Origin of the sequence: Corynebacterium sp. HMSC056E09, from assembly GCF_001813425.1 — a bacterium.
Classification (GTDB): domain Bacteria; phylum Actinomycetota; class Actinomycetes; order Mycobacteriales; family Mycobacteriaceae; genus Corynebacterium; species Corynebacterium hesseae.
On sequence record NZ_KV812521.1, the window covers coordinates 921 to 56,473 of the forward strand.

Below are 55,553 nucleotides of genomic sequence, written 5' to 3' on the forward strand. Positions count from 1 at the left end.
CCGCCAACCGAAAGATGGTTGACGGGCACATCGGCGATCCTTAAGTCAGCGCACTCGTCAGCCTAGGACAGGTTGAGACGAAAACCGGTGATCCCTGCCTGAACTTCCCCGGAATAATGGGTGCACTGGTTCTAATTCAATACCGTGCACATAAAAGACTTGTTATCGTACTAGTAGCTACAGTGACCGAAGTTTTCACGCATGAAAGGACCACTCGTGACCAACCAAGTAAGCGTGTGGAAGATTGCCACTTCAATCGCAGTCGCGGGCAGCATCCTCCTGCTTATTCTTTACGTGGGCCTAAGCCGCTATTACAACTCACAAGAGCTCGCCATGCTTGTGGACGGCGCCACCGCCAACGGCCAAGACTACTCGGTGACAATCCACAATCAGCTCACCGGCAGCTACTCCTTTAACGCCCAGTAGGCAGGCTGAAGGCACCATATCAAACCGGGCGCTTTCAGCCTCCAACAGCGCAAGTTCGCCCTGATCAGCACCAATACCTCCAGACAGTGATGGTGGCCCGACCGGTACCGGAGGTGCTCGATGCGTTAGTCGGCGTCCGTGGACAGCGCCGCCACGAAGGCCTCCTGCGGCACGGAAACGGAACCGATGGACTTCATGCGCTTCTTACCGGCCTTCTGCTTCTCCAGCAGCTTGCGCTTACGGGAGATATCGCCGCCGTAGCACTTGGCCAGCACGTCCTTGCGCATGGCGCGGATGTTTTCACGCGCGATGATCTTGGAGCCGATGGCCGCCTGGACGGGGACCTCGAACTGCTGGCGCGGGATGATCTCCTTGAGCTTCTTCGTCATCTTATTGCCGTACCACTGCGCGGAATCACGGTGCACAATCGCGGAGAAGGCATCCACCGGATCACCGTTGAGCAGGATATCCACCTTCACCAGGTCCGCCAGCTGTTCGCCGGCCTCCTCGTAGTTGAGGGAAGCGTAGCCCTTGGTGCGGGACTTCAGCATGTCGAAGAAGTCGAAGATGATTTCACCCAGCGGCATGGTGTAGCGCAGCTCCACGCGGTCCTCAGACAGGTAGTCCATGCCACCCATCTGGCCGCGCTTGGACTGGCACAGCTCCATCGTCGGGCCCACAAACTCCTCCGGCACGATGATGGTCATCTTCACAATCGGCTCGTGAACCTCACGCAGCTTGCCCGCCGGCCAGTCGGAGGGATTGTGCACATACGATTCCTCGCCGTCTTCTGCCACCACGCGGTAGGTCACCGACGGGGCGGTGGAAATCAGGTCCAATCCAAACTCGCGCTCCAAACGGTCACGCGTGATTTCCATGTGCAGCAGGCCCAAGAATCCACAGCGGAAGCCGAAGCCCAGGGCCACGGAGGTCTCGGGCTCGAAGGTGAGGGAGGCGTCGTTAAGCTGCAGCTTCTCCAGTGCATCGCGCAAGTCCGGGAAGTCTGCCTGGGAGATCGGGAACAAACCCGAGTACACCATGGGGTTCGGGTCGGCGTAGCCCTTGAGCGGCTCGCTCGCGCCATTCGACGCCCACGTAATCGTGTCACCCACCTTGGTCTCACGCACGTTCTTTACGCCGGTAATGAGGTAGCCCACCTCGCCCGGGCCTAGGCCCTCGCACTTCTGCATGGTCGGTGAAACAATGCCCACCTCCAGAAGCTCGTGGTTGGCGCCCGTGGACATCATAGTGACCTTCTGGCGCGGGGTGAGCTTGCCGTCCATCATGCGGATGTAGGTCACCACGCCGCGGTAGGTGTCGTAGACCGAGTCGAAGACCATGGCACGGGCCGGAGCATCGGGCCCGAACTCGGAGGTGGGCGCCGGGACAAGCTCCGCAACCTTGTCCAGCAACTCCGCCACGCCCTCGCCGGTCTTACCGGAGACGCGCAGCACCTCTTCCGGCTCGCAGCCGATGATGTGGGCGATCTCCAGGGAGTACTTCTCCGGGTCGGCCGCGGGCAAGTCAATCTTGTTAAGGACCGGGATGATCTCCAGGTCATTCTCCATGGCCAGGTAAAGGTTGGCCAGGGTTTGGGCCTCGATGCCTTGGGCGGCGTCGACAAGCAGGATGGCGCCCTCACACGCCTCCAGCGCGCGGGAGACCTCGTAAGTGAAGTCCACGTGGCCGGGCGTATCGATCATCTGCATGACGATCTCCTCCCCCTTCAGGGGACCGGACTGGGGAATCCAGGGCAGGCGCACGTTCTGCGCCTTAATGGTGATGCCGCGCTCGCGCTCGATATCCATGTTGTCGAGGTATTGGTCGCGCATGTCGCGCTCCTCTACCACCTGCGACAACTGCAGGATGCGATCAGCCAGCGTCGACTTGCCGTGGTCGATGTGGGCGATAATGCAGAAGTTTCGGATCTTGGACGGATCCGTAAACGTAGTAGCCGCGAAGTTTGTAGACATGCGTTTAGAATAGACGACATGTCTAGGTTGGCCCGCATTCTCGGCATCGGAGGCCCCGAGCCTGTCGACGCCGGCCTCGAGCGCATCACCGAACGCTTGGGGTTGAACCAAAACGATTCCGTGACGGAACCCCGCAAGGCCGCCGATATCCGCGTCGAGGCCGCCTCCGCCCACCCGCGCAGCGTCTTCTTCACCCCCGACATGGACGGGCAGGCTGACTCCGGGGAGGTCGTGTGGGTGTGGGCGCCCTCCGATGGCAAGCAATCCCCGCCGCGCGAGCGCGCAGTGCTGATTGTCTCCCGCACGCGTACCACGGTGCTCGGCCTTCTCATCTCCTCCAACCCGGGTCACGCGAACAAAGAAGAGTGGCTCGATATCGGCACCGGCGAGTGGGATGAAACCGGCCGGCAATGCTGGGTGCGGATGGATCGAGTGCTGGAGATTTCGGAGGAACAGTGCCGCCGGCAGGGAACGCTCTTTCCGGAACGCCGCTTCGAGCGCATTGCCAACCGCCTGCGCTCCCGCTATCACTGGGCGTGATTTGGGGATTTAGCCTGCGCCCTGATAAATTTCTTGGGATGCCGGGGCACGCTGGCGGTCAGGACCTTGGGTCCGCCTTCCTCGGTAAAGAATTCCTACGACTCTAAGAGGTATATCGATGGCAAACATCAAGTCCAAGCAGAAGCGCATCCTGACCAACGAGAAGTCTCGTCAGCGCAACAAGTCCGTACGCTCCGCCGTGCGTACCGAGATCCGCAAGTTCCGCGAGGCCGTCGCCGCTGGTGACAAGGCTGCAGCCGAGAAGCAGCTGCGCGTTGCTTCCCGCGCACTGGACAAGTCCGTGTCCAAGGGCGTCTTCCACCGCAACACCGCGGCTAACAAGAAGTCCGGTATGGCCAACGCCTTCAACAAGATGGCCTAAATGAAACCGCTCCTGAAGTGGGTGGGGGGAAAGCGCCAACTGCTACCCATTATCCACTCCATGCTGCCCGAGAGCTTCGACGCTTATGTCGAGCCTTTCTTGGGCGGCGGGGCGGTTCTTTTTTCTTTGGCGCCCGAACGCGCCCGGGTCAATGACCTGAACACCGAGCTCATCACCGTCTACGAGGTGGTCCGCGATGACGTGGACGAGCTCATTGCCCTTTTAAAGGGCTATCCGAATGATTCGGATTTCTTCTACGAGATGCGCGCCCGCGACCGCGAGCCGGAGTTTGCGCACTTGAGTCCCGTGGAGCGGGCTGCACGCACGATTTATTTGAATAAGACCTGCTACAACGGTCTTTATCGGGTGAATAACTCGGGTCAGTTCAACGCCCCGTTTGGCCGCTATGCCAACCCGAAGATCTGTGATGAGCCGAATCTGCGCGCGGTTTCGGAGTACCTGTCCTCCCACGACGTGACGTTCTATAACGGCGATTATGCCGCGGTGGAGGCCAACGAGGGGGATTTTGTTTACTTCGATCCGCCATACGATCCGGTCAACCCCACGAGCAATTTCACCGGCTATCAGTCGGGGGGCTTCGGCCGCGAGGACCAGATTCGGCTGAAGGAAACCTGCGATGCCCTTACTGCGCGCGGGGTGAAGTTCCTGCTGTCGAATTCGGCGACGGACTTCATCAAGGAGCTGTACGCGGACTATCGCATCGAGATCGTGGGGGCTACGCGCGCGGTGAATTCCGTGGCGTCGAAGCGCGGCAAGGTCGATGAGGTGCTCGTGCGCAATTATGCTTAACGACGCCGCCTGGGACCGTGTCTATCCCCACCTCGCCGCCGACATCGCGGACCAGGGCTATGTGGTGTTGCCCGCCGCGAAGCTCAAGGAGCTTTCCGGGCGCGAGCCGCGGTTGATGGCCAAGCACGATTTTTCCGCCGCGCGCCCCGAGGTGCTTCGCCAGCACGGGTTGTCCATGCTGCCGATTCGCCGCGATGCCTACCTGATTGGCCGCTTTGACCTGTACCAGCCTTTCCCGGAGGAGGCCGGGCCGCTGAAGTCGATGCCGGTTCCGGGGCACATCCAGTCCATTGACTTCGAGAACTTGACCTCGGAGGCCGCAGCGTTGACCGCAGCGCACTTAAGCGGCATGCTTGATGATTTCTTGGGCGGTGAGTTGGTACCGACCGTCAGCGGGCGCATGTCGACGCTCACGCTGCCCATGCGGGTCGGCGGACGCGATATCGAGGTGGACCGCGCCCAGATGGAGATCGACGCCGGCTTCGAATCCGCCGAGCACCTCGTGCTCGTGGAGGCGAAGAACCACATCTCCCCCGACTTCAACATCCGTCAGCTCTACTTCCCTTTCCGCCGCTTCTCGCGGGCACTGGATAAAGAAGTGGTGCCGGTGTATCTGGTCTATTCCAATGGCATCTTTCACTTCTACCGCTATGTGTTTAGGCAGCCGGAGGACTTCCGCAGCATCGAGCTGGTGAGCGCGGCGCGCTACGTTTTGGGCGAGTCCGGTGTGACTGATGCGGCGGTGCGCGAGGTTCTGGAGCACACGAAGGTCGAGGGCACGCGCGTTCCCTTCCCCCAGGCGGATTCCTTTGCCCGCGTCATCAGCTTGCTGGAGAACCCCGTGCCGAAGGCGGAGATGCCCGAGGCCTTCGGCTTTACCCCGCGCCAGGCTGATTACTACACCAACGCCGCCCGCTACTTAGGTTTGACCAAGCTCAGCGGCACGCGCGACGAGCGCAACCTCGCCCTCGTTGAGGCGCTGGCCTCGCGGCCGGTGTTCCGGGAGATGGTGCGGTTTGTCGTCGATAAGCACTGCGCGCTGAGCAAGGCCGAGGCGGCCGGGTTCATGCGCGCGGCCAACCTTGGCCTGAGTGAGACGACCCTACGCCGCCGCTCCGCCACGGTCGCGGCGTGGTCCCAGTGGCTCAAAGAACTACTCGATCAGTCCTAGGCGGCCTGGATACCGGCCCACACCAACGCACAGCCGGCCACCACGAAGAAGGCACCGGAACCGATGTCGATCCACGGGCCGGCGGCCAACAGGCGGCGGCGGATCGCGCGGGTCGAGATGACCGCCGAGAGGACAACGAAGAGCAGGTAGCTCGACAGGGACAGGCTCAACACCAAGGCCACCGAAAGCCACACCGGCGGGTGCGGCGGCAGCAGCGGGGCGATCATGGCGGCGAGGAAAAGCACGATCTTTGGGTTGGACAGGTTGGTGGCCAACCCCGTGCGGAAGACCTTGCCCACCGAACCCAAGCGGGCGGCGGCCTCCTCCTCATCCACCGGCGGCTGCTTGCGCAGCTCTAGCCCGGAGCGAATGGACAGCACGCCCATGAAGACGAGGAAGCAACCGCCAATCACCTGAATCAGGGAGAGAACTCCCGGGAAGGCGGTCAGCAAAGCGGCCGCGCCAAACACAGTCAGCGTGCACCAGAACAGCACGCCGACCTGAATGCCCGTCGACGCCGCGATGGCGTGGCGGCGCGAGCGCGTGGCATAGCGTGTCACCAGCACAATGTCGGGGCCGGGTGCCGCCGCGCCGACGAGGTTCATGAGGAGGATGGCCGCAAACGCGGACCAGCTCATGACAGGCGCTCGAGAAGATCCTCACGGCCGAACATGCGAGCCGAGTCGAGGGCATTTGGCTGGCCGGCAGTGGGGTCGGCGCCGGCGTCGAGAAGGGCGTCGATCACCGCGTCTTCCTTCTTGAAAATAGCCCCGGCCAACGGCGACTGGCCGCGATCGTTGAGGAGGTTGACGTCGGCACCCGCCGCGGCGAGCTGGCGCACCAGCTCCGCATGGCCGTGGTAGGCGGCGAGCATGATGAAGGACTGCCCGTCCTGGTTCACCATGTCCACGTTGACGCCCTGCTTGATGTACTCGAGCAGCGTGGCATCGCCGTTGCGGGCAAAATCGAAAAGCTTGGTGGCAAAGTTCTGGATGTCATCCATGGAGGGTTAGTCTAGCGCGCCAGCTCCGCCACCCGCTTAACGGCCGCCTCGATGGCGAAGTCCTCGTCCCCGCCCTGACCCTTGACCGCGGCATCCAGCTCCGACATGAGGATCACGGCCTTGGTGATATTCTCTCCCGACCAGCGCCGCGCCACCGGCTGGGTGAGCTTGATGGCATAGGGCGCCATGCCGGTCTGGGAGGCCAGGGAATACTGATCCCCGCGCGCGGTGTAGAGGCGCGCGATGTTGCCCACCTTGTTCGCCAGGGCAGATGCAATGGCCACGGGGCTCGCCCCCAACTGCAGCGCGCGGCGGCACGTGGACACCGCCGCCTCCACGCGGCCTGCCACAGCGGCATCCGCGATATCCCAGTTGGCCACCTCGGCCACACCTACGTAGTACGCGTGCACCGCCTCGCGGGTCACCTTGCCGCCTGTGTCGAAGACGAGCTGCGAGATGGCGGAGGCGAGCTCGCGGAGGTCGGAGCCGACGCCGTCGAGAAGCGCCTGCACCACATCCGGTGTAGGCCGCACCCCATGCGAGGCGAACTCACGCGTAGCCCACTGCGCGAGCTCGTTCGGGTAGAGGGAAAAGACCTCATGCACCTCGGCCGTCTTGCGCAGCGCCGCGATGAGCTCCGGCGGCTTCTTCTTTTTCTTCAGCGTCTTCGCCGTCACCGAGTACATCAAAATGAGCGTGATACCGGGCATGGGGTTAGCGCAGGCGTCGAGGAGGATCTTCGTGACCTCCTTGCCGGCCCTCTCCACGTCGCTGATGACGATGACGCGGTCCTCCCCAAACAAGGAGGGGCTGGTGGCTTCCAGGATTTCGCCCTCGCTGACCTCGGAGGCCTTGAGCTTGGTTACCTCACCTTGTTGGATGGACAGGCGGGCGCGCTCGGCCAGGAATTCATCATCACCGAGGATGAGGTGCACGGGGGCAGAAGACATGCCTGTCATCTTAGCAACGCCGCAATGACCCACCCGCCAAGTAGGAGCATCGCGACGGGCCCCGCCGCCACGGTGGTCACCGGCATGGAGGAGGCGACGAAGTGGATCCAATCCGCCAGCGGCTCAATAAGGATCACCAGGGGCCTGCCCCACCCCACCTGCGCCAGGACGGCGGCGATGAGCCCCACGACGGTGATAATAGGCACGACCGGGGCCACCAGCACGTTGGCAATGACTGACACCACCGAGACCCGCCCGCTCATCAGCGCAATGAGCGGCATGGTCACGATGTCCGCGGCGATGGCGACCGCAAAGGCCCGGGCCACGATGCCCGTGCCCAGCACCCGCAATAGCAGCGGGCTGAGTACTACGATGCCGGCGGTGGCCGCGACGGAGAGCGCGAAGCCGAAGCTGACCGCTAGGTCGCTGTCCGCCGCGAGCAGAAAGAGCACGCCAAGAGCCAGGGCATGGAGCGGTTCCATCTTCGAGGAGCTGAGCACCGCCGCCAGTCCCGCCAGCCCGGCGACGGTGGCGCGCTGGACGGAGGGTTCCCACCCCACAAGTGCCACGAACAACGCCAACGCGCTTGCCGACGCCCCCACTCTCACCCGCTGCCCCGGCACCACCAACGCGGCCGCGGTGCACACGATGGCAACGTTGGAGCCGGACACAGCACTCAAATGCGATAGACCCGTGTCGATGTAGAGCTGCTTATCCTCGGGGCTTTGCAGGCTGGTATCGCCCAAGACCATGCCGGGGATGAGGCCGTTGTCACACACGGCGCGGAAGTTTTCCGCGACCGTCGCCGTCCAGCTGTGGGCGTGCGCGGTGAGCTCACCACTAAAGACGGTTGTGCCCACCCCTACCTGATCCGAGGGGCCGGGGTGGCCGTGCACCGTCACCAGCGAGCCGCCGAAGGCCTCCGGTTCCTCCTTAAGGAAGACCGGCAGCTGTGCCGGGTAGCCCGGCACGCGCAGCCGCACCATCCACCCGGATGCCGTCTGAACCGGGTCGGCGGCGAGCTTTCCCGTCACCTCCGAGCCGAAGTGAAATGCCGCGGCGCGCACCGAGCGCACATAAGCCAGGGCGGCGAAGATGACCCCGCTCGCCGCACATAGGATGCCCTGCCCGCGCCACTGACCGCGCGCTAGCGCGAAACACACCAGCCCGCCCAACAACCACGGATGGCCGAAAAGCACGGCGAGCGTGGCCAGCCACGCCACCACCGCGGCGGGCACGAGCCGCAGCTCTCTCACGGCCGGACCTTGTCCTTCAGCTTCGCGAACTTCGCCGGGCCAATGCCTGAAACGTCCATGAGCTGCTCCACGGTGGTGAAGCTGCCGACCTCCTCGCGGTGCGCGATGATCGCCGCCGCCGTGGCCGGGCCAATACCCGGAAGCTCCGTCAGCTCCTCCTCGCTGGCGGAGTTGAGGGAGATAGTGTCTTCGGCCGCAGCGCCTGGGGCAGCGGGTGGAGCGCCGACGGTGATCTGCTCGCCGTCGTTAAGCTTCTGCGCCAGGTTGAGGTTATCGGTGGGCACGCGCGGGCGCGCCACCTCGAGGGCGTCGTTAATGCGCGCGCCCGGCGCCAAGGTCACCAGCCCGGGCTGCTCTACCTCACCCACGACCGCAACCACGATATCCGCCGCTGCCTCGCTGCTCGGCGCGGCAACCTCATAGGGGTTCTCCGCACTGCGGCTCGCCCCCAGCCAGGCCAGAAGTGCAACGCCAGCCACGCCTACAACAGCCAGCGCCAACCAGGGCGGGACGCGCACGCGCGGGAAGTCGACGTTGAGCAGTTCTTCTTCCCCGGTCGGGCGGGTGAGGTCGCGGAGGCGATCAGCAATGGCATTCATGCCCGCGACGCTACGCAGCGCCCACACCCCCGTCGAGGGCTTAAGCCGCAGCCTGTGGATAACTTGTTGAAGACGTCAACAACGTCTTTAGCTCGGCTCCGCCGTCAGCTAAAGACCGCGGAGACGCCGATGGCACCGGGGCCGACGTGGACTGCGAGGACGTCGGTAAGCGGCACCAGCATGAAGGAGGAATCCGGCAGGGCCAAGCGCAGCAGGTCCTCCAGCCGGCGTGCCGAGACCTTATCCTCGTTGTACTGCACCGCGATGAAGGCCGGCTTGCCCTCGGCGCGGGAGGCCACCAGATCCACCAGCTTGGTAAAGGCCTTGGTTTGGGTGCGGGTCTTGCCCACCATCTCCAGCTTGCCGCCCTGAATGGCCATGATCGGCTTGGTGGCCAGCAGCGCAGTGGACAGCATCGCCGTGGCCGCGGACATGCGCCCGGAGCGGCGAAGCTCCTCCGTCGAGCTGAGGTAGACCAAAGTGTGCCCGCGCTCAAGGGTGTTGATGGCTGCGGCATAGCACTCGTCGAGCGAAGCGCCCTCTTGCGCAAGCTTGGCCGCCGCCATGGCAGCCGCGCCCATCGCCATGCCGGCGGTGCCGGAATCGATAACACGCACGGTGTCCGGGAAAACGCCGGAAGCGGTCACCGCCGCCGACCACGTCGAGGACAGCTCCTTCGAGAGATGAATGGCCAGCACACCATCATCACCGGAGCGCTCCATCTGCTGCCCGTATAAAGCAGCCAACTCGAGGGCAGTCAAACCGGACGTGGACAGCTCCGCGCCATCCTTGCCATGGCTTTCCATGACGTGCAGGTCCACGACGCAGATACCGAGCTCCTCGACGATATCCGCCGGCAAGCCCGCGGCGGAATCGGTAACAACGCGGATCACTAGACGTCCGCCCCCGCGCCCCCGATGACGGCGCCGCCCATATTCCAGCCATCGAAGTACCACTGGGCGCGGCCGACGTTCTCCGGGGTAAATTCCAGTGGGGAGAGCGGCCGTGCAGCATCAAACTCGGGCCGTGCGGTCAGCTGCGACCAGTGCGTATTCTTCAGGCCGGACAGGATCCCGTACTGGTGGTGCTCCAGGCCCAGCAGGTGGCAGGTCAGCGCTGAAATGGCGCCGCCGTGCGCGACGACGAGGACAGCCCCCTCATCCCACTGCGGGTGATTCTGCATGAGCTCATCAATCACGGGGCGGGCACGGTTGGCCACATCGACGCGGCTTTCGCCCTGCGGCGGCGCCCAGGTGGGGTCGTGGCGCCACAACGCACGCGCCCCAGGAAACTGCTCATCTACTTCAGCGGAGGTCATCCCCTGCCACTCACCAAGGTGGGTTTCGCGCAGACGCTTATCGACGGACACCTCAAGCCCCAAGCGCCGAGCAATAATCTCTGCGGTATCACGGGCACGGATGAGATCCGAGGAGACAATAGCGGTGATGCCTTTGCCCTCGAGCAGATCGGCCGCGGCACGGGCCTGGGAGTGGCCCGCTTCCGAAAGCTCGGTGTCCAAGTGCCCCTGCATCCGGCCGGTGGCGTTGTACGTCGTTTGGCCGTGGCGGATGAGGAGGAGGCGGCGGGTCATAATTCGTCGTCTTCCGGCTCTGGCTGGGCCAGGGGAAGCTCATCGAAGGAGTCGATGTCGCGCGGGTTGACGTCATTGGACCACTCGCCGGGGCGCTCCGGGGTGTCTACACCGGGGATGTCGAGAAGCGGACAATCGTGGTAGAGGCGGTCCAGGCCATAGAACTCGCGCTGATCGTTGCGCTGGACATGGACCACGATGGGGCCGTAATCGAGCAGAACCCACCGGTTCTCGCGGTTGCCTTCGCGGCGCTTGGGCTCGAAGCCCTGCTTGGTCAGCTCGTCTTCAACTTCCTCCACAATGGAGGCCACCTGGCGCTCGGTATCGGCGGAGGCTAAGACGAAGACCTCGGTAATCGCCAGCACGTCGGAAACATCAATAGCAGCGATGTTGGTGGCCAGTTTCTCATCCGCAGCCAGGGCGGCGGTTTCCGCCATGCGGCGTGCTTCATCAGTAATCGACATGACAATCCCTACACAAGTACTTTTCTGCTTAAGAACTCTAGTCTTACACGACAAGGCTCATTTTCCTAGTCGAATTCCCCCGCCCGACTACCGGAAAGGCACAGACGTTACAGGGGCTTTTCCGGGTGCGGACCATAGAGGTGGTTCTTGGCAATGTATTGCACCACCCCATCCGGCACGAGGTACCACACCGGCTGGCCCTGCTGCGCGCGGGAGCGGCAATCAGTAGAGGAAATGGCCATGGCGGGGATTTCAATCAGCTCGATGTCATCCTGGGAATCCTGCGGCAGCATGTCCTTGCGCAGGTCATAGCCGGGGCGGGTCACGCCAACGAAATGGGCCATCTCCAGCATCTCTTCCCAGTTACGCCAACTCATGATGGACGCCACCGAGTCGGCACCAGTAATGAAGAAGAGTTCGGCGTCCGGGAAGATTCCGCGCAGATCACGCAGCGTATCGATGGTGTAGGTGGGCCCCTCACGGTCGATGTCCACGCGGGAGACAGTAAAGCGCGGGTTCGACGCCGTGGCCACCATGGTCATCAGGTAGCGGTGCTCGGCGGCGGTGACCTGCTTATCGGCTTTTTGCCAGGGCTGGCCGGTGGGGACGAAGACCACCGTGTCGAGGCGGAAACGGTGGGCTACCTCGCTGGCGGCGACGAGGTGACCGTTATGGATGGGGTCAAAGGTGCCGCCCATGATGCCGATGCGTTGCGGACTAGTCATGGCTGGTGAGTATACCGGCCACGGAGTCGATGACCTGCATGTCCTGCCCGGAAGGCTCCGCCAAGAAATAGGAGGCATGGCGCTCGGCCTTGGTGGCCAGAGCGCGGTTAGCGGCGTCGAGGGAGAAATCGCAGACGAAATCCCCTTCCAGGCAATAATCGACGTAGCGCTGCGCCGGCAGCCCGGTGCGGTTCTTAGCCCACGGCACCTGGTGCAAGGGATTGCCAAAGGTGAGCACACCATGCAGGCGCCCAGATTCTGCGAGGTACTCCTCCGTGCTCGTCGCGACGAGCGCTCCTTGCGAATAGCCAGCGGCTACCCAACGCGGGTGGCAGCCGGTGGTGGCCTCATAGTTGTCCACCACCTTCGGCGCATTCCGGGCCCCGGTACGCAGGCTGTCGGCAGCTCCAAACGTCACCGAATACGCCATCTCCCCGAGGGAGTGTTCCTGGAGAATCCCGAGCGCTCGCTGCACAAGCTGAAGCGGGCCCAAGTCTTCCCCCTCCTGTGCCAAGGGCGGCAGGTTCATCGAGGCCGGGTAGGCCTCCGGCCCTAAAGCCAGCACGTAGACGTCATCCATTGTGCCGGGGTGGCGCTGCTCTACCTGATGGAACAGGGCGGCAAAGTTGCGCCCCTCAAAGCCGGTGGATTCCGGCGCACGTTCGGAGTAACGCTGCGGGCCTACGTATTCGCCCTGCTCCTCGTTCTGGTCTGAACCGCGTGCGACAAGCACCACGGTGTCGGGGCACGTGCCAACACCGCTCGCCGAGGCCACCGGCGCGCTGAGAAGGGACGCCGCCGTGCCAAGGGCGGCAGCTACACAGGAAACACGAAAAGAAAGAGACTTCATTCTTTCCTGTTTAGCGGAAACGGACGCCATCTACCATGCGGCCGATGGAATCGTAGACCTGGTTATCCCACTGGTGATTGGTGAAGAAGTACTGGCCATGGGAGCCGCCGGTGGGCTTGGCGGCGTAGAGGGTCTGGGCGGAGAGGTCGCACACGGCGTCGAGCGGCAGGCAGTAGTCCACGCGGCTGACGTTGGCGCGCATCTGCGGGAAGTAGCCCATCGGGCCGCCCGCGCCCTGGGTTGCGCCGACGACGGCCGGGTCCCCGGCGCGGGTCAGCGGGTTACCGAAGGTCACGACGCCAGCGAGCTGACCGCGGCGGGCCAGTTCCACCTCGTGGTTGGCCAGAATCATGGCGCCCTGGGAGTAGCCGGACAGGATGTATTGCGGGTGGCAACCGGTGGCGGCTTCATAGTTGTTGATCGCGCTGGTCACTCCACGATTGCCGGTCTGCACGGAGTACATGAACTGGTTAATGGCGGAGACCGCGGTGTTGATGACCGGGTTGGCGTACTGCGTGGCCAGGCGCACGAGGTCAGCCGCGGTGTTCGGAACCGTCTCGTTCGGAACAGAGTATTCCGGGTAGGTCGCCGGATAGTACTGCGGCTCCAGGCCCAGCACGTAGACGTCCTTCATCAACGAATTTCCACCGTGAGTGGCCTGGTAGCGTGCCTCGGCGCCCTGCAGCATGGCGCGGATGGATTCGCCCTCCCATCCATTGGAAGCGCGGCCACCCTGGTTCGAATACTGCGTGGGGTAAACCTGACCGTTTTGGCCAGAGCCGCGCGCGGCGACGACGACCACTGCGGGGCACTGTTCGTCAGCGTGCGCGGCGGGTGCGGAGATGGTTTGCGGGACAATGAAGGCGGACACGGCCATGACGGCGGCGGCCACGGAGGAAGCAATGCGGGACAGCATGGGAGAAGGCACCATTCAGTTCTTTGTTATTACCGCGCTTTAGAATACCCAGTGCTCCCCCGGCGCGCAGCACGAACCCCGCGCAAGGCAGACAATCTACTCGAAAAGTTTTCGAGTAGATTGCTTTGCGCAGGTCAACCTCGAAAAATTCTTTTCGAGTAGCTTTCGAGTACCTTTCGAGTAGCTTTTCTAGCTGTCCCTAGGGGCGGGTCTGGCCGGTGCCCTGCAGCACCCACTTGGTGGATGTTAGCTCCGGCAGCGCCATCGGGCCGCGCGCATGCAGCTTCTGGGTGGAGATGCCGATTTCGGCGCCCATGCCGTAGACCTCGCCATCGGTAAACGCGGTGGCGGCGTTGAGCATGACCGCTGCGGCATCCACCTCGTTGGCGAAGGTCAGCAGCACGTCAGCATCCTGGGCCGCAATGGCCTCGGTGTGGCCGGTGGTGTACTCGGCAATGTGCGCGATGGCGCCGTTGACGCCGTCGACCACCTTGGCGCAGATATCCATGGAGAGGAATTCTTCGCGCCACTCCTCGTCGGTGGCCTCCACGGCGTCCTCAACGCCGAAGGCCTCGAGCTCCTTCACATCGCCGTGGATGGTCACGCCTGCCTCCTGAAGGGAGGTGATGATGCGGAGCTTGGAGGCGTCGTCAAGGGCAGCGTCGATCAGCACGCACTCCGTTGAGTTACACACAGAGGGACGGCGGGTCTTGCCGTTGATCACCATGTCGACGGCCTTGTCCAGGTCAGCGGAGGCATCGACATAGAAGTGGCAGTTGCCGGTACCGGTCTCGATGGCGGGGACGGTGGCGTTTTCCACCACGGCGTTGATAAGGCGCGCGCCGCCACGCGGGATAACCAGGTCCACCAGTCCGCGGGCGGTGATGAGGTCCTGCACAGAATCGTGGGACTCACAAGGCAGAAGCTGCACGCCTTCGCGCGGCAGATCAAACTCCACGAGGGTGTCCTGTAGGAGCTCGACGAGCTTGGCGTTGGAGTTCTTCGCGGACTTGGAACCGCGCAGAAGCGGCACGTTGCCGGACTTCAGGGCCAAGCCGAAGGCATCGACGGTGACATTCGGGCGGGCCTCGTAGACCATGCCCATCACGCCGAGCGGCACACGGACCTGCTTCATCTGGATGCCGTTATCCATGGTGCGACCCTGCAGGATCTCCCCTACCGGGTCCTGGAGGGAAGCTACCTGGCGTAGGCCGCCGGCAATGCCCTCGATGCGGGCGGCATCAAGCGACAAGCGGTCGATGAGGGATTCGGACATGCCGTTGGCGCGGCCGGCCTCGATATCGAGCTGGTTAGCAGCGAGGATGTCCTCGGTGTGCGCGATGAGGATTTCCGCGGCTCGGTTGAGGATTTCATTCTTGCGCGGGGTGGGCAGCTGCGCGAACTGCGGCGCCACCGCCTTGGCGGCGCGGGCTTTGGACAGAACTTCTTCACGTTCGGTGTTGCTCATGCCATACCAGCGTACGGAAGGTCTGCCTGCTTGTCAGGGATTCTGTGCAGCTATGGGCTTTAAGCAACGCCAGTCTTAGGCCCCGAGCTCGCGGCGACGCTCGGCGGCAGCACGCAGGCGCTCAGCGCGCTTTTTCTTTTCCCCTTCGGAAAGCTCATCGAAGAGCTCTTCATCCGACTCGCTGAACTTCAGCACCCCGCGCGCAGCCCAGGAAGCGAAGAACGCGATGACGGGCGAGATCCAGAAATAGCTCCAGTCGAAGACAAAAAGCCCAAGGAAGAGGGCGATCATCGCTACGGACCAAATGACGGAATCCGCTATCTGCACCTTGCGCCCGCGGGAGAGCATATCCTCTAGCTCCGCCTCGTGGCGGGTGGCGGGTGCTGTAGCACGTGGGGTGGAAAGCTCCGGCAGGTCCGCAAAGAGCTTTGCGACGTCTCCGCGCGTGCGCGCCGCGGCAGCCTCACCGGTGCGCTGCTCAAATTCATCCGGGCCCAACGCACCGTTGACGAAGTGTTGGCTCAACTGCTCCAGGGCCTCAGAGCGCTCCGCATCACCAACGCGGATATCGGGGTTCTCCATTAATAGCCTGCCTTCGGGTCAACCAGAGTAGGCAGCTTGTCCCCCGCCGCGAAAGCCTTGGCCACCTTGACGGTGTGCGCGCCAATCTTTTCTCGCACGGAGCGCTGCGTATTGGCAATGTGTGGGGTGATAACTACGCGCTTATCCTGCCACAGCGGGTGATCCTCCGGCAACGGTTCAGGGTCGGTGACGTCGAGTGCCGCACCCGCGATCTCCCCTGCCTCCAGTGCCGCGACGAGGTCCTCGGTGTTAATGAGCGGGCCGCGGCCCACGTTGACCACGACCGCGTGATCCGGCATCTGTTTAAAAGCCTCCGCGTCCACCATGTGGCGGGTCTCCGGGGTCAGCGGGGCGATAAGGACGAAGTAGTCTGCTTGAGGCCAGACCTTGTCCACTTCAGAAATCGGGTAAGTCTCCTCCGCGCCCTCAACAGGATTGCCGGAGCGGTTCACCGCGATGATGCGCGGCCCAAAGCCGGAGAGCATGCTGATCAGACGCTTGCCAATGCCACCGGCGCCAATAATGGCCACCGTCTTGTCGTCATAAAGATAGGAAGTGTGCGCCTCCATCTCTGCATAGGAATCAAACGTGCCGTTAACGCGACGGTGCGCATGCAGCTGCGCCAAGAGCAGCGCGATGGTGGATTCCGCTACCGTGTTGTCATAGACACCGGCGGCGTTCGACCACGGCACGCTGCTCCCCTTCATCACTTCAAGCACGTGGTCCACGCCCGCCGAAGGAATCTGCACGAAGCCAATGTTCTCCGGCAGCGGGTCCGGGAAGTCAGTGCCATCGCCGGTGTAGATGAGGAAGGAGGCCTCATCTAGCGGGGCGCGCTCAAAGCCCGCGGCGTCGAGCACCTCGATGGTTTCCTCCCAGGAGTGTGGTTCGATGGCGTACTTCATGTACATCCTCCTTAGCTAGTAGCCGGCGTCCGGGTCGACGCGGGTGGGCATATCCTCGCCGCGCTCCCACGCGGCGGCGTTGGCATTGAAGATAGCACCCAGGTGGTACTGGGCCACGTGATCTGAGGCCGCCATGTGCGGCGTCAGCGTGGCGTTGGGTAGATCGTAGAGCGGGTGGCCATCCGGAAGCGGCTCCGGGTCCATGACCTCCAGGCCCGCGCCGGCAATCTCGCCCGTGCGCAGAGCCTCTACGAGATCGTCCGTGACCACGGTGCTGCCGCGGCCGACGTTGACGAACACCGCCGAAGGCTTCATGGCGCGGAACACCGCTGCGTCGAAGAAGGCTTCCGTGGCGGCCGTCGCCGGCAGGATGCTCACGACGAAATCCGCTTTATCCCAGGCCTCGTCGGCGCGCTCGATGGGCAACGTCACGTCCGCTCCCTCTACCGGGCGGCCCGAGCGGTTCACCGCGGTGATGTGCACGCCGAAGGGCGCGAGGTAGGCCATGAGCTGCTTGCCGATGCCTCCCGCGCCCACGATGACCACATGCGTTGGCCCCTGCTGCTCATAGAGCCAGGCTTGGGATTCATCGAGCTCACGCGCCACCGACCAGGACTTCGCGAGGGCGAAAGCCTTGTGGTGGTGCGCCTGGGAGAGCATGAGCCCCAGTGCAGATTCCGCCACGGGCTTGGCAAAAGCACCCGCGGAGTTACACCACGGCAGGCCATCGCGCCGGATGAGCCCGGCATCGATGTGGCGGTTAACCCCAGTGAAGCAGTACTGCACCCACTTGATGTTCTCCGGAATCTCCGGGGTCTGCGCCGGGTCCGAGGCGGTATTCACAAAGACCTCGGCTTCCGCCAAACTTTCGACGCGCTCGTGTCCGGCTGCGTCGATATCTGCCACAGTTGCCGCCCACACGTCGGGGCCCATGAAATAGCGCATTAAATACGGGAGGCGAAGTTGGACAGGTAGTCGGCATGGACAACCGGGCGGCGCATATCCTCCGGCAGCTCATCGGTGTGCTTGCCCAGCAGGTTGTGCAGTGTGGTGGAGTCATAGCCCACCTCGCCGCGCCCGATGACCTGGCCCTTGGGCCCCATGATGTCCACGATCTCACCGGCGTTGAACTCGCCCTTAATGTCGGTAATGCCCACGGCCAGCAGGGAGTTTCCACCTCGGACCACGGCCTCCATGGCGCCCTCGTCCAGGCGCAGGGAGCCACCGGTATCCGCGCAGTACAGAGCCCAGAACTTCCACGCGGACAGACGGCGTTCCTCACGGGTGTGGAAGACGGTGCCTACGGAGGCGTCGTCAAGCGCCTGCCCGATATTATCCGCCGAGGTCAACAGCACCGGGATGCCGCCGCGCGTGGCCAGGCGGGCAGCGGAGACCTTCGTGGCCATGCCGCCGGTGCCGACCTTGCCGCCGTCACCAGCAACGACTGCCTTGAGGTCCTTGCCGGTGCGCACCTCCTCCACGAACTTGGCGTCCGGCTCGGCCGGGTTCTTGTCGTAGAGGCCGTCCACGTCAGAGAAAAGGAAGAGGGCATCCGCGCCGACCAGATTGGCCACGAGCGCAGAAAGGCGGTCGTTATCACCGAAGTGCATCTCGGAGGTGGCCACGGTGTCGTTCTCGTTGACGATGGGCACCGTGCGCATCTGGCGCAGACGGTCAATGGTGCGCTGGGCGTTGCGGGCGCGATCGCGCTTGCCGACGTCCGACGCGGTCAGCAGCACCTGGCCAATGGTGCGGTTATAGCGGGCAAAGGACACACCCCACTCGTAGGCCAGGTGCACCTGGCCCACCGCGGCGGCCGCCTGCTTGGTGGCCAAATCGGTGGGGCGGGTGGTCAGGCCCAGCGGCCCCATTCCGGCGGCCACGGCACCGGAGGAGACGATGATGATGTCGGAGACGTTCATGCGTGCGCAGACGGCGTCGACGATCTTGTCGATCTTCTCGGTGGAGGTCACGAAGTCATCGCGCGTTAGCGACGAGGATCCGATTTTGATGACGATGCGCTTGGCTTTGGAGATCTCCTCGCGCAGCGGCGAGGAGAAACCGCTGGATTTCTCCGATAGCGTGGTGGTCTCCGGGTAGTCCACGTCCGGGGTCGGCCCCTCGAAGGGTTCAAGGGGGAGAGGATAGTCGAGCTGGTTGTCGTGTTCGGATGACATACCGGCTCAGTATACCGGGCTAACCCTGCCAGCGATCGCGGTTTGCGGACTCGCGCGTGACCTCTCCATCCGTGCCAAAGTCGAACTCGTCCACGAGGCCGCGGCGTGCCTGGGAAGCGCGTTTACGCTCGGCAGCAGAGACTCGCTCGGTGCTCATGAGGCGGCCATCCTGGCCACGGCCGGCGTCAGTAGCACGCCCGCCCGCCATCGGCTCATACTCGAAGGTGATGTCCCCGATGGTCACCGGGCAGCCTTCCTGCGCGCCTTGGCGGTGCAGTTCCTCTTCGACGCCGGCCTTGGCCAGACGGTCTGCGAGGTAGCCCACGGCCTCGTCGTTTTCGAAGTCGGTCTGGCGAATCCAGCGGTCGATCTTGTCGCCCTCGACGATGAATCCGCCCTCCACCTCGGGATCGGGGCGGACGGTGAAGTCCGCGAAGGAGCCCTTCTTTTTCTTGCCCACGGACTTGGGCTGAATGATGGTGTGGTTCTTGTCCACCGCCGCCTTGGGCTGTGACTTGCGGTGTTCTTTCACCATCTCCATCAGCTTGTACTTGAGGGGCTCTAGCCCCTTGCGCGCCACCGCGGAAATGATGAAGACCGGCCAGCCGTACTTCTCCTCGAGGTCACCCTTGACGAATTCCGCGAGCTCCTCTGCCTCGGGAACATCCGCCTTGTTAAGGATGATGACGCGCGGGCGCTCGCGCAGGTCACCGAGGCCGGTGTCCTGTTCCAGGAGCTCCTGGTACTTGGCCAGCTCGGTCTCGAGCGCCTCGATGTCGGAGAGCGGATCGCGGCCCGGCTCGATGGAAGCGGTATCCACCACGTGGGCGAGAACCGCTGTGCGCTCAATGTGGCGTAGGAAGTCGAGGCCTAGGCCCTTGCCCTCGGCGGCTCCCGGGATGAGCCCCGGGACATCCGCCATGGTGAAGGACTCGTAGCCCATGTCCACCACGCCCAGGTTGGGCTGGAGGGTGGTGAAGGGATAGTCACCGATCTTCGGCTTGGCTGCCGAAAGCACAGAAATGAGGGAGGACTTGCCCGCGGAGGGGAAACCGACGAGGCCGACGTCCGCCATGGACTTCAGCTCCAAGATTAGATCGCGCGCCTCGCCCGGCTCTCCCTGCAGCGCAAAGCCCGGGGCCTTGCGGGCGGCCGAGGCTAGCGCTGCGTTTCCAAGTCCACCGAAACCACCCTCCGCGGCCACGAAACGGGTTCCCGGGACCGTGAGATCCGCGAGCATCTCCCCGTCCTCGGTATAGACCACGGTGCCTTCAGGGACCTCGAGAATGAGGTCCTCGCCGCGCGCGCCGTTGCGCCAGTCACCGGCGCCGTTGCCGCCGCGGCCGGACTTCAGGTGCGGGCGGTAGTGGAAATCCATGAGGGTGTGGATCTGGGTTGAGACCTCCAGCAGGATGTCTCCGCCGTGGCCGCCGTTGCCGCCATCGGGCCCGCCGAGCGGCTTAAATTTTTCGCGGTGGACGGAGGCGCAGCCGTGTCCGCCGTCGCCTGCCTGCAAGTGCAAAACCACTCGGTCAATGAATCGTGCCATGCCCGCTAGTCTAACGGTTCCTGGCATACCGTCCTAGTTGAGCACTGCGGGGATCTGAAGCAACGCCCCTTTAGTTTTCTCCACGCTCCCCCGCCACGCCGGCCGCGTAAAAACGACAAAATCCCGAGCGAAAAGCTCGGGATTACGCCATGAAGCTCTTAGGCAGTTGCTTCTGCAACAACCTCTTCGGCCGGAACAATGTTGACCAGACGACGTCCACGCTTGACGCCGAACTCAACAGAGCCTGCCGCGAGAGCGAACAGGGTATCGTCGCCGCCGCGACCAACGTTCTCACCCGGGTGGAACTTGGTGCCGCGCTGACGCACGATGATCTCGCCGGCCTTAACCTGCTGACCACCGAAGCGCTTAACGCCGAGGCGCTTGGACTCGGAATCGCGACCGTTGCTGGAGCTGGAAGCACCCTTCTTGTGTGCCATGTGGTTTCCCCTCCTTCAGGGATGAATTAGAGCCGGTTAAGGCTTACTTGATACCGGTAATCTTCAGCGTGGTCACCGGCTGACGGTGACCAAGGCGACGCTTGTAACCAGTCTTGTTCTTGTACTTGAGGATGTCGATCTTCGGGCCCTTGCCCTGCTCGACAATTTCAGCGGAGACGGAGACCTTCTCCAGGTCTGCAGCCTTCGACTTGACGGTTGCGCCATCGACGAGCAGAACCGGGGTGAGAGCAACGGAGGAACCCGGCTCACCCTCGATCTTCTCGACCTTGACGAGGTCACCTTCAGCAACCTTGTACTGCTTTCCGCCGGTCTTGACGATCGCGTACATAGAGGGCTACCCCTTATCTAAACTCGGCTCGCTAGCAGCTGGGTGGTGCCGCTAACGAATGGACATTGGACATTGGCGTTTAGAACCACATCCGCGAGAGACGTGCGGGAACCGCAGCGCGTCCCATCGAGCGCATTCATGGTCTAAACAGCGACTGTCAAAGACTACCCCGTGAGGGGGCGAAAAGGCAAAACGCCTTTTCTAGCGCGACCTGCGCCGTGCTACTCGACGCCTCCCGCGCCCGCCCTTTCGTGCCTTCGACGCTGTGGTCTGTGCGGAAGACTCTCGCCGCTGCGCTTCGCTCCCCTGTCCGCGTTCATTCGACGCCGGGGTGGACTGGCTCTGTGCCATCTTGCGCACCACTCGGCGGCGGCCGCGGCTGCGGGTCGCGCGCACGCTCGCGTTCTCGCCCGGCTCCGCACCCTTGCGCTCAGCCTTGGCCTCCTTTTTAGAGGTGGCTAGTTGAGCGTCCTTTGCTGGGGTCTCGTCCTGCGCGAAGTCTTCACGCTTCGGGCGAATATCCGAGCGGGAATTTCCGCGCGTGCGGCGCTTGCGGCGCGGTGACTTCTCAAAGGCTTCAACAGCCTCGTCATAGGTCTGCTCCGAGCGCTGGTTGGATGCCTTTTCCGCACCGGCGTGCTCATCGCGCTTGCCGTGCTTCGCGCTCGAGCCCTCACTCGTCTCCTCGCGCTGTGGCTCCCGGAAGGTACGCGTTGCCCGGCGCGGCTTGCGCGAGCGCTTCGCCTTCGACTTCGGCTTCGAGCGCTTCGCGTCCAGGCTTTCCGCTACGGCATAGCCAATGGAAGCGCTATCCGGGGTATCCGGCTCGTCCTCGTCGACGACGACCACGTTGGCCACGAGCTCCTCCAAGGAGGACTCGTCATCGCGCGAAGCTTCCTTTTCTGTGGCAGTTTCGTGCTCGGCGGCTTCCTCGTCGTCGCGGTGCATGCGCACGGCAGCCGGGTGCTGCTTAGGATCGCGCTGCGGTGCGCGGCGCTCCTTGCGGCCTCGGCGCTGTGGCTTCGAGTTCTCCTCCTCGGCATCCTCATCAACCGGGTACTCGTGAATGATGATGCCCCGGCCATGGCAGGCCTCGCACTCGGTGGAGAAAGTCTCGATGAGGCCTGTGCCCACGCGCTTTCGCGTCATCTGCACCAAGCCCAGTGAGGTGACCTCAGAAACCTGGTGGCGCGTCCGGTCACGTCCCAGCGCCTCCTTGAGTCGGCGCAGCACAAGGTCCTGGTTTTCCGGCAGCACCATATCGATGAAGTCCACGACGATCATGCCGCCGATATCGCGCAGGCGCATTTGACGCACGATCTCCTCGGCCGCCTCGAGGTTATTGCGGGTCACCGTCTCCTCGAGGTTGCCGCCGGAACCGGTGAACTTGCCCGTGTTGACGTCAATGACCGTCATGGCCTCAGTGCGGTCGATGACGAGGGTGCCGCCAGACGGCAGCCACACCTTGCGGCCCAGGGCCTTCTGCAGCTGCTCATCGATGCGGTAGGCGCTGAAGGCATCCTCGCCATCGTGGTCGCGGGCGTCGTAGCGCACAACGCGGTCCGCCAAGTCGTGCGCCATGGAGTCCACGTAGGCGCTGACCGTGTTGTAGGAACGCTTGCCGTCCACAACCAAGGTGCTGAAGTCCTCGTTGAAAAGGTCGCGCACGACCTTGATGAGCAGGTCCGGCTCTTCGTACAGGGTGACCGGCTTGGCGCCCTTCGTTGCCTTCTCGTGCGCGGCGCGGGCGCTAATGTCCTCCCACAGGGAGTGCAGGCGGTTGACGTCGGACGCGATGTCCTCCTCCGACACGTTCTCCGCTGCGGTACGAATGATGGCGCCGCCATCCCCCGGGATGACGCGCTCCAGAATCCCCTTGAGGCGCTTGCGCTCCGGCACCGGCAGCTTGCGGGAGATTCCCGCGCTGCGCCCGCCGGGCACATACACCAGGAAGCGGCCGGCCAAAGAAATCTGAGTGGTCAAGCGCGCGCCCTTGTGGCCGATAGGATCCTTGGCCACCTGAACTAGGACCTGATCACCGGACTTCAAGGCATTTTCCACCTTGCGGCCGCGTCCGCCAATGCCCAATGCGCGCCAGTCGATGTCTCCCGCATACAGCACACCGTTTCGGCCCTGTCCAATATCGACGAAGGCTGCCTCCATCGAGGGCAGCACGTTTTGCACACGGCCCAAGTAGATATTGCCAATTTGGGAGGGGTGCGTCTCCGTCGTGACGAAGTGCTCGACCAGGAGATCATCCTCCAGCACACCGACCTGGGTGATGATGCCCGCGCCGTCGGTGCGCTGCTTATCGCGCACCACCATGGTGCGCTCTACAGATTCGCGACGCGCGAGAAACTCCGCTTGGGAGACGATGTGCTGGCGCTCGCGACCCTTCTCCCGCAGCTCCGCACGGCGGCGGCGCTGCGCCTCGATGCGGGTTGAGCCCTTGATGGCCTTCGGCTCTTCAATGTGCTCGACTTCCTCGCGGGCTGGCCCGCGGCTTTCCGCCCCGCGGCCACGGGAAGTTCCGCGGCTGCCGCGACGGCGACCACGCGGCTGGCTTACCGGCTCCGAATCTTCCTCGGTTTCTTCCTCGCGCTTTTCTGGCTTCTGACACTTGGCCAGCGGAGTGATCTTCGGCGCCATGAAGACCGGCGCGAAGTCGTACACGTCCGGGTCTTCCTCAGCCATCGGGGTGATCAACGGGGTGAGGTCCTCGTCCTCGGCGCTATCACCGGCCTCGACGAGCGCCTCGTGCAGCATTTCGGCATCGACCTTGTCGACGATCTGCGAAATCTCGTTATCAACGTTCTTGCGCACGCGCTCACGCAGCTTTTCTTCTTCCTCGCTCAACTGCTCCGGCTGCTCCGGCTGCGCAGCAGGCTCTTCCGGTGTGGGTTCCCCTGCCTGCCCCTTCGGCTCAGCCTTCTTGCCTGCCTTGCTCACGCGCTTCGCCGCGCGCTTGGCGCGCTTCTTCTTCACGGTCTTCTCCGGCTTTTCCTCAGCCGGGGCTTCAGTAGTTTCTTCGACAGGTTCTTCGGGGGTCTGCGCAGCATCAGCCGTGGCTGCAGCCTGGTCGGTGCCCTCGGTGGCGGCCTGCTCGGGAGCTTCGGTGGCGGGCACGAGGACGTCGATAAGCTGGCCCACCTCTTCCGGCGTAAGTGTGGACTGTGCGGACTTCTTGATTCCCATCTCCGCGAACTGGGCCACCAATTCCTTGGAAGCCACGCCCACCTGCTTGGCCAAGGCATAAAGGCGAGTCTTGGGAGCGAGTGCCTCGCGGTCAATCCCCGCTACAGCCGCAGCCAACGTCGATTCAATACGTTCTTCTTTTGTTTTCTTCTTGGATGCCATCAGTGGCTTATCTCCTGACGTTGTGCTCACCCCGGGCGCAGGTTGCCGCCACACGGTAGTGAGTCTTTGAAAAATTCTCATCATCTTTATTAAGTTGTCAGCGCCTTCTATTCTGGCACAGAGCTCGATTAAGGCTCACATGTTAGTATCGCCGCTATGTCCAACGGCGCGCCCACAAACACACCTGCAGAGCGGAAAATACCTGTCCACGCGCCACGCACTGTGGCGCAGGCGCGCGCCCGCAACGAGATCGCGCTGCGGAATATCGTGACCGTAGCCGTACCCGCGGGCATCGCTTCAGGCCTTCGCGTCGTTGACTTCCCCTATCCCTACGCGGTCCCGGTCTACGCGGTGCTCATCATGGTGATGCTCTACGGAGCCTTCCGCATCATTCGCAGCAAACCAAAGTTTGTACAAGCCGCGCAGGAAGAGTTTCGGGCGGGCGACTACCCCACCCTTGCCTACTTGTTGCCGGTGCTCGCCATCTTTTCGCCGCTTATCACCGAAGGGATTAAGTCCACCGGGATTCTCGGCGATATATCGCTCAACCCCATCCTCGTCGCAGCGGGCCACACGGCCTTTGCCATACCGGCGTTCATCATCGGTGGCCGCGCCTTCGGCACCACCTCTTTCCGCGTGGGCAAGCGCCGCATCAAAGCCATCACAGAAAAGGACAGTTTGGATGGCGTCACAGAGAAAAGCATTGCCGCCGTTGAGGAACACCCAGAGGCCCTCAGCGGATTGGTGGCGGCGGGCGCCGTTACCGGTAACACGATTTCCATCCCAGCATTGAGCAAGCTACTCGGCTACGAGGAGGGGCTCGAGGAGGAAATGCGCGAGCTCGAGAAGGCAGGCGTGGTGAAGATGTCTGGCTTGATATACGGCAAAGGAAAACGCACCTACAACATCACGCTTACCGAGGCAGGTGTGCGCAGCATGGACGCCGCGCACACACGCTAGCGTGGAAGGGTGTCATCGCCCGGAAAGAGCTTCGGCCCGATCCACAGCATAAGGTAGACCAAGCTCACGAGAACGGGGATTTCAACGAGAGGACCAATCGTTCCGGCTAGGGCCTGGGCAGAAGTCGCGCCGAACGTTCCAATGGATACCGCGATCGCAAGCTCAAAATTGTTTCCTGCAGCAGTAAAAGCCACGCTGGCAGATTGCGCATAGTTCATCCCTACGGACTTAGCTACGCCCAATGACAACACAAACATGCCAACGAAATAGATAACTAATGGCACAGCAACGCGTGCTACCGCTGCTGGCTGCTCCACGATGTTTTCGCCTTGCAGAGAAAACAGCAGAACGATGGTGTAAAGCAATCCGATCAGAGCCAGAGGCGATACAGCAGGGAGGAAGCGGTCCTCAAACCACTCTCTTCCCTTCGCCTTTTCGCCCCAGAAGCGGGACAACGCACCCAAAAGGAACGGAATGCCCAGGAACACGAGAACAGCCTTGACGATGGCCCAAAAAGAGAACTCTGCACTCGTGGTATCAAGTCCCAACCAGCTTGGGAGGATGCGAAGGTAGAACCATCCCAACACGCCAAACATGGCCACTTGGAAAACAGAGTTAAGCGCGACAAGGATCGCCGTTGCCTCGCGGTCAGCACACGACAGATCCGACCACACGAGCACCATGGCGATACAGCGAGCAAGACCCACAATGATCACGCCGGTGCGAAGCTCCGGCTGGTCAGCCAAAAAGAGCCATGCCAGGGCAAACATGAGCGCAGGCCCCACCAGCCAATTGAGGACGAGCGACACCACCATAAGACGGCCATCAGTAGCAATTTCCCGGGTTTTCTCATAGCGGACCTTCGCCAAAGGCGGATACATCATGAGGAGGAGGCCAATTGCGATCGGAATGGAAATCCCACCAATTTTGACGGCCCCTAAGGCGTGACCAATTCCGGGGAGAAAGTGGCCGAAAAGCAGTCCAATGGCCATCGCCAAGATGATCCACACGGGTAGAAAGCGGTCAAGAAAAGACAACGTGGGACGCTGCGGCAGGGCCATGTCTTCCTCTTCCTTCATTGTTGAACAGAGCAGGATACGAAAGTGCAATATACAGCTCGTATTGATGCACGTCAATATGATTACGAAGGCAAGCATAGCCCATATACTGAACACATGGCTTCCTCCCCCGCTCCCAAGACCAGCGCTGACGCGGCTGAGTGTTGTTCCCTCAGCACGGGCCCTCTGAGCGCCGCCGAGGCGGCGCACTTTTCCCAGCAATTTAAAGTCCTGGCTGACCCAGCCCGCCTCCGGCTCCTGTCCATTCTGTGTGATGAAGGGTGCGGACCGATGAGCGTCACGAAACTCACAGAGCTCACCGCACTGAGCCAACCCACAGTCTCCCACCACTTGGCACGTCTGCGGGAAGCTGGCCTCCTCACCCGAGAGCAAAGAGGCCGTACCGTCACTCATCGCGTTGAAAAAGACGCTTTTACGGCGTTGCGCACACTTCTCTCTTTCGATTGACCCGCGAACCAGCGTGCACCCGTTAGCCAGCGTGCAATAGCGGGGCGGGAAATAGAAAAAGCCCGAGCATCTGCTCGGGCTTCGTTACGCGCTCAGCGCAGTAATCATAGTTAGAGGTTCGGGAACCAGATGGAGATCTCACGCTCAGCGGACTCCGGGGAGTCGGAACCGTGAACGACGTTCTCGCCAACGGTCAGAGCGAAGTCACCGCGGATGGTGCCCGGGGTGGCCTTCTCCACTGGGTGGGTGCCACCGGCGAGCTGACGCCATGCGGCGATGGCGGATTCACCTTCGACAACGCCCGCAACCAGCGGTGCGGAGGTGATGAAGTCAACGAGATCGCCGAAGAAAGGCTTATCCTCGTGCTCTGCGTAGTGCTTCTTTGCGGTCTCCTCGTCGGCGACGCGCAGATCCATGGCGACGAGCTTCAGGCCCTTGCGCTCGATGCGGGAGATGATCTCGCCCACGTGGCCGTTCTTCACGCCGTCCGGCTTGATGAGAATGAGTGTACGTTCAGTCATAGGGCACATAGTACAGAACAGGTGCTCCCGCGTCCCGACAGTGGGCCAATTATTAAGCGCTACGTGAGGCGGCGCACGATTTCCTCCGCGCGCTCATGGCTCGTGCCACGAAACCACATCTGTACTTGACGCACGGCCGTGCCGTATTGGCCGCTCTCCAGCAGGCCTTTCAGCTCCTCGCGGTGCCATTCTTCCAAATCCGCAAACTCCACCGGGCGCTCGTCGCGCTGCTGTTTGAGCACGCCGACGACGAGGAAGACGAAGGCCGGAATCAACAGCGCCAGTGGCAGCGCAAAACCGCCAAAATACAGCTTGGCCACGAGAGCAGCGATGCACAGCAGGGCGGACAGGCCGTAGAGAAGAAAGAGCATGCCGGCTAGTCTAGCGCGTTCAGCGTCGACTGCAGCCAGACGCGAGAGTTCATGAGCAGGCGCTTCGCCTCCGCGGTATGGGGAGCCCACAACTCGAAGGCGTGGACGCCGCCATCCACAACCTCGCACTGCGTGGGCACGCCTGCGGACTTCAGGCGCTCGGCGTAATCCACAATCTCGCCGTAGAAGAGCTCGCTGCTGCCCGCATACAGCCACGCCGGCGGTAGGCCAGACAGTTCCGCGCGGCGGCCGGGCACGGCATAGGGCGCGTCCGGCTTGCCGTTGGTGTAGTAGCGCCAGGCCTGCGCGTTGGAATCCGCATCCCAGATGGGGTTGCGGTCGGTGGACGCTGCGCGGTCATCCAGCATCGGACAAAATAGCCACTGCCCCGCCGGCTGGATTCCGCCTTCATCATAGAGGCGCTGGCACAAGGCGGCGGCGAGCCCTCCCCCGGCGCTTTGGCCGCCGATGACAATCCGATCCGGACTAATTCCCAGCTCCTCCGCGTGCGTGAGGAGCCAGTGGTGGGCCGAGTGGACGTCGTCAAGCGCGGCCGGATAGGGGTTTTCCGGGGCATAGCGATAGCGCGGCGCGATGACGGTGACGCCGACTTCCGCGGCGGTCTCTTTGAGGTGTTTGACGTCCTGGCGCGGATGGCCCATGAGCAGCCCTCCGCCGTGGATCCACAACACGGCGCCGCGTGGGTTCTCCGGGCTATAGATGGTCGCGCGGATTTCGGCGTTTCTCACCCGCCGCGTGCGCACGCCCTGGATATAGGGGGCGGGCCACAGCGCTGGAACTACACGCCCGGCGCGGCGGATCAGCGGGTTGGTCGGATCCCACAAAGACATGAATGCTGCGCCCGCGCGCAGCTCCGGCCGGATATACACCGCGGCGGTCTACTTCTCAGTCAGGTGCTGCGTAGTGAGGTAGCCGCGGTCCATGCGGGCAACGAGCACCGAGCGCATATACGCCGCCAGAGCCCAGAGAAGGGCGAAGATGATGAAGATCGTGGCCACGGACCAGTGGACCATGAAACCAAGAACAATGCCGATGACGTGGAACACGATCAATACCCCGACGACCCAGGACTTGTTCATGAACGGGAAGGACGCTAACAACAGCACCATAAATCCGATGACCACGCCATAGTTGAACGGGGTCCACAGGGTGCCGTCATACAGCTTGTACAGCATCGGCAGCGCCAAAACCAAGGTGATGAGTTCCAGCGTGAGGGAACTGGCCACCACCATGCCACCGAATTGCTTGAGGGGATCCTTGGCCGGCGCTTGGCCTAGTCCGAGCGGGCCGATCTCCTCCTCGGGGACGGGTTTGCGGGGGCTCATGCGGGCTCCTTTCCAAAGAGTGCGCGGGCGTCACCTGCCGTGACCACCGAGCCAGTAATCACGATGCCGGAACCGGACTGCACATCGGCCTCCTCCGCCAATTCCACGGCTTGGGTATAGGCGCTGGGCAGCTCGGGTTCGACATACACGCGCTCCTCACCGAAGATGTCGCGGGCGAGCTCCGCTAGCTCGTAGGCATCGCGGGCGCGCGGCGAGGTGTTCTGCGTGATGACGACTTCCGTGAGAACGGATTCCAGGGCCGTGAGGATGCCGGCGGCGTCCTTGTCGGCGAAGATGGACACCACGCCGATGAGGCGGGCGAAGTCGAAGTCGCGGTCGAGCGCTGCGGCTAGGGCCTTAGCGCCGTGCGGGTTGTGGCAGGCGTCCAAGAAGGTCGTGGGGCTGGTGCGCACGCGCTCCAGGCGTCCGGGGGAAATGGCCTTGGCAAAGCCGGTGCGCACGGAGGCGATGTCGAGCTGATTGCCTGACGACGCCCCGAAGAAAGCCTCCACCGCCGCCAAAGCGACGGCCGCGTTCTTGGCTTGGTGCTCGCCGTGCAGCGGCAGGAAGATGTCCTCATAGAGGCCGCCGAGACCTTGGATGGTGAGCTGCTGGCCGCCGACGGCAATGCGGGATTCCAGCGCGGCGAACTCGGAGCCCGCGCGCGCTACGCCGGCGCCGACGTCGACGGTGCGCTGCAGCAGCACGCGCATGGCCTCCGGCTCCTGCTCGGCGATGATGGCGATGTTCTCCCCCGGCGTGAGCACATCATCGGCGTCGTGCTCGCGGGCTTTGATGATGCCGGCCTTTTCACCGGCGATCTCGGTGATGGTGTCACCGAGGTAATCCGTGTGGTCGAGACCCACCGGCATGACCACGGCTACCTCCGCGTTGACCACGTTCGTGGCATCCCACGTGCCGCCGAGGCCGACCTCAACCACGGCGACGTCGATAGGCGCATCGGCGAAGGCCGCGTAGGAAATACCCACGAGCACCTCGAAGGTGGACATGGGGATGTCGGAGCGGGAATCCACCATTTCCACATAGGGCTTGATTTCGCGCCAAATGCGCACGAAGTCGCGCGGGTGGATGGGGTGGCTGTCGATGCCGATGCGCTCGGTCACCAACTGCAGGTGCGGGCTGGTGACGAGGCCTACTCGGCGGTGGAAGGCGCGCAGCAGCGAATCGATCATGCGCGCGGTCGAGGACTTGCCGTTGGTGCCTGCAACCTGGATGACGTGGAAGGAACGCTCCGGGTTGCCCAAGAGATCCATGAGCATCTCGATGCGCTCGAGGCTGGGCTCAATGATAGTCTCCGGGGCACGCGCGTTGAGCTCCGCGGTCACCTGAGCCAGCTCCGCGAGCTCCTCCGGCGTGGCCTGCTCGGGCGCTACCTCCTCGTAGTCATCCTCACCGCCGAGGTTGAGCGTTAGGCCGGAGTCGGTGATTTCGACCGGCCCGCCATCGGTGCCCTCCGCGAGGGCATCGACGACCTCAAATTCCTCGCGGTCTTTCTCCTCCGCCACTACTTGAGCCCCTCCAGACGTGCGGTGATGCGCTCGACTTCTTCCTGGGCCACCTGCTGGCGCACGCGGATCTTCTCCACGACTGCCTCCGGCGCCTTGGACAGGAAGGCCTCGTTGCCCAGCTTCTTGCCGGTCTGGTCCAGCTCCTTTTGGGCCTTGGCCAAATCCTTCTCCAGGCGCTTGCGCTCTGCGGCGACGTCGACGGCACCGGAAGTGTCCAAGGTGACCTCGACGGTGGCCTGGGACAAGCGCACCTCGATGGAGGCGGACGCGGTGAAGTCCTCACCCGGCTCGGTGGTGTTGGCCAGGTTGCGGATGAGCCCTTCCTGCTCCTGCAGGTCGGCCGCGGCGAAATCGAGGCGGCCCGGGACCTTCTGCGAAGGCTTGACACCCTGGTCGGAGCGGAAGCGGCGCAGCTCGGTGATGAGCTTGTCTGCGTCCTGAATGCGGCGGGCGGCGACCTCGTCCTTCTCGGCGCCGCCGTTGGTGTGCTCCTGAGTCGGCCACTGCGCGGTGACGATGGTCTCCCCGCCGGTCAGGGCCTTCCACAGGACCTCGGTGACGAACGGCATGGTCGGGTGCAGCAGGCGCAGAACCAGGTCGAGCACGCGGCCCAGGACGATCTGGGTCGTGCGTCCGGTGGCCTGCTCCTCGGCGCTCGCCGCATCGAAGTCGCGCGGGATCTGGGTCTTGGCAATCTCCAGGTACCAGTCACACAGCTCATCCCACACGAAGTGGTAGAGCAGCTCGTTAGCCTTGGCAAACTGGTAATCATCCAGGTAGGCGTCCACCTTGGCGCGGACCTCTTCGGAGCGGTCGAGGATCCAGCGGTCGGCGTCGGTCAGCGCGTCGCGTGCCGGCAGCTCAGCCACGCCCGCGCCGTTCATGAGCGCGAACTTGGTGGCGTTGAAGAGCTTGGTCGCAAAGTTGCGGCCGGCAGCGGCGGCATCGACAGCCAGCGGCAGGTCCACGCCCGGGTTCGCGCCGCGGGCCAGGGTGAAGCGCAGTGCGTCCGCGCCATAGTCGCGCACCCAATCCATCGGGTCGATGCCGTTGCCCAAGGACTTCGACATCTTGCGGCCCTGCTCATCGCGCACCAGGCCGTGCAGGTAGATATCCGTGAACGGAACCTGCGGGCGGCCGTCCTTGCCCTCACCGAGCAGCTCCGGGGTGTGGGCGCCGGCGAAGGTGCCGAACATCATCATGCGGGCGACCCAGAAGAAGAGGATGTCATAGGCGGTGACCAACACGTTCGTGGGGAAGAACTTCTCCAGATCGGCGGTCTTTTCCGGCCAGCCCATCGTGGAGAAAGGCCACAGCGCAGAGGAGAACCAGGTATCCAGAACGTCCGGGTCCTGGACGTAGCCTTCTGGGGCTTCCTCGTCGGGGCCGACGCAGATAATGTCGCGCTGGCCGTCCTCGCCCTCCGGGCCGTACCAGATCGGGATGCGGTGGCCCCACCACAGCTGGCGGGAGATGCACCAATCGTGCATGTCATCGACCCACTCGAAGTAGCGCGGCTCCAGGGACTTCGGGTGGATGGTGGTATCGCCCTCGCGGACGGCATCACCGGACATCTTCGCCATCTTCTCCACGGCCACGAACCACTGCAGGCTCAGGCGCGGCTCGATGGGCTCGCCGGAGCGCTCCGAGTGACCCACGGAGTGGACGTAGGGGCGAATCTCCTTGACAATGCGGCCCTGCTCGCGCAGCGCCTCGCGGATCTCCACGCGGGCTTCTTCGCGGGTCAGGCCATCGAACTTCGTGCCGGTGTTCGCGATGTGGCCGGTGGTGTCCATGATGGTGGGCATGTCCAGGTCGTGGCGCAGGCCCATGGCGTAGTCATTCGGATCGTGCGCCGGGGTGATCTTCACGGCACCGGTACCGAATTCCATGTCCACATAATCATCGGCGATGATCTTCAGGCTCAAATCATCGCGGAAGGGGTGCGGCAGTTCCTTGCCCACCAGGTGGGCGTAGCGCTCATCGTCGGGGTGGACAGCGATGGCGACGTCACCCAGCATCGTCTCCACACGGGTGGTGGCAACGATGAGGTGCGGTTCGTCGTCGTTCAGCGAACCATAACGAATGGACACGAGCTCGCCCTCGACGTCCTTGTACACGACCTCGATATCGGACACCGCGGTCTCCAGCACCGGGGACCAGTTGACCAGACGGTTAGCCTGGTAGATCATGCCCTCGTCGTAGAGGGTCTTGAAGATGGTTTGCACGGCGCGGGAGAGGCCATCATCCAGGGTGAAGCGCTCGCGGGACCAGTCCACCGAGTCACCGATGGCGCGCATCTGGTTCTGGATGGTGCCGCCGAATTCTTCCTTCCACTCACAGACCTTGTTGATAAATTCCTCGCGCTCATAGTCCCAGCGCTTCTTGCCCTCCTGCTCACGCAGGCGGGCCTCCACCTTGGTCTGGGTGGCGATGCCTGCGTGGTCAGCGCCCGGCAGCCACAGGGTGGCATAACCCTGCATGCGCTTGCGGCGAATGATGGAGTCGATCAGAGTGTGGTCCAAGGCGTGGCCCATGTGCAGCTGGCCGGTGACGTTCGGCGGCGGCAGCACGATGGAATAAGGCTCCGCCTCCGAGGAAGCATCCGGGGTGAAGTAACCGGCGCTTACCCAGCCTTCGTAGAGGTCTTTCTCTACTGCCTGCGGCTCCCAGGACTTGGGAAGCTGGTCCGCGCGGTTGGTGCCAACGAGTTGCTCTTTATTCTGATCAGTCACCTGGCCAACTCTACCCTGTGCGTCAACTGGCACCAGCGCCGTGTCTAGAGTAAGGGCATGTCTCACAACCCTGGCCACCGCGCCCGCCTCCGCACCCGTTACTTCGCCCAAGCCAAAGACAACTCTCAGGCATTCGCGTGCCTGACGAGCTATGACTGCATGACCGCCGAGATCTTCGATGAAGCCGGGGTAGATCTCCTGCTCGTCGGCGATTCACTGGCCAATGTGGTGCTGGGCCGCGAAACCACGCTCTCGCTCACCCTGGATGAGATGATTCCGCTGGCCCGCGCGGTGGTTGCATCGACCTCCCGTGCCTTCGTGGTGGTGGACCTTCCCTTCGGCTCCTATGAGGACGGCCCCTCCCAGGCGCTCGAGACCGCGGTGCGCGTCATGAAGGAAACCGGCGCGCAGGCCGTGAAGCTGGAGGGCGGTGCGGAGCGCGCTCCCATTGTTGCCGCGCTTGTCGCCGCCGGCATCCCGGTCTGCGCCCACATCGGCTTCACGCCCCAGCAAGTCCACGCCTTGGGCGGCTTCGTGGTCCAAGGCCGGGGTGCCGGTGCGGAGAAGCTTCACGACGACGCCCGCGCCCTCGCCGAGGCCGGCGCCTTCGCCGTGGTGCTGGAGATGGTCCCGGCGGCCCTTGCTGAGCAGGTGACCAGGGAGCTGCCCATCCCCACCATCGGCATCGGCGCCGGTGCGCAGACCGACGGTCAGATTCTGGTGTGGACCGATGCCTTCGGCCTGGGCGGACCCAAGGCGCCGCGCTTCGTGCGCCGCTACGCAGACCTGCGCGGTGCGCTACTGGAAGGTGCGAAGGAATACGTAGCGGATGTGGGCGAGCGCTCCTTCCCCAACGCCGAGGAATCCTTCGAGGACTAGGGTTTTAAGCCATGCAGATCCTGAAAACTAAATCTGAACTCCGTGCCTTCCGCGCCGCAGCCTCCGGCACCGTGGGCTTGGTGCCAACGATGGGCGCGCTTCACGACGGCCACGCGTCCCTCATCCGCCGCGCCCGCGAAGACAACGACACCGTGGTGAGCTCGGTCTTTGTCAATCCCCTCCAGTTCACGGACCTGGGCGATTGCGAAGACTACCGCGCCTACCCGCGCACCCTCGACGCGGATGCCGCGCTGCTGGACTCATTGGGAGTCGATGCGGTCTTCGCCCCCAGCGTGGAGGAAATGTACCCGGATGGTACCCCGCGGGTGTGGGTGCGCACGGGTGAGATGGGCTCGGTCTTGGAAGGCGCCTCGCGCCCCGGCCACTTCGACGGCGTGGCCACCGTGGTGAGCAAGCTGTTTCACCTTGTCGCACCAGACCGCGCTTATTTTGGGCAAAAGGATGCGCAGCAAGTAGCCATCATCCGCCGCCTGGTGGCGGACCTCGATGTGCCGCTGGACATCATCAGCGTGCCCATCGTGCGCGCAACGGACGGCGTGGCCGAGTCCAGCCGCAATGCGCGGCTTAGCCCCCGCGAGCGCGAGCAGGCGGTCGCCCTATCCCAGGCGCTCTTCGCGCTGCAGGATGGCGCCTCGCTCGAAGAAGCCGAATCCCAGCTCGCAGCCTCCCCCGGTGTGACGGTGGATTACCTCACCGTGGTGGACCCGGCCACCCTCGAGCCCGTAGATGCACAACACCGGCCCGCCTTGGCGCTGGTTGCAGCGCAAGTGGGGCCGGTGCGGCTCATCGATAACTTGGTGCTGGAGGCTTAGCCCTTCAGCAGGTGGGCTACGGCCTCACGCTCCTCACGCAGCTCCTGCACGGAGGCCTCGATGCGCTCCTTCTGGAAGTCACTAAGCTCCAGGCCTTGGACGATTTCCCACTTGCCGTCGCGGGAGACGGTGGGGAAACCTGCGACGAGGCCCTCGTCCACGCCATAGGAGCCATCCGAAACGATGGCGGCGGTGCGCCAATCCTCGGTGCCATGGATCCAATCGTGCATGTGATCCACTGCGGCGGATGCTGCAGAGGCTGCCGAGGAGCGGCCACGCACAGCGATGATCTCAGCGCCACGCTTGGCCACCTTCGGAATCATCTCCTCCTTGTACCAGGTCTCATCTACCTCAGCGTTGGAGTAGGTCAGGTCCGGGAACTGGGAGGCGGAGTGGTTGCCCCAAACGGCAACCTTGGTCAGCTCCGCGGTGGGCACGCCCGTCTTGAGGGACACCTGGCTCAGCGTGCGGTTGTGGTCCAGACGCATGAGCGCGCTGAACTGGCTCGGGTCCAGGTCCGGAGCGCTGTTCGCGGCGATGTAGGCGTTGGTATTGGCCGGGTTGCCCACGACGAGGACGCGAACGTCGCGTGCGGCGACGGCGTTCAGCGCCTTGCCCTGCACGGTGAAGATAGCGCCGTTAGCCTCCAGCAAGTCAGCGCGCTCCATACCCTTGGTGCGCGGGCGGGAGCCCACGAGGAAAGCAGCCTTGGTGTCCTTGAAAGCCACCTCCGGATCATCGGTGACGGTAATGCCGCGAAGGAGCGGGAAGGCGGAGTCATTAAGTTCCATGGCCACGCCCTCAGCGGCACCAACGGCGTCCGGGATTTCCAGCAATGCGAGTTCAACTGGGGTGTCCTTGCCATAGACATCGCCAGCAGCGATGCGCCACAGCAGGGAGTACGCGATGTTGCCGGCAGCGCCGGTCACGGTGATCTTGACGGGTTGAGAAGCAGTCATGTGTGAATCCTTTCGGCTGGGTACTCACTTCCCCACCCTAGTCCCGTTTTTCGCCCCCATGGGGTGTGATTTTACCCCCGAAAGATGCGAGTTCTTTGCACTTGAACTCCATAGCCGTCTTTTTTCGGCATAGTGGACAACTGTACGCATATTCATCGACTAGACGGGACTTTCCATGAGCACTGAGGCTGCAACGGTCGACTCCGGCTCTGTTGAGCACGTGATCGATGTTGCGATAACGCAGTTTTCTGAGCACGGTTACGCCGATACCAAGCTCGAAACCGTGTCGAAGCTGTCTGGAATGTCCAAGCGCATGATCCATTACTACTTCGGGGATAAAAAGGGCCTCTACCAGCAGGCATTGGCTGCAGCTGCCCAGCGGCTCAACCCTCCGGAGGGCAGCTTGGAAATCAATTCCGCGGTCCCGGTAGAGGGCGTGCGCACTTTGGTGGACTGGATGTTCCGCCAGCACGTGGACAACCCGGAGGCCATCCGGATGCTGACGATGGAGTCCTCTCACAGTGTGCTGGAGTCCTCGCACGCGCTTGTCGACGTTTCAGCGATCTCCCTCCACCTCGACAGGCTGCTTATGCTGGGCCAAGATTCCGGCGCCTTCCGCCCGGGCATTTCTGCGAACGATATCTTCACTCTGATTTCGGCGCTGACGATGTACCGGGTGACAAATCACGCGATGATGAGCAATCTGCTCGACATCGATATGCACACCCACAACAACACCGAGGGTCTGCACCGCATGGCCGTCGATGCCGTGCTGGCCTTCCTCACGGCGAACATCCCCGACATTGGCTTTGAGTCCTACCTCAAGCAGAACGAGACCGAGCTGGAAGCCGAATCCGCGCCCTTGGACGTCTACTCCACCGAGGACGAAGGCGACGTGTCCCGGGACCTCTACGAGTAGAACCCTCTTCCCAGCACCGGGCGAGCAATAAAACCACAGTAAAGGAACCATTTACCCGCCGGCCCGTGCATAATCCCAGGTCACGATCTCGCGCCATAGCTAAATGGTCCCACTCATCTGGTTCCTTTGCCCCCCAGCACGAAGATGGCATCTGACAGACGGCGTTTTTAGGCCTGAAAACGCCTTTTAGACAGCGCAAGAGGCATCTTCAGCCGTGAAGATGCCTTTTATAAGATGCCGTTTAGGCGGATTCCTTCGCCTCATCCGAGTACACGAACTCCGGCTCGCCGCCGTCAGTCACGCAGTCCTGCGTGATGTGGACGCTGGCAATGTCCTCGCGGTCCGGAAGGTCATACATGATGGGAACGAGCAGCTCCTCCATGATGGCGCGCAGGCCGCGGGCACCGGTCTTGCGCTCGAGTGCTAGCTCGGCAATTGCCTCCAGCGCCGCATCCTCGAAGTGCAGCTCCGCACCATCCATACTGAACAGGCGCTGGTACTGCTTGACCAGGGAGTTCTTCGGTTCCACCAATACCTTAACCAGCGATTCGCGGTCCAGGTTGTCCACCGTGGCAACCACCGGAAGGCGGCCGATGAATTCCGGGATGAGGCCGAACTTCACCAGGTCCTCTGGGCGCACCTGGGAGAAGAAGTCGACGGACTCCTTCTCGTCCTTGCTCTCCAGCTTGGCGCCGAATCCCACGCCCTTCTTGCCCACGCGCTCCGAAATCACCTTGTCCAAGCCCGCGAAAGCACCGGCCACGATGAAGAGGATGTTCGTCGTATCCAGCTGGATGAACTCCTGATTCGGGTGCTTGCGCCCGCCCTGTGGCGGGATGGCCGCCACGGTTCCCTCGAGGATCTTCAACAGCGCTTGCTGCACGCCCTCACCGGACACATCGCGGGTAATCGAGGGGTTCTCCGACTTGCGGGAGATCTTGTCCACCTCATCGACGTAAATGATGCCGTGCTGCGCGCGCTCCACATCAAAGTCCGCAGCCTGCAGCAGCTTGAGCAGGATGTTCTCAACATCCTCGCCCACGTAACCGGCCTCGGTCAGGCTCGTGGCATCCGCGATGGCAAAGGGGACGTCGAGCAAACGCGCCAGGGTCTGCGCCAGGTAGGTCTTGCCGGAGCCCGTCGGGCCCAGCATCAGGATGTTGGATTTGGCAATCTCCACCTCTTCATCCTGAGTCTTCTTCCGACGGCCCTCCAGGCCGGCGGCTTCCTCAGCCTTGATGCGCTTGTAGTGGTTGTACACAGCCACCGACAACACACGCTTGGCCTGGTCTTGGCCGATGACATACTTATCCAGAAAAGCCGAAATCTCCGAAGGACGCGGAAGGCGCATTTCCTTCTCTTCGTCCGCCTCAGCCTGAGCCGCGCCGAGCTCCTCTTCGATGATTTCGTTGCAGAGCTCGATGCACTCGTCACAGATGTAGACGCCGCCGCCGGCGATAAGCTTCTTCACCTGCTTCTGGCTCTTTCCACAGAAGGAACACTTGAGCAGGTCAGCGCTTTCTTGCATACGTGCCATGAAGGCCTTTCAACTCTTTTCTCTGGGGTTGGGTGGAGCGATTTTACCGCAGTCCATTCCACTCTAGTAAACCACCCAGACCCGAGCGCTATTCCTCGCGCGGCGGCGCGCCACTGAATTTAAAACGGCAGTTAATGGACATAGACAGAGCGGTTCACTAACTTACATCGAAACCTCTCCATCAGCAGAAAGACTTTCATGGACATCCGCGAACTCATCGACCGCTCCCCCATGGGCGCGCGCCAGTGGCTCATCATCGCCATCGCCCTCTTCCTCAACGCTCTCGACGGCTACGACATGGTGGCCATGGCCTTCGGCGCCGGACCTGTCAGCGAAGAGTTCGCCTTGTCCAATTCCTCCCTAGGCTGGCTCCTCTCCGCCGCGCTTATCGGTATCGGCCTCGGTTCCTTCTTCCTTGCCCCGCTAGCTGACCGCCTCGGGCGCACCACACTGATTACCGTCTCACTCATCATCGACCTCGTCGGCCTCGTTCTCACCGCCCTCGCGCCAACGTTTAGCCTTCTCCTCTTCTTCCGCCTCATCACCGGCATTGGCGTCGGCGGCGTCCTCGTCTGCGTCACCGTCCTCGTCAGCGAGTATTCCAACCTGCGCTTCCGCGGACTGGCCGTCGCCATTTATGCCTCCGGCTACGGCCTTGGTGCATCCTTCTGCGGTGTTATCGCATCAACCTTCGATAGCTGGCAACCCATCTTCTGGGTCGGCGCAACGCTCACCGTCGTGGCCCTTATCCTCACGGTTGCTGTCGTCCCCGAGTCCGCCGACTTCCTCGCCGCCCGCGGCCGCATGGACGCCGTGCGCACCATCACCGCCAAGCTCGGCCTCAAGAGCGAGGTCAGCGTCCGCCCCCGCACCACCCACAAGGCGTCCTACAAGGACCTCATCTCCCCACAGTTCCTGCGCACCTCCATCAAGCTCTGGCTGGCATTCAGCTTCATCATGTTTGCCTACAACTTCACCTCACAGTGGACCCCGAAGCTACTTACCGCCGAGGGCCTGACTGCTCAACAAGGCATCATCGGCGGCATCATGCTCTCCTTCGGCGGGGCTATCGGCGCCATCCTCTTCGGCCTATTCACCACGCGCATCGACGCCCGCCCGCTGCTCATCGCCTTCTGTCTTGTCTCCTCCGTCGTCCTCGTCGGCTTCATCAACTCCACCGCCGTGCCCACCCTCATGTTCGCCCTCGGTGTCGGCGTAGGCCTTAGCCTCAACGCCTGTATTTCCGGCCTCTATACCGTCACCCCGGAGGCCTATCCTTCCGCACTGCGCACCACGGGCACGGGCGCCGCCATCGGCATTGCTCGCGTCGGCGCCACCCTCGCGCCCATCCTGGCCGGCTACCTCCTCGAAACAGGCTGGACCCCGACGGGCCTCTACCCCCTCGCTGGTGTTACCGCGGTGCTGGCCGCGCTCTCCCTCATCGGCGTGCGCGCCTACACGGCGACCACGAAGCACAGCACGCCACAACCGGTAGCGGCCTAGGCTGGGGCTCAGAGCCACCCTCAACCGCAAAGGAGCTTCACATGTTCGATCTTCAGGACCAGGTTGCCATCGTCACAGGAGGTGCCGCCGGCATCGGCCGCGGTATCGTCAGCGCCCTGCGCGAGGCCGGCGCAACCGTCGTCATCGCTGACCTCAACGAGGAGGCCGCACACAAAACCGCCGAAGAACTCGGCGCGGACGCCCTGCTTGTCGACGTCACCTCGCGCGACTCCGTCCGCACCCTTTATGGGGACGTCGTCAAGCGCTATGGCCGCATCGACATTGTCTGTTCCAACGCCGGCGTCTTCCCTAACTGCCCGCTCGAGGACATGAGCGACGAGCAGTGGGACGCCATGTTCGCCATCAACACGCACGGTACGTTCACCGTGGTGCAGGAAGCGCTGCCTTACATGAAGAAGGCGGGCTACGGGCGCATCGTCATCACGACGTCTATCACCGGCTCGCACACCGGTTACCCAGGCTGGGCGCACTACGGCGCTTCGAAGGCCGCGCAGCAGGGCTTCATGCGTTCTGCGGCACTGGAGGTGGCGCGCGATGGCATCACCATCAATGGAGTGCTGCCAGGCAATATCCTCACCGAAGGCCTTGAAGGCCAGGGCCAGGAGTACCTCGACCAGATGGCGCGCTCCGTCCCCATGCACCGCTTAGGTTCCCCGCGCGATATCGGCAACGCGGCGGCCTTCCTCGCTTCCCGCGAGGCAGGCTACATCACGGGACAGACCCTCATCATTGACGGCGGCCAGATCCTTCCCGAGTCCCCCGAAGCCATCCTGCCGCCCTACGAGGCCTAAGCGCGACTAAAGCCCCGCTTCCTTTCGGATAGCGGGGCTTTAATTCTGCTCAGTTAAGCGTTGAGCTTGCGGTAATCAAAGACGGTATCGATGAGACCGTATTCGACGGCTTCCTGCGCGGTAAGGATCTTGTCGCGGTCGGTATCGATGCGCACCTGCTCTGCGGTGCGGCCGGTGTGCTCGGCCAAGGTCTCCTCCATGAGGCGGCGCATGCGCTCGATCTCGTTGGCCTCGATCTCAAGGTCAGAGACCTGGCCCTGCGTGCCCTGCGTACGCGGCTGGTGAATCAGCACGCGAGAGTTCGGCAGAGCGGCGCGCTTGCCCGGGGCACCGGCGGCCAGCAGAACAGCCGCAGCGGAAGCAGCCTGGCCCAGGCAGACGGTCTGCACGTCCGGACGCACATAGCGCATGGTGTCGTAGATGGCCATCAGCGCGGTGAAGGAGCCACCCGGGGAGTTGATATACATCGTGATGTCGCGGTCCGGATCCTGGGACTCCAGGACCAGCAGCTGCGCCATGATGTCGTTGGCGGAGGTGTCATCGACCTGGGTGCCCAGGAAGATGATGCGCTCTTCGAAGAGCTTGGAATACGGGTTGGTGGTCTTGGATCCCTGTGCGTTCTGCTCAATGAACTCCGGCAGAACGTAGCGGGAAGAAGGCATCTGAAGGTTAGACATGGTGATAAAGCTCCTTGTTCCCTAGTTGGTGATAGGACCGTTAACGGACTCAATGACGTGGTCGACGATGCCGTATTCCTTGGCCTGCTGGGCGGTGAACCAGCGGTCGCGGTCCGAATCCTTGGTGATTTGCTCGAAGGTCTGGCCAGTGTGCTCAGCAATCAGCTCAGCCATCTCACGCTTGGTCTGCGCGAACTGCTCGGCCTGGATGGCGATGTCTGCGGCGGTACCGCCCACGCCAGCGGAAGGCTGGTGCATCATGATGCGTGCGTGCGGCAGGGCGTAGCGCTTGCCCTTGGTGCCACCAGAGAGGAGGAACTGGCCCATCGAGGCAGCCAGGCCCATGCCGTATGTGGCCACATCGCACGGCGAGTACTTCATCGTGTCGTAGATAGCCATGCCCGCGGTGACGGAGCCACCCGGGGAGTTGATGTAGAGCGAAATGTCGCGCGTGGGGTCCTCTGCGGACAGCAGGAGGATCTGGGCACACAGCTTGTTGGCAATCTCATCATCCACCTGGGTGCCCAGGAAGATGATGCGCTCACGAAGTAGGCGCTCATAGACGCTATCGCTCAGATTCATACCCGTAGACGACGAGTTCATTGAAATCTTCTCAGACATTAGTGGTTCTCCTTCAAGTGAAGAATGCTTTAACTGGCCCCACCTTACCGGCATTCCTCTCAAACTTGGCCTCTGTTCGCTATGAGCGTTGGGGCGCAGCGCCAAAGGCGCATACGGAAGCTGGGTTAACATTTACTCATGTCTGTTTCCGAGCTGTCCACCAGTACCCAGAACTATTTGAAAGCTATCTGGGGGCTAAAGGAATGGTCATCCGAGCCCGTTACCGCCACACTTATTGCGGCACAGCTGGGACTCAAGCTCTCCTCGGTTTCCGATGCAGTGCGCAAAATGTCGAAGCAAGGACTCGTGTCACACACGCCCTATGGCTCTGTGGAGTTAACCGAACTTGGCAGGCAGTACGCATTGGTCATGGTGCGCCGCCACCGATTGCTTGAGTCTTTTTTGGTTCAAGCATTGGACTACACGTGGGACGAAGTCCATAATGAAGCCGAAAATCTCGAACACGCGGTGTCCGACATGCTCATAGAACGTGTAGATAAGTTCCTTAATTACCCCACTAGGGATCCGCACGGCGATCCTATCCCTACGGTTGATGGACAGATCACAATCCCCAGTGCGCACCGTCTCACCGACAGCGGTGCACAACCGCAAGTGACCGTGGAACGCATTTCTGATTCCGACCCACAACTGCTGAAGTTCCTTGAAGAGCGCGGCATTGTCACTGGGGCTGTTCTTAGCACGCGCGAGGGAGCGCCCTTTTCAGACTCTCTCGAAATACAAGTGGCCGGCAGCACTCAGTGGGTAGTACTTGGACGCCCAGCTACCGACGCAGTGTTTGTAGCACACCACAGCCTTTAGACCTTCCCCTTTGTTTTAATCCTGCCCTCACCTGCCCTTTTCAAAACTACGTTAGGCCGTAGTTGCAACTACGGCATTGCGTAGTTAGTCTTTTCGAATATCACCTATCCCACTTATGGCTAAGGCCAGGATGAGCAGGATTGCCATGTCAGACTCACCAGATTTGGTGTACTTTTCCAGCGTTTCAGAAAACACAAAAAGATTCGTTGAACGCTTAGATAGACCCGCGGTGCGCATTCCACTGCGCCCCAAGAAAACCGGGATGATCCAGGTTTCACACCCGTACGTACTCATCGTTCCCACCTACGGCGGAGGCTCGCTCAAACGCGCAGTCCCCAAACAGGTCATCGACTTCCTCAATGACCCAATCAACCGCTCCTTTATCCGGGGCGTTATTACCTCAGGGAATACCAACTTCGGAAGTGCTTACTGCGTCGCCGGACGCATCATTTCCGCCAAGTGCCACGTACCGGAGCTGTATCACTTCGAGCTTCTCGGCACACAGAAGGACATTGCCGCCGTAAAGCAGGGCCTTCAAAAGTTTTGGGAGCAGCAAAAGCAGCTAACGATGACACCCCATTAATCCCCCACAAGATGAAGAACACATCCGCATCACACAGATTGGACAACACAATGTGGCCTCTTGATGCCACCCCCACACAGACTATTGGCGCTACGCCCCGCACTGCTTCAGCAGACAATGCCGGCGGTGTCGGCAAGCGCAAAAGCTACCACGCACTCAACGCGCAGCTGAACTTGTTCGACGCTTCTGGAAAAATCCAGTTTGACAAGGACATTCAGGCAGCACAAGACTATGTCACGCACCATGTCGCTCCCCGCATGCATCAGTTCGATTCCACCAAGCAACGCTTGGAATGGTTGGTTGATAACGAGTACTACGAGCGGGATTTCCTTGAGCTTTATGATGACGCCTTTCTGTGCGCCATGTACGACAGAGCACATCAAGCTAAGCACCAATTCCGCACCTTCCTCGGCGCATTTAAGTTCTTTACTTCATATGCACTGAAAACCTTTGATGGCTCCCGATTCCTAGAAGGCTACGAAGAACGTGTCGCCACCACAGCTTTATACCTTGCACAGGGCGACGAAGAGCTCGCAGAAAAGCTGGTGGATGACATCATGACCGGACGCTTCCAGCCCGCCACCCCTACTTTTCTCAACGCAGGCAAAGCCCAGCGCGGCGAAATGGTCTCCTGCTTCCTCCTGCGAATCGAAGACAATCTGGAGAGCATTGGCCGCAGCGTGAACTCTGCACTGCAACTATCAAAGCGCGGTGGTGGAGTGGCCTTGTTGCTGAGCAATCTGCGCGAATCCGGAGCCCCGATCAAAAAGATTGAGAACCAGGCTTCCGGAGTAGTCCCAGTCATGAAAATTCTCGAAGATAGCTTCAGCTATGCCAACCAATTGGGCGCCCGGCAGGGCGCTGGAGCCGTCTACCTGCATGCGCACCATCCAGATATTCTTCGCTTCCTGGATACCAAGCGGGAAAATGCCGATGAGAAAGTCCGCATCAAGACTCTTTCGCTGGGGGTTGTTATTCCAGATATAACCTTCCGGCTGGCCAAAGAGAACAAGGATATGCATCTTTTTAGCCCGTATGACATCGCTCGCGAGTACGGCGTAGCCATGTCTGACATGTCCATCACCGAGTACTACGACGAGTTGGTTGCCAATCCGCGAATTTCTCACACGACCATTAAAGCCCGCGAGTTTTTCACCACGCTGGCTGAGCTTCAGTTTGAATCTGGATACCCCTACATACTCTTTGAGGATACGGTCAACCGCGCTAATCCCCTCAAAGGACATATCAATATGTCCAATCTGTGTAGTGAGATCCTCCAGGTCAATACGCCATCCACCTACGGCGCCTCAGGTAACTACACCACCGTTGGCCAGGACATTTCCTGCAATCTAGGGTCGCTCAACATCGCTAAAGCTTTTGAATCACCGGACTTTGGGGAAACTGTTGAAACCGCGGTGCGCGCTCTCACGAAGGTCTCAGACCTGACGAACATCGAAGCTGTTCCTTCCATCGCTCACGGTAATGCTTCCATGCATGCCATTGGTCTGGGCCAAATGAATCTCCACGGCTTCCTTGCTTCACAGCGTATTCCTTATGGCTGCGCCGAGGCACTGGACTTTACAAATATTTATTTCCTCACGGTGACCTACCATGCGCTCCGCGCATCCCATGCACTCGCGGTTGAAAAAGGTCAACGATTCACAGGCTTCGAAGAATCCACCTATGCCACTGGCGCCTACTTTGACAAATACATCGACCAAGACTGGGCGCCAGCCACTGAACACGTAAAACAGCTCTTCCACGAAGCAGGCGTACAGATCCCCCAACGCGAGGATTGGCTACGGCTCAAGAATCAAGTGATGCAAGATGGCATCTACAACGCCTACTTGCAGGCAGTTCCACCCACTGGATCAATTTCCTACATCAATGACTCCACCGCGTCCATCCACCCGATTGCCTCCAAGATTGAAATACGCAAGGAAGGCCGCTTGGGGCGCGTGTACTACCCCGCACCGGAAATGACCAACGACAACCTGGAGTATTTCGATGACTCCTACGCCGTGGGATACGAAAAAATCATCGACACCTACGCCATGGCCACCCAACACGTGGACCAAGGACTTTCCCTGACCTTGTTCTTTACCGCTGATACGACCACGCGAGACATCAACAAGGCACAAATCTATGCCTGGAAAGCCGGAATCAAGACCCTCTACTACATCCGTTTACGCCAATCCGCGCTCCAAGGAACCGAGGTCGAAGGCTGCGTCTCCTGTGCTTTGTAGGAGCACGGTCCTCCCCTTGTCTACAACCATTCACTCAGAAAGAAGGAAGCTATGTCTTCAACATCGAACAGTGCTGAACTAACCAGCATTTCAGTTACCCCGCCGAGCTACCGGCATGATCCTTCAGCCCGCATCCGCGCCATCAATTGGAACCGGGTGAGCGATGACAAGGATCTTGAAGTGTGGAACCGTCTCACCGCCAATTTTTGGTTGCCAGAGAAGGTCCCGCTTTCTAATGATCTCCCGGCGTGGCAGAAGATGACGCCCGAGGAACGCAACCTCACCATGCGGGTGTTCACGGGACTCACCACCCTGGATACTGTCCAGGCCACTGTGGGAGAAATCTGTCAGATTCAAGATGCCCGCACCGAACACGAGGAGGCCGTGTATACCAACATCGCCTTCATGCAGTCAGTCCATGCCCGTTCATACTCTTCAGTGTTTTCTACCCTGAGCAGTACAAAGGAAATTGATGAAGCATACCGCTGGGCGGTGAATAACGACCTTCTCCAGGCACGCGCCAAGAAAGTGCTCGCGCACTATTTTGGGCCGGATCCACTCAAACGCAAGGTGTCATCGACGCTGCTTTCCTCATTGCTTCTCTACGCGGGTTTCTATCTTCCCTTGCACTTTTCTGTCCACGCCACCCTGACAAATACGGCAGACATGATTCGCCTCATTCTGCGTGACAAGGCAGTGCACGGCTACTACTCGGGCTACAAGTATCAGCGCGGTTTGGAATCCACGACCCCGCTACGGCAGAAGGAAATGCATGATTTCACCATTTCTTTGCTCGAAGAGCTTTATGCACTAGAGCTGGACTATTCCGGCGAGCTATATGAGCCTTTGGGACTCATGGATGATGTAGCCGTGTTCGTTCGCTATAACGCCAATAAGGCACTCATGAATTTGGGCTACCCGGACTATTTCCCGCCCGAAGAAACGGAAGTGAACCCAGAAATCCTCGCGGCCCTAGCCCCCGGAGCAGATGAGAACCATGACTTCTTCTCCGGATCTGGTTCCTCCTATGTCATTGGTACTGCTGAAGAAACGAGTGATGATGACTGGGATTTCTAAACCTTTTCCGCGACCGGACCAAGGAAGCTGGCTTGAGACCATTGCGCTGTTTGAAGCCATCCGCGAAGGAAACCAACCCGCAGCCATGCGGCTGTTGAATACATCCGCCGCACGAGAGGCCGTCCTCGGGGGTCTTCTAGGGCTCATCGAACTGTACTTCCGCCATGAAGAAGGAGACAAAGTAGATGGCTTCCTCACCGCCGCCCACGCTGCCGGCCCACCACCGGCCTTTGGCTGCAAGCCTTTTCTCCCTTGACCACGTCTCCCTACACCCAACTAAGAAAGAAGGTTTACCATGACCACCCCACGTATCAGCGTTATCGTCGGCAGCCTGCGCCGAGAGTCATTTGCACGCAAGATTGCACACGAAGTGCTCACGATGATCCCTGAAGACTACGAGGCAAACATCGTGGAAATCCGTGACTTGCCGCTCTATGACTTCGACTACGATGACCCCGCCGTCACGGACAAGCCCACTCCGGCTGAGTACACCACTTTTCGCGAGTCCATCAAGAACTCGAGCGGGATCCTCTTCATTACGCCAGAGAACAACCGCACTATCCCCGCCTGCCTCAAAAACGCAGTGGACATCGGCTCTAAACCCAACTCAGATGTGGCGTGGAAGAACCTTCCCGCAGGTATCATTAGCCACTCTGTAGGCCGTATGGGCGGCTACAGTTCACAGAAGAACCTTCGCCTCGCCCTGTCCTACTTCGATATGCCGCTTCCGGGTCAGCCCGAAGTATTTCTGGGTCAATCCCCCACCCTTTTCGAAGAGTCCGGACATCTCAATGAACGCACCGCAGACTTTGTCAAGGATTACGTTATGCGCTTCCTGCAGCTAACCGACAAGGCCTTTAGAGCCACGAACGGCTAGCGGTATCCCCAGCCAACACCCATCACGCCCTCTACGAAGTACTCAAAGACTCCTAGAGGGCGTTCACAATGACACAAACCCCGGATTCAGGCTCATCCTTGAGTTACCTGAATCCGGGGTTTCACGCGCGCTCGCCACCACACATGTGGCAGCGGCGTTTTACAAGCGGGAGATTACTTCTCCTCGGAAGCCTCAGCCTCGTCCTCATCGATCTCACCGAAGTACTGGTCAACATCAACCTTGTTGCCAGCCTCGTCGGTGACCTCGGCGCGGCAGATAGCCATAGCCAGGGCCTTGCCGCGGCGCACGTCAGAGAACAGGTTGCCCAGCTGGTTGCTGGACTGCAGCTGCTGGATGAACTGGTTCGGGTCCATGCCGTAGGACTGGGCGGTGAACAGGATGTGGTCGGTCAGCTCCTGCTGGGACACCTCCGGCTCCTCAACCTCAGCGAGTGCGTCCAAGAAGAGCTGGGTGCGCACGGATTCCTCAGCGGACTTGCGAGCGTCAGCGTCGAACTCCTCGCGGGTGGTGCCCTGCGCCTCAAGCAGCTGTGCCAGTGCCTTCTCGTCGTGAGCCAGCTGACCCATGACCTGGTGCAGCTGAGCGTGGACCTGCTCGTCCACCACGGAGGCGGGGAGCTCAAAGTCAACGTCGGCAAGCGCGGCCTTGAGGACCTCATCGCGGATGGCGGCAGCCTGCTCGGACTTCTTGGACTCCTCGACGCGGGTCTTGGTGTCCTCGCGCAGCTCGTCAATGGTGTCGAACTCGGAGGCCATCTGTGCGAACTCGTCGTCGAGATCCGGCAGCTTGCGCTCCTTGGTCTGCTGGACGTGGACCTTCACGGTGGCCTCGTCGCCCTCGTGCTCACCGGACTGGATGGTGGTGGTGAACTCGTTGTCCTCGTCGGTCTTCATGCCGCGCAGAGCGGTGTCGAGCCCCTTGATCAGGTTGTCGTCGCCGATGCGGTAGGTCATACCCTCGTGGGAAGCCTCATCCAGCTTGGTGCCGTCAACCTCGGTGGTGATGTCGATAATGGCGTAGTCACCAGTCTTCATCTTGCGCTTGGTGTCCTTGAGCTCACCGAAGCGGGAAGCCAGGTCTTCGAGCGCCTTGTCGACGTCCTCTTCGGAGGTCTCCAGCGCCGGCACCTTAACGGAAATCTTGGAGAAGTCCGGCACCTCGAACTCGGGGCGGATATCTACCTCAGCGGTGAACTCGACGAAGTCGTTGTCCTCCAGCTTGGCAATGTCGATCTCCGGCTGACCAATAACCTTGAGATCGTTTTCGGTAACGGCCTGCTCGTAGCGGGACGGCAGCATGTCGTTGACTACCTGCTCGAGGATGGGGCCACGACCAAAGCGGGCGTCGATAAGCTGGCGCGGAGCCTTGCCCTTACGGAAGCCCGGGATGGAAACCTGCTGCGCGATCGCCGCGTAGGCCTGAGCGATTTCCTTGTCCAGCTCAGCGAACGGAACGTTGACGGTGAGCTTGACGCGGGTATCGCTCAGCTTGTCTACGGTGGTCTTCACGAGAAACTCTCCTGATTGTGATCGTCTAAAAATGTAATGAAGGGGCCTGGATGCGTGTCCAGGCCCCCATACGTCGGGGCGACAGGATTTGAACCTGCGACCCCCTGCTCCCAAAGCAGGTGCGCTACCAAGCTGCGCCACGCCCCGTATGGAAAGCCTCTGCGCCCGGAAGCTCCGAACGCAGCTGCGCTTCATACTGGGGCTAGTGTACCGATAGCCGCTTGACTATCCCAACACCGGCCCCATTTTAGGTTCATTTATGCATGTCAGAGGATGTTTAACCGCTTAGAAGTCGAAGTCGAAATCAAACATTCCGCCATCGCCTCCGTCGCCGCCAAAGAGGCCATCGAAGAAGCCACCATCGTCGCCTCCCCCAACATCGCCAGCGCCCACATCACCGGCTCCGTCCAGGGCACCGCCGTCCATGCCTTCAGCGCCGCCGAGGTCTCCACCCCAGTCGCCGCTTTCAGCCGCCGCGGCGGAGTAGCCGACGCCGGACATGCCCGCGAACATGGCGTTGAACATCATGGAGTAACCCACCATCCACACGCCGGTGGTCAACGCATCAGCCCACCACGGGCGCGAGTACCAACCGGCCGGGACTGGGCGCCCAGCCACGACACCGCCCGGGTAGTAGTTCGGGGTTTGCGCAGATGCGCTTGGCGACGCCGTCAGCGTCTCCCCGTTTGCTTCCACCGTGCGGGTTTCCGTGACCTTGCCGGCCTGGCGCTGACCCTCCAGCGGCGGGAGTTCGGGGCCTGGGTCCATGCCCATAATCTCGCGCGCGGCCGCCACATAGTACAGCCCCTCCAGCGCGGACTCTCGCGCGAGGTGCGCTTGCTTTGCGGTTGTGGCGCGGGAAATCGCCGAGTTGGCGGCGGTAAAACGCTCGGAGGCATCCGCCATGGCCTGCTGGGAGGCAGTATCCGTGCCACTCAAGTTCATCACCTGACCGCCAAGGCGCTCGGTCCACCGGCGGGCATCCGCCATCGCGTCCTCAAAACGTTGGGATTCTCGCAGCTCCTGCTGCTTTTTCCCGCTTCTCGAGGAGAGTAACCATGCGCCACCACCGACGACGAGGATAAGGAGCAATAACGAGCTCACGAAAGCACCACTTTCATCTCAGAGTTGAATTGCGTGTCGAACTATGTGTTGTTTTGCTTGTACGCCTACCCAAACTAACGCGCTTTACCCCGCTTAAGTTCCCATTTTCCTTTCAGCGCCCGCGTGCGCTAAAGTAGTCGGCACGCCGATTCAACGGCTTTCAACGTTGAGACTTTCAAAGTCAAGACCTTGAAAGTTGAAGATTGCCGGTTGTGGGAATGTCGTATAGTGGCTAATACCTCAGCCTTCCAAGCTGAAGACGCGGGTTCGATTCCCGTCATTCCCTCCAAGGAAAAGCCGCGCTAACCACCTAATTTAGGTAGTTGGTGCGGTTTTAATCGTTTTCTGCACGGATGACCAAGCTCTGCGTAGAGTGGGCCGCATGACTGTACCTAATATCAAATTGCACGATGGAAACTCCATCCCGCAGCTCGGCTTCGGCGTCTTCAAGGTTGACCCCGACAAGACCGAAGAGCTGGTCCTCGAGGCCCTCAAGGTGGGCTACCGCCACATCGATACCGCTGCCATCTACGGCAACGAGGAAGGCGTGGGCCGCGCGATTGCCAAGTCTGGCATCCCGCGCGAGGAGCTGTTCATCACCACGAAGCTGTGGAATGACCGCCAAACTGACGCAGCCGCAGCCCTCGATGAATCTTTGGAGAAACTGGGGCTCGACTACGTTGACCTCTACCTCATCCACTGGCCCTGTCCGGACAACGGCCACTACGTCGAGGCATGGAAGCAGCTCATCGAGCTGAAGAAGGCCGGCAAGGCAAAGTCCATCGGTGTCTCCAACTTCGAACTTGAGCACTTGGACCAGCTGGAAACCCAGACTGATGAAACCCCCGTGGTCAACCAGGTAGAGCTGCACCCCTACCTGCAGCGCTGGCGCGAGCTCGATGCCTTCCGCGCCCACCAGGTGCATATCGAAGCCTGGGGCCCACTAGGCCAGGGCAAGACGGATCTCTTCGAGCAGCCGGAAATCACCGAGCCCGCCGAGAAATACGGCGTCTCCCCCGCTCAGGTGATCATCCGCTGGCACCTACAAAATGGCGTCATCGTGTTCCCGAAGTCCGAAAACCCGGAGCGCATCGCGCAGAACTTCGATGTATTCGGCTTTGAGCTTGATGATTCCGAGATGGCCGCCATCACCGTTCTCGACCTTGGGGAAGAGGGCCGCGGCGGCACTCACCCCAAGGACATGAACTAAGCCTCCGGAAGCTCCGGCGGAATGTTGGTGCGCTCGTACTCGGCAAGAATGTCGATGCGGCGCTGGTGGCGCTCGGCACGGGACCATTCCTGATCAAGGAAAGCGTCCACGATGGCGAGTGCCTCCTCCTCAGAGTGCATGCGGCCACCGATGCCGATGAGCTGGGCGTTGTTGTGCTCGCGGGCCAGGCGTGCAGTCTCCGGGGACCACGCCAGGGCGCAACGCGCGCCCTTCACCTTGTTAGCGGCGATCTGCTCGCCGTTGCCGGAACCGCCCAGCACGATGCCGAGCGAACCCGGATCGTTGACGGTCCGCAGCGCGGCCTCAATGCAAAATGCCGGGTAGTCATCCTCGGCGTCGTACTCATGGGCACCGCAATCAATGACGTCGTGGCCCTGCTTCTTCAGGTGTTCGGCAATGACGTTCTTCGTCTCGAACCCTGCGTGGTCTGCTCCTAAATAAACGCGCATGGCCCACATCCTACCGCTCGGCGAACACGCCCGCCGACCCGTTTTAGCAATAATTCAAAATTGATATGGTGGGGCACGTCTACTCCCAAGGAAGGACCCCACTATGTCCATGACCGCACGCGTCTGCTTCCTTTACGTCGGCGCAATCCTTGTCGGCGCAGGTTTATTCGCCGCCGGTTTCTTCACCGACAACGTCTTCATTCTGCCACTTCTCTTGGACGCAGTGATGACGCTGGCCCACCTCGGCGTGGGCCTGTGGTGGCTCCTACATAAGCCACGCACCGCCGGCGGAATCACCGCCGGCGTCCTCGCGCTACTTGCAGGTGCGTCGTGGGCCACGTGGCTAGCCGCAGCCTGGGAGGAATACCAGGCGCAGAGCTATCTGCCCATCATTAACATCGCGGGACTTCCCGCTATCGTACTCACCCCTATCGTCCTGATCTGCGTCATCGCGGCAGCAATGCGCAACCGCACGCGTTAAACCTGGGGATCCTCGGTGCGGGAGCGCTTGAGCTCGAAGAAGTAGGGGAACTGGGCGAGGCGCACGGAGGCGTCGAAAAGCTCGCCGGCTTCCTCGCCGGTGGGAACGCGCGTAATGACCGGGCCGAAGAAGGCGGTATCGCCGAACTTCACCACAGGGGTGCCGACCTCATCTCCGACCTCGGAGATGCCCCGGTTGTGAAACTCGGTGAGCTTGTCATCCATCTCTTCGGTGTTGGCCACGGAGGCGAAGGTGGCGGGGAGGGAGGCGTCGCCAAGCGCCTGCTTGATGATGTCGTCGTAGGCTCCGTAACCCTTCTTGCCGCCCTGGCCCTCCGTGTGGATGCGGGTGCCCATCGCGGTGTAGAAGGCATCGACCTTGTCCGGGGCCTCCACGGCAATCTTGGCCGCCACGCGGGCAGGACCCCAGTTGGCTTCCATCATCTTCATGTACTCCGGATCCAGGTCGCGGCCCTTGTTGAGCACGGACAGGGACATCGGCTCAAAAGTCACCTCGATATCGCGGACCTTCTCCACCTCCTTAATCCAGCGCGAGGTCAGCCACGCGAAGGGGCATGAGCAGTCGAACCAGAACGTCACTTGTTGAGCCACGGTAAATCTCCTTTGTTTCTGTGGTCTTTGGCACCCCACCCTAGGCGTGTGACTACGCTGGTGCAGAGACTTAAGGTACCGAGAAAGAGGAGATACAGTACATGACCTCGATTAACCTCACCCGCGAGGAAGCCCAGCAGCGCTCCGACATGGTGGAGGTAAGCCACTACGACGTCGCCCTCGACCTCACCGGGGATGAGTTTTTCACCTCCACCACGGTGGTGAAGTTCCGAGTAAAGAAGGCCGGTTCTACGTTTATTGACTTGCGCGGTGACGAGCTTCTCGAGGTCCGCCTCAATGGCGCTCCTCTCCCCACCAGTGCTTATGACCCGACGTACGGGATCCCGCTATCGGGTTTGCAGGTGGCGGAGTATGAGCTGAAGGTCGTGGCGAAAATTCGCTATTCACGCACGGGCGAGGGCCTGCACCGCTTCGTCGACCCAGTCGACGGCGAGGCTTACCTCTACACCCAGTTCGAGACTGCCGACGCCAAGCGCGTCTTCGCCTGCTTTGACCAGCCGGATTTGAAGGCGACGTACTCGCTGGCTTTTGAGGTTCCGGAGCACTGGACGGTGATTACGAACTCCCCTATCACGCGTTCGGGCAATACCGTGCGCGCGGCGGTGGATTACCCGCTGTCGACCTACCTGGTTGCCTTGTGCGCGGGCCCGTATGTGGGCGTGAAGGATACGTGGACAGGCATGCTGGCGGAGCACTCGGAGGGCTCACCTGCTAAGTCCGTTGAGGTGCCGCTGGGGATTTACTGCCGCCCCTCGCTGCTGGAATCGCTCGACGCCGAGCGTCTTTTCACCGAGACCAAGCAGGGTTTTGATTTCTACCACCGCAACTTCGGCTTTGCCTACCCCTTTGGCAAGTATGACCAGATCTTCGTGCCGGAATTCAATGCCGGTGCAATGGAGAACGCCGGATGCGTGACCATTCGCGATGAGTACGTCTTTACGTCGCAAGCCTCGCACTACAAGTATGAGCGCCGCGCGGACACCATCCTGCACGAGCTGGCGCACATGTGGTTCGGTGACCTCGTGACCATGCAGTGGTGGGATGACCTGTGGCTCAACGAGTCCTTCGCCACCTGGTCGGCGGCGATTTCTCAGGCGGAGGAGACCCAGTACGACACCGCGTGGGTGACCTTTGCCAACGTGGAGAAGGCCTGGGCCTACCAGCAGGATCAGCTGCCCACGACGCACCCGATTTCCACAGATGCTTCTGACATTGAGACCGTGGAGCAGAACTTTGACGGCATTACCTACGCTAAGGGCGCGTCGGTGCTCAAGCAGCTGCAGGCCTACGTGGGCCGCGAGAACTTCTTTGCCGGGGTGCGCCGCCACTTCCAGGAGCACCAGTGGTCGAACGCCACCTTCGGGGATCTGCTGCGCCACCTCGAGGAGGCCTCAGGGCGCGACCTATCCTTCTGGGCGCAGCAGTGGTTGAAAACTTCAGGAGTCAACACGCTGGGTGTGGCGCTGGAGACGGACGAGTCCGGCACCATCACACAGGCCCACCTCACCCAGCGCGGCGATACCCTGCGCACGCACCGCGTCGCCGTCGGCGTCTACGCGCTGCAGGGTGAGAAGGTGGTGCGCACCGAGCGCATCGAGATGGATATCGATGGCGCCTCCACCGAGGTTCCGGAACTCATCGGCCGCAAGCAGGCGGACATCGACTTCGTGCTGACAAACGACGATGACCTCACCTACTGCCTCATCGAGCTGGATGCGGGTTCCCTTGAGTTCCTGTTGGAGAATATCGAGAAGTTCGAGGACCCCATGGCCCGCACTTTGTGCTGGTCCACCGCGTGGGAGATGACCCGCGCGGGCTCGATGCGCGCCCGCGATTTCGTGGCGCTCGTGGCCCGCGGTGCGGCAGCGGAGACCGAGCTCGCCGTGCTGGAGCGCATCCTCTCCCAAGCTGCCATGGCCCAGTCCACTTACGCCGACCCAGAGTGGGCAAAGGAGGATACGCAGCTTGCCGACGCCCTCCTTGAAGGCGCCCGCTCCGATAACACCGCGCGCTCCATCGTCTTCACCCAGGCGCTGGCTGGCATCAAGCTTCACGACGCCTCCCGCACCTTCTTCCAGGAGCTCCTCAAGACCTCCTCGGATGCGAGGCTGCGCTGGAAGGCGCTCACCGCGCTCATCGCTGATGGCTCGCTTGCCGACGTCACCGGTCCCGAAGCCGCCGGCGCCGCCATGACGGCGGTGGCTGAGGAACTCAAGCGCGATAACACCGCGACAGGCTACCAGGCCTCGCTTAAGGCGTTGGCCGCGGTTAATACCGAGGACAACAAGCGCGCGGTGTGGGACGAGATTGTCGCCGG

The 55,553-nt window shown here is 61.8% G+C and carries 57 protein-coding genes and 2 tRNA genes (1 of these 59 only partly in view); 22 read left to right on the forward strand and 37 right to left on the reverse strand.

From position 1 onward, the window contains the following. Positions 1-216: 216 nt before the first annotated feature. Complete coding sequence (locus HMPREF2912_RS11340; protein ID WP_070519535.1) at positions 217-426, forward strand: hypothetical protein; 210 nt, start codon at positions 217-219, stop codon at positions 424-426. A 125-nt stretch (positions 427-551) separates the two neighbouring features. Here HMPREF2912_RS11340 and lepA read toward each other — a convergent pair whose 3' ends face one another. Continuing rightward, positions 552-2,399 carry a translation elongation factor 4 gene (gene lepA / locus HMPREF2912_RS11345; RefSeq protein ID WP_070519533.1) on the reverse strand — a complete coding sequence of 616 codons (1,848 nt, stop codon included), beginning with the start codon at positions 2,397-2,399 and terminating at the stop codon, positions 552-554. Between the two features lie 18 nt (positions 2,400-2,417). Here lepA and HMPREF2912_RS11350 point away from each other — a divergent pair, with 18 nt between their 5' ends. The 4 genes from HMPREF2912_RS11350 to HMPREF2912_RS11365 all read left to right on the forward strand — a co-directional run bounded on the left by HMPREF2912_RS11350 (position 2,418) and on the right by HMPREF2912_RS11365 (position 5,302). Further along, a complete protein-coding gene (locus tag HMPREF2912_RS11350) occupies positions 2,418-2,939 on the forward strand; it encodes a type II toxin-antitoxin system PemK/MazF family toxin (protein ID WP_070519531.1) in 522 nt (173 codons plus the stop codon). A 118-nt stretch (positions 2,940-3,057) separates the two neighbouring features. After that, complete coding sequence (gene rpsT, locus HMPREF2912_RS11355; protein ID WP_070519529.1) at positions 3,058-3,321, forward strand: 30S ribosomal protein S20; 264 nt, start codon at positions 3,058-3,060, stop codon at positions 3,319-3,321. Next, positions 3,322-4,131 (forward strand): DNA adenine methylase, encoded by an 810-nt coding sequence (locus HMPREF2912_RS11360; protein ID WP_070624508.1) that lies wholly within the window; start codon positions 3,322-3,324, stop codon positions 4,129-4,131. Continuing rightward, positions 4,124-5,302: a type II restriction enzyme gene (locus HMPREF2912_RS11365; protein ID WP_246816549.1), complete on the forward strand. Its 1,179-nt coding sequence runs from the start codon at positions 4,124-4,126 to the stop codon at positions 5,300-5,302. Before HMPREF2912_RS11360 ends, HMPREF2912_RS11365 begins: the two co-directional genes overlap by 8 nt. On the opposite strand, the gene HMPREF2912_RS11370 is transcribed toward HMPREF2912_RS11365, so the two are convergent. The 20 genes from HMPREF2912_RS11370 to HMPREF2912_RS11465 form a co-directional block, all read right to left on the reverse strand. Continuing rightward, the gene (locus tag HMPREF2912_RS11370; RefSeq protein ID WP_070519522.1) at positions 5,299-5,940 is read right to left on the reverse strand and encodes a LysE family translocator; all 642 of its coding nucleotides are present in this window, start codon (positions 5,938-5,940) and stop codon (positions 5,299-5,301) included. The two genes, HMPREF2912_RS11365 and HMPREF2912_RS11370, sit on opposite strands and share 4 nt — an antisense overlap. Next, positions 5,937-6,305, reverse strand: a complete 369-nt coding sequence (locus HMPREF2912_RS11375; RefSeq protein ID WP_070530472.1) for an ankyrin repeat domain-containing protein — start codon at positions 6,303-6,305, stop codon at positions 5,937-5,939. Before HMPREF2912_RS11375 ends, HMPREF2912_RS11370 begins: the two co-directional genes overlap by 4 nt. An 11-nt stretch (positions 6,306-6,316) precedes the next feature. Beyond that, complete coding sequence (gene holA, locus HMPREF2912_RS11380) at positions 6,317-7,264, reverse strand: DNA polymerase III subunit delta (RefSeq protein WP_070519517.1); 948 nt, start codon at positions 7,262-7,264, stop codon at positions 6,317-6,319. Continuing rightward, positions 7,261-8,511: a ComEC/Rec2 family competence protein gene (locus HMPREF2912_RS11385; RefSeq protein ID WP_070684240.1), complete on the reverse strand. Its 1,251-nt coding sequence runs from the start codon at positions 8,509-8,511 to the stop codon at positions 7,261-7,263. Before HMPREF2912_RS11385 ends, holA begins: the two co-directional genes overlap by 4 nt. After that, on the reverse strand, positions 8,508-9,110 hold the full coding sequence (locus HMPREF2912_RS11390; RefSeq protein ID WP_070684278.1) for a ComEA family DNA-binding protein: 603 nt from the start codon (positions 9,108-9,110) through the stop codon (positions 8,508-8,510). The genes HMPREF2912_RS11385 and HMPREF2912_RS11390 overlap by 4 nt, the downstream gene beginning before the upstream one ends. A gap of 104 nt (positions 9,111-9,214) precedes the next feature. After that, entirely contained in the window at positions 9,215-10,003 is a 789-nt protein-coding gene (locus HMPREF2912_RS11395; protein WP_070684242.1) for a DegV family protein, read from the reverse strand. Further along, positions 10,003-10,701, reverse strand: coding sequence for a histidine phosphatase family protein (locus tag HMPREF2912_RS11400; RefSeq protein ID WP_070564677.1), 699 nt, complete (start codon positions 10,699-10,701; stop codon positions 10,003-10,005). The genes HMPREF2912_RS11395 and HMPREF2912_RS11400 overlap by 1 nt, the downstream gene beginning before the upstream one ends. Next, on the reverse strand, positions 10,698-11,165 hold the full coding sequence (rsfS, locus tag HMPREF2912_RS11405; RefSeq protein WP_070519508.1) for a ribosome silencing factor: 468 nt from the start codon (positions 11,163-11,165) through the stop codon (positions 10,698-10,700). Before rsfS ends, HMPREF2912_RS11400 begins: the two co-directional genes overlap by 4 nt. A gap of 107 nt (positions 11,166-11,272) precedes the next feature. Then, on the reverse strand, positions 11,273-11,890 hold the full coding sequence (gene nadD, locus HMPREF2912_RS11410) for a nicotinate-nucleotide adenylyltransferase (protein WP_070684244.1): 618 nt from the start codon (positions 11,888-11,890) through the stop codon (positions 11,273-11,275). Beyond that, positions 11,883-12,740, reverse strand: coding sequence for a cutinase family protein (locus HMPREF2912_RS11415; protein ID WP_070684246.1), 858 nt, complete (start codon positions 12,738-12,740; stop codon positions 11,883-11,885). Before HMPREF2912_RS11415 ends, nadD begins: the two co-directional genes overlap by 8 nt. Positions 12,741-12,750: 10 nt before the next feature. Continuing rightward, positions 12,751-13,671, reverse strand: coding sequence for a cutinase family protein (locus tag HMPREF2912_RS11420; protein ID WP_070684248.1), 921 nt, complete (start codon positions 13,669-13,671; stop codon positions 12,751-12,753). A 184-nt stretch (positions 13,672-13,855) separates the two neighbouring features. Beyond that, complete coding sequence (locus tag HMPREF2912_RS11425; RefSeq protein WP_070597451.1) at positions 13,856-15,124, reverse strand: glutamate-5-semialdehyde dehydrogenase; 1,269 nt, start codon at positions 15,122-15,124, stop codon at positions 13,856-13,858. A 75-nt stretch (positions 15,125-15,199) separates the two neighbouring features. Further along, entirely contained in the window at positions 15,200-15,706 is a 507-nt protein-coding gene (locus HMPREF2912_RS11430) for a DUF1707 SHOCT-like domain-containing protein (RefSeq protein ID WP_070684251.1), read from the reverse strand. Next, positions 15,706-16,611 (reverse strand): D-isomer specific 2-hydroxyacid dehydrogenase family protein, encoded by a 906-nt coding sequence (locus tag HMPREF2912_RS11435; protein ID WP_070597449.1) that lies wholly within the window; start codon positions 16,609-16,611, stop codon positions 15,706-15,708. The genes HMPREF2912_RS11430 and HMPREF2912_RS11435 overlap by 1 nt, the downstream gene beginning before the upstream one ends. Positions 16,612-16,626: 15 nt before the next feature. After that, positions 16,627-17,556: a D-isomer specific 2-hydroxyacid dehydrogenase family protein gene (locus tag HMPREF2912_RS11440; protein ID WP_070597448.1), complete on the reverse strand. Its 930-nt coding sequence runs from the start codon at positions 17,554-17,556 to the stop codon at positions 16,627-16,629. Beyond that, a complete protein-coding gene (gene proB, locus HMPREF2912_RS11445; RefSeq protein WP_070564657.1) occupies positions 17,556-18,788 on the reverse strand; it encodes a glutamate 5-kinase in 1,233 nt (410 codons plus the stop codon). Before proB ends, HMPREF2912_RS11440 begins: the two co-directional genes overlap by 1 nt. A 19-nt stretch (positions 18,789-18,807) precedes the next feature. Continuing rightward, the gene (obgE, locus tag HMPREF2912_RS11450; protein ID WP_070684254.1) at positions 18,808-20,337 is read right to left on the reverse strand and encodes a GTPase ObgE; all 1,530 of its coding nucleotides are present in this window, start codon (positions 20,335-20,337) and stop codon (positions 18,808-18,810) included. Positions 20,338-20,495: 158 nt separating this feature from the next. Continuing rightward, positions 20,496-20,774: a 50S ribosomal protein L27 gene (gene rpmA, locus HMPREF2912_RS11455; RefSeq protein ID WP_070519487.1), complete on the reverse strand. Its 279-nt coding sequence runs from the start codon at positions 20,772-20,774 to the stop codon at positions 20,496-20,498. 43 nt (positions 20,775-20,817) lie between these two features. After that, positions 20,818-21,123, reverse strand: coding sequence for a 50S ribosomal protein L21 (gene rplU, locus HMPREF2912_RS11460; protein ID WP_010190885.1), 306 nt, complete (start codon positions 21,121-21,123; stop codon positions 20,818-20,820). 201 nt (positions 21,124-21,324) lie between these two features. Beyond that, the gene (locus tag HMPREF2912_RS11465; protein ID WP_070519485.1) at positions 21,325-24,480 is read right to left on the reverse strand and encodes a translation initiation factor IF-2 N-terminal domain-containing protein; all 3,156 of its coding nucleotides are present in this window, start codon (positions 24,478-24,480) and stop codon (positions 21,325-21,327) included. A 156-nt stretch (positions 24,481-24,636) separates the two neighbouring features. Here HMPREF2912_RS11465 and HMPREF2912_RS11470 point away from each other — a divergent pair, with 156 nt between their 5' ends. After that, positions 24,637-25,440 (forward strand): hypothetical protein, encoded by an 804-nt coding sequence (locus HMPREF2912_RS11470; protein ID WP_209167744.1) that lies wholly within the window; start codon positions 24,637-24,639, stop codon positions 25,438-25,440. Here the strand turns inward: HMPREF2912_RS11470 and arsB are convergent. Beyond that, complete coding sequence (arsB, locus tag HMPREF2912_RS11475) at positions 25,437-26,501, reverse strand: ACR3 family arsenite efflux transporter (RefSeq protein WP_070520131.1); 1,065 nt, start codon at positions 26,499-26,501, stop codon at positions 25,437-25,439. The genes HMPREF2912_RS11470 and arsB overlap by 4 nt on opposite strands. A gap of 114 nt (positions 26,502-26,615) precedes the next feature. Here arsB and HMPREF2912_RS12770 point away from each other — a divergent pair, with 114 nt between their 5' ends. Beyond that, a complete protein-coding gene (locus HMPREF2912_RS12770) occupies positions 26,616-26,966 on the forward strand; it encodes an ArsR/SmtB family transcription factor (protein ID WP_083299213.1) in 351 nt (116 codons plus the stop codon). 110 nt (positions 26,967-27,076) lie between these two features. Here the strand turns inward: HMPREF2912_RS12770 and ndk are convergent, their stop codons facing one another. Genes ndk through HMPREF2912_RS11505 form a run of 6 tightly spaced genes read right to left on the reverse strand, consistent with a single transcriptional unit; the run spans position 27,077 to position 33,468 of the window. Further along, positions 27,077-27,487, reverse strand: a complete 411-nt coding sequence (gene ndk / locus HMPREF2912_RS11480) for a nucleoside-diphosphate kinase (protein WP_070519481.1) — start codon at positions 27,485-27,487, stop codon at positions 27,077-27,079. Between the two features lie 59 nt (positions 27,488-27,546). Beyond that, entirely contained in the window at positions 27,547-27,858 is a 312-nt protein-coding gene (locus tag HMPREF2912_RS11485) for a hypothetical protein (protein ID WP_070519479.1), read from the reverse strand. A 5-nt stretch (positions 27,859-27,863) separates the two neighbouring features. Beyond that, positions 27,864-28,709, reverse strand: a complete 846-nt coding sequence (locus HMPREF2912_RS11490) for an alpha/beta hydrolase (protein WP_070624526.1) — start codon at positions 28,707-28,709, stop codon at positions 27,864-27,866. A 48-nt stretch (positions 28,710-28,757) separates the two neighbouring features. Further along, on the reverse strand, positions 28,758-29,204 hold the full coding sequence (locus HMPREF2912_RS11495; RefSeq protein ID WP_070519477.1) for a DUF4233 domain-containing protein: 447 nt from the start codon (positions 29,202-29,204) through the stop codon (positions 28,758-28,760). Further along, positions 29,201-30,730: a bifunctional tetrahydrofolate synthase/dihydrofolate synthase gene (locus HMPREF2912_RS11500; protein WP_070624518.1), complete on the reverse strand. Its 1,530-nt coding sequence runs from the start codon at positions 30,728-30,730 to the stop codon at positions 29,201-29,203. The genes HMPREF2912_RS11495 and HMPREF2912_RS11500 overlap by 4 nt, the downstream gene beginning before the upstream one ends. Further along, on the reverse strand, positions 30,730-33,468 hold the full coding sequence (locus HMPREF2912_RS11505) for a valine--tRNA ligase (protein ID WP_070684256.1): 2,739 nt from the start codon (positions 33,466-33,468) through the stop codon (positions 30,730-30,732). The genes HMPREF2912_RS11500 and HMPREF2912_RS11505 overlap by 1 nt, the downstream gene beginning before the upstream one ends. A gap of 57 nt (positions 33,469-33,525) precedes the next feature. Here HMPREF2912_RS11505 and panB point away from each other — a divergent pair, with 57 nt between their 5' ends. Together panB and panC are read left to right on the forward strand one after the other, a co-directional pair. Beyond that, complete coding sequence (gene panB, locus HMPREF2912_RS11510; protein ID WP_070564636.1) at positions 33,526-34,347, forward strand: 3-methyl-2-oxobutanoate hydroxymethyltransferase; 822 nt, start codon at positions 33,526-33,528, stop codon at positions 34,345-34,347. Positions 34,348-34,358: 11 nt separating this feature from the next. Next, positions 34,359-35,180: a pantoate--beta-alanine ligase gene (gene panC / locus HMPREF2912_RS11515; protein ID WP_070684259.1), complete on the forward strand. Its 822-nt coding sequence runs from the start codon at positions 34,359-34,361 to the stop codon at positions 35,178-35,180. Here the strand turns inward: panC and HMPREF2912_RS11520 are convergent. Continuing rightward, positions 35,177-36,139 carry a malate dehydrogenase gene (locus tag HMPREF2912_RS11520; RefSeq protein WP_070530427.1) on the reverse strand — a complete coding sequence of 321 codons (963 nt, stop codon included), beginning with the start codon at positions 36,137-36,139 and terminating at the stop codon, positions 35,177-35,179. The two genes, panC and HMPREF2912_RS11520, sit on opposite strands and share 4 nt — an antisense overlap. Before the next feature lie 175 nt (positions 36,140-36,314). Between HMPREF2912_RS11520 and HMPREF2912_RS11525 the strand changes: the two genes are divergently transcribed. After that, complete coding sequence (locus HMPREF2912_RS11525) at positions 36,315-37,058, forward strand: TetR/AcrR family transcriptional regulator (RefSeq protein ID WP_070684261.1); 744 nt, start codon at positions 36,315-36,317, stop codon at positions 37,056-37,058. 241 nt (positions 37,059-37,299) lie between these two features. Here HMPREF2912_RS11525 and clpX read toward each other — a convergent pair whose 3' ends face one another. Then, positions 37,300-38,595 carry an ATP-dependent Clp protease ATP-binding subunit ClpX gene (gene clpX, locus HMPREF2912_RS11530; RefSeq protein ID WP_070624520.1) on the reverse strand — a complete coding sequence of 432 codons (1,296 nt, stop codon included), beginning with the start codon at positions 38,593-38,595 and terminating at the stop codon, positions 37,300-37,302. Positions 38,596-38,793: 198 nt separating this feature from the next. Between clpX and HMPREF2912_RS11535 the strand changes: the two genes are divergently transcribed. Both HMPREF2912_RS11535 and fabG read left to right on the forward strand, forming a co-directional pair. Next, positions 38,794-40,098, forward strand: a complete 1,305-nt coding sequence (locus HMPREF2912_RS11535) for an MFS transporter (protein ID WP_070684263.1) — start codon at positions 38,794-38,796, stop codon at positions 40,096-40,098. Positions 40,099-40,139: 41 nt separating this feature from the next. Beyond that, a complete protein-coding gene (gene fabG, locus HMPREF2912_RS11540; RefSeq protein WP_070684265.1) occupies positions 40,140-40,910 on the forward strand; it encodes a 3-oxoacyl-ACP reductase FabG in 771 nt (256 codons plus the stop codon). A 53-nt stretch (positions 40,911-40,963) separates the two neighbouring features. Here fabG and HMPREF2912_RS11545 read toward each other — a convergent pair whose 3' ends face one another. Next, complete coding sequence (locus HMPREF2912_RS11545) at positions 40,964-41,587, reverse strand: ATP-dependent Clp protease proteolytic subunit (protein ID WP_070447792.1); 624 nt, start codon at positions 41,585-41,587, stop codon at positions 40,964-40,966. Between the two features lie 21 nt (positions 41,588-41,608). Then, positions 41,609-42,208 carry an ATP-dependent Clp protease proteolytic subunit gene (locus tag HMPREF2912_RS11550; RefSeq protein ID WP_010190917.1) on the reverse strand — a complete coding sequence of 200 codons (600 nt, stop codon included), beginning with the start codon at positions 42,206-42,208 and terminating at the stop codon, positions 41,609-41,611. A 138-nt stretch (positions 42,209-42,346) separates the two neighbouring features. Here HMPREF2912_RS11550 and HMPREF2912_RS11555 point away from each other — a divergent pair, with 138 nt between their 5' ends. The 6 genes from HMPREF2912_RS11555 to HMPREF2912_RS11580 all read left to right on the forward strand — a co-directional run bounded on the left by HMPREF2912_RS11555 (position 42,347) and on the right by HMPREF2912_RS11580 (position 47,810). After that, the gene (locus tag HMPREF2912_RS11555) at positions 42,347-43,027 is read left to right on the forward strand and encodes a metal-dependent transcriptional regulator (RefSeq protein ID WP_070684267.1); all 681 of its coding nucleotides are present in this window, start codon (positions 42,347-42,349) and stop codon (positions 43,025-43,027) included. 115 nt (positions 43,028-43,142) lie between these two features. Next, positions 43,143-43,610 (forward strand): class Ib ribonucleoside-diphosphate reductase assembly flavoprotein NrdI, encoded by a 468-nt coding sequence (gene nrdI, locus HMPREF2912_RS11560; protein WP_005324049.1) that lies wholly within the window; start codon positions 43,143-43,145, stop codon positions 43,608-43,610. 50 nt (positions 43,611-43,660) lie between these two features. Then, a complete protein-coding gene (gene nrdE, locus HMPREF2912_RS11565) occupies positions 43,661-45,856 on the forward strand; it encodes a class 1b ribonucleoside-diphosphate reductase subunit alpha (RefSeq protein WP_070684269.1) in 2,196 nt (731 codons plus the stop codon). A gap of 51 nt (positions 45,857-45,907) precedes the next feature. Then, positions 45,908-46,933 carry a class 1b ribonucleoside-diphosphate reductase subunit beta gene (gene nrdF, locus HMPREF2912_RS11570; protein WP_023020918.1) on the forward strand — a complete coding sequence of 342 codons (1,026 nt, stop codon included), beginning with the start codon at positions 45,908-45,910 and terminating at the stop codon, positions 46,931-46,933. Further along, positions 46,917-47,189, forward strand: coding sequence for a hypothetical protein (locus tag HMPREF2912_RS11575; protein WP_034655492.1), 273 nt, complete (start codon positions 46,917-46,919; stop codon positions 47,187-47,189). Before nrdF ends, HMPREF2912_RS11575 begins: the two co-directional genes overlap by 17 nt. Positions 47,190-47,228: 39 nt before the next feature. After that, a complete protein-coding gene (locus tag HMPREF2912_RS11580) occupies positions 47,229-47,810 on the forward strand; it encodes an NADPH-dependent FMN reductase (RefSeq protein WP_070684271.1) in 582 nt (193 codons plus the stop codon). Between the two features lie 173 nt (positions 47,811-47,983). Here the strand turns inward: HMPREF2912_RS11580 and tig are convergent, their stop codons facing one another. The 3 genes from tig to HMPREF2912_RS11595 all read right to left on the reverse strand — a co-directional run bounded on the left by tig (position 47,984) and on the right by HMPREF2912_RS11595 (position 50,443). Further along, the gene (gene tig, locus HMPREF2912_RS11585; RefSeq protein ID WP_070524649.1) at positions 47,984-49,339 is read right to left on the reverse strand and encodes a trigger factor; all 1,356 of its coding nucleotides are present in this window, start codon (positions 49,337-49,339) and stop codon (positions 47,984-47,986) included. A gap of 73 nt (positions 49,340-49,412) precedes the next feature. Next, positions 49,413-49,486: transfer RNA gene (locus HMPREF2912_RS11590), tRNA-Pro, on the reverse strand. 138 nt (positions 49,487-49,624) lie between these two features. Then, positions 49,625-50,443 carry a hypothetical protein gene (locus tag HMPREF2912_RS11595; protein ID WP_070597436.1) on the reverse strand — a complete coding sequence of 273 codons (819 nt, stop codon included), beginning with the start codon at positions 50,441-50,443 and terminating at the stop codon, positions 49,625-49,627. A gap of 214 nt (positions 50,444-50,657) precedes the next feature. Here HMPREF2912_RS11595 and HMPREF2912_RS11600 point away from each other — a divergent pair. Next, positions 50,658-50,732: transfer RNA gene (locus HMPREF2912_RS11600), tRNA-Gly, on the forward strand. A gap of 93 nt (positions 50,733-50,825) precedes the next feature. After that, complete coding sequence (locus HMPREF2912_RS11605) at positions 50,826-51,653, forward strand: aldo/keto reductase (protein ID WP_070597435.1); 828 nt, start codon at positions 50,826-50,828, stop codon at positions 51,651-51,653. Here HMPREF2912_RS11605 and HMPREF2912_RS11610 read toward each other — a convergent pair. Beyond that, a complete protein-coding gene (locus HMPREF2912_RS11610) occupies positions 51,650-52,123 on the reverse strand; it encodes a ribose-5-phosphate isomerase (RefSeq protein WP_010191143.1) in 474 nt (157 codons plus the stop codon). The genes HMPREF2912_RS11605 and HMPREF2912_RS11610 overlap by 4 nt on opposite strands. Positions 52,124-52,226: 103 nt before the next feature. On the opposite strand from HMPREF2912_RS11610, the gene HMPREF2912_RS11615 reads away from it, so the two are divergent. Continuing rightward, positions 52,227-52,604: a hypothetical protein gene (locus tag HMPREF2912_RS11615; RefSeq protein WP_210396403.1), complete on the forward strand. Its 378-nt coding sequence runs from the start codon at positions 52,227-52,229 to the stop codon at positions 52,602-52,604. Here HMPREF2912_RS11615 and HMPREF2912_RS11620 read toward each other — a convergent pair. After that, positions 52,601-53,215 carry a mycothiol-dependent nitroreductase Rv2466c family protein gene (locus HMPREF2912_RS11620; protein WP_070684273.1) on the reverse strand — a complete coding sequence of 205 codons (615 nt, stop codon included), beginning with the start codon at positions 53,213-53,215 and terminating at the stop codon, positions 52,601-52,603. The two genes, HMPREF2912_RS11615 and HMPREF2912_RS11620, sit on opposite strands and share 4 nt — an antisense overlap. 101 nt (positions 53,216-53,316) lie before the next feature. Between HMPREF2912_RS11620 and pepN the strand changes: the two genes are divergently transcribed. Next, positions 53,317-55,553 carry the 5' portion of an aminopeptidase N gene (pepN, locus tag HMPREF2912_RS11625; protein ID WP_070684276.1) on the forward strand. The gene runs 304 nt beyond the window's last position, so the window shows 2,237 of its 2,541 coding nt (coding positions 1-2,237); the start codon lies at positions 53,317-53,319; the stop codon falls past the right edge of the window.

Coding starts and splice junctions, on each gene's coding strand:
- HMPREF2912_RS11575 (WP_034655492.1), top strand. CDS start 46,917: ATGACTGGGATTTCTAAACCTTTTCCGCGACCGGACCAAGGAAGCTGG.
- HMPREF2912_RS11360 (WP_070624508.1), top strand. CDS start 3,322: ATGAAACCGCTCCTGAAGTGGGTGGGGGGAAAGCGCCAACTGCTACCC.
- HMPREF2912_RS11555 (WP_070684267.1), top strand. CDS start 42,347: ATGTCTGTTTCCGAGCTGTCCACCAGTACCCAGAACTATTTGAAAGCT.
- HMPREF2912_RS11465 (WP_070519485.1), bottom strand. CDS start 24,480: ATGGCATCCAAGAAGAAAACAAAAGAAGAACGTATTGAATCGACGTTG.
- fabG (WP_070684265.1), top strand. CDS start 40,140: ATGTTCGATCTTCAGGACCAGGTTGCCATCGTCACAGGAGGTGCCGCC.
- rplU (WP_010190885.1), bottom strand. CDS start 21,123: ATGTACGCGATCGTCAAGACCGGCGGAAAGCAGTACAAGGTTGCTGAA.
- HMPREF2912_RS11390 (WP_070684278.1), bottom strand. CDS start 9,110: ATGAATGCCATTGCTGATCGCCTCCGCGACCTCACCCGCCCGACCGGG.
- rpmA (WP_070519487.1), bottom strand. CDS start 20,774: ATGGCACACAAGAAGGGTGCTTCCAGCTCCAGCAACGGTCGCGATTCC.
- HMPREF2912_RS11415 (WP_070684246.1), bottom strand. CDS start 12,740: ATGAAGTCTCTTTCTTTTCGTGTTTCCTGTGTAGCTGCCGCCCTTGGC.
- rsfS (WP_070519508.1), bottom strand. CDS start 11,165: ATGTCGATTACTGATGAAGCACGCCGCATGGCGGAAACCGCCGCCCTG.
- clpX (WP_070624520.1), bottom strand. CDS start 38,595: ATGGCACGTATGCAAGAAAGCGCTGACCTGCTCAAGTGTTCCTTCTGT.
- HMPREF2912_RS11365 (WP_246816549.1), top strand. CDS start 4,124: ATGCTTAACGACGCCGCCTGGGACCGTGTCTATCCCCACCTCGCCGCC.
- HMPREF2912_RS11580 (WP_070684271.1), top strand. CDS start 47,229: ATGACCACCCCACGTATCAGCGTTATCGTCGGCAGCCTGCGCCGAGAG.
- rpsT (WP_070519529.1), top strand. CDS start 3,058: ATGGCAAACATCAAGTCCAAGCAGAAGCGCATCCTGACCAACGAGAAG.
- HMPREF2912_RS11375 (WP_070530472.1), bottom strand. CDS start 6,305: ATGGATGACATCCAGAACTTTGCCACCAAGCTTTTCGATTTTGCCCGC.
- obgE (WP_070684254.1), bottom strand. CDS start 20,337: ATGGCACGATTCATTGACCGAGTGGTTTTGCACTTGCAGGCAGGCGAC.
- HMPREF2912_RS11470 (WP_209167744.1), top strand. CDS start 24,637: ATGTCCAACGGCGCGCCCACAAACACACCTGCAGAGCGGAAAATACCT.
- nrdE (WP_070684269.1), top strand. CDS start 43,661: ATGTGGCCTCTTGATGCCACCCCCACACAGACTATTGGCGCTACGCCC.
- HMPREF2912_RS11420 (WP_070684248.1), bottom strand. CDS start 13,671: ATGGTGCCTTCTCCCATGCTGTCCCGCATTGCTTCCTCCGTGGCCGCC.
- HMPREF2912_RS11440 (WP_070597448.1), bottom strand. CDS start 17,556: ATGCGCTATTTCATGGGCCCCGACGTGTGGGCGGCAACTGTGGCAGAT.
- lepA (WP_070519533.1), bottom strand. CDS start 2,399: ATGTCTACAAACTTCGCGGCTACTACGTTTACGGATCCGTCCAAGATC.
- HMPREF2912_RS11350 (WP_070519531.1), top strand. CDS start 2,418: ATGTCTAGGTTGGCCCGCATTCTCGGCATCGGAGGCCCCGAGCCTGTC.
- panB (WP_070564636.1), top strand. CDS start 33,526: ATGTCTCACAACCCTGGCCACCGCGCCCGCCTCCGCACCCGTTACTTC.
- HMPREF2912_RS11615 (WP_210396403.1), top strand. CDS start 52,227: ATGTCCATGACCGCACGCGTCTGCTTCCTTTACGTCGGCGCAATCCTT.
- panC (WP_070684259.1), top strand. CDS start 34,359: ATGCAGATCCTGAAAACTAAATCTGAACTCCGTGCCTTCCGCGCCGCA.
- nrdI (WP_005324049.1), top strand. CDS start 43,143: ATGGCTAAGGCCAGGATGAGCAGGATTGCCATGTCAGACTCACCAGAT.
- arsB (WP_070520131.1), bottom strand. CDS start 26,501: ATGGCCCTGCCGCAGCGTCCCACGTTGTCTTTTCTTGACCGCTTTCTA.
- HMPREF2912_RS11430 (WP_070684251.1), bottom strand. CDS start 15,706: ATGGAGAACCCCGATATCCGCGTTGGTGATGCGGAGCGCTCTGAGGCC.
- nadD (WP_070684244.1), bottom strand. CDS start 11,890: ATGACTAGTCCGCAACGCATCGGCATCATGGGCGGCACCTTTGACCCC.
- HMPREF2912_RS11490 (WP_070624526.1), bottom strand. CDS start 28,709: ATGTCTTTGTGGGATCCGACCAACCCGCTGATCCGCCGCGCCGGGCGT.
- HMPREF2912_RS11605 (WP_070597435.1), top strand. CDS start 50,826: ATGACTGTACCTAATATCAAATTGCACGATGGAAACTCCATCCCGCAG.
- HMPREF2912_RS11550 (WP_010190917.1), bottom strand. CDS start 42,208: ATGTCTGAGAAGATTTCAATGAACTCGTCGTCTACGGGTATGAATCTG.
- HMPREF2912_RS11485 (WP_070519479.1), bottom strand. CDS start 27,858: ATGCTCTTTCTTCTCTACGGCCTGTCCGCCCTGCTGTGCATCGCTGCT.
- HMPREF2912_RS11495 (WP_070519477.1), bottom strand. CDS start 29,204: ATGAGCCCCCGCAAACCCGTCCCCGAGGAGGAGATCGGCCCGCTCGGA.
- HMPREF2912_RS11435 (WP_070597449.1), bottom strand. CDS start 16,611: ATGAAGTACGCCATCGAACCACACTCCTGGGAGGAAACCATCGAGGTG.
- HMPREF2912_RS12770 (WP_083299213.1), top strand. CDS start 26,616: ATGGCTTCCTCCCCCGCTCCCAAGACCAGCGCTGACGCGGCTGAGTGT.
- HMPREF2912_RS11400 (WP_070564677.1), bottom strand. CDS start 10,701: ATGACCCGCCGCCTCCTCCTCATCCGCCACGGCCAAACGACGTACAAC.
- HMPREF2912_RS11370 (WP_070519522.1), bottom strand. CDS start 5,940: ATGAGCTGGTCCGCGTTTGCGGCCATCCTCCTCATGAACCTCGTCGGC.
- HMPREF2912_RS11535 (WP_070684263.1), top strand. CDS start 38,794: ATGGACATCCGCGAACTCATCGACCGCTCCCCCATGGGCGCGCGCCAG.
- HMPREF2912_RS11545 (WP_070447792.1), bottom strand. CDS start 41,587: ATGTCTAACCTTCAGATGCCTTCTTCCCGCTACGTTCTGCCGGAGTTC.
- ndk (WP_070519481.1), bottom strand. CDS start 27,487: ATGACTGAACGTACACTCATTCTCATCAAGCCGGACGGCGTGAAGAAC.
- nrdF (WP_023020918.1), top strand. CDS start 45,908: ATGTCTTCAACATCGAACAGTGCTGAACTAACCAGCATTTCAGTTACC.
- HMPREF2912_RS11425 (WP_070597451.1), bottom strand. CDS start 15,124: ATGAGCAACACCGAACGTGAAGAAGTTCTGTCCAAAGCCCGCGCCGCC.
- HMPREF2912_RS11525 (WP_070684261.1), top strand. CDS start 36,315: ATGAGCACTGAGGCTGCAACGGTCGACTCCGGCTCTGTTGAGCACGTG.
- HMPREF2912_RS11520 (WP_070530427.1), bottom strand. CDS start 36,139: ATGACTGCTTCTCAACCCGTCAAGATCACCGTGACCGGCGCTGCCGGC.
- HMPREF2912_RS11610 (WP_010191143.1), bottom strand. CDS start 52,123: ATGCGCGTTTATTTAGGAGCAGACCACGCAGGGTTCGAGACGAAGAAC.
- proB (WP_070564657.1), bottom strand. CDS start 18,788: ATGTCATCCGAACACGACAACCAGCTCGACTATCCTCTCCCCCTTGAA.
- holA (WP_070519517.1), bottom strand. CDS start 7,264: ATGACAGGCATGTCTTCTGCCCCCGTGCACCTCATCCTCGGTGATGAT.